Raw genomic sequence first — 57,671 nt, forward strand, 5'->3', positions numbered from 1 at the left:
TTGCCGACGCAGTGGTCGATCGCCTGGAAGAAGCGCCGCTCGGGGGGCTGGACGATCGGGTCCATGGCGACGAAGCCGGGCAGGTAGGGACCGTCGTACCCGGTGCGCTCCACAAGGGTGTGGCGGGTCTCGCCGTAGGTCGCGATGGCGGCCCGTACGACGATGCCGTGCTCGTCCTTGGTCTCGTACGGCTCCTCGATGCCGCGGGCGCCGTGTGCGACGGCGTACGCATAGGCGGCGCGGGCGTCCGGGACCTCGATGGCCAGGTCGATGACGCCGTCGCCGTGTGCGGCGACATGGTCGGCGAGGAAGCGGCCCCAGTCGGTGGTGGGCTGGATGACGGAGGTGAACACGAACCGCGCCGAGCCGGACTCCAGCACATAGCTGGCCGTCTCCCGGCTGCCGTTCTCCGGGCCGGCGTAGGCCACGGCACGCATGCCGAAGGCCGAGGAGTAGAAGTGCGCTGCCTGTTTGGCGTTGCCGACGGCGAAGACGACCGCGTCCATCCCCTTGACCGGGAAGGGGTCTGCCTGCCGTGCGGTCTGCGGGGTTGCCGCGTGTGTGGTCTCAGTCATATTTGCAGGGTCGCCCCGGACCACAAGGTGCGCAATAGTTTGCGTTTTCGCTGGGCAGTTTGTTCAGTGAAACCAGGCATCGGGCGGACGATATGCACAATCTGTGCAGCCTCTGCCCGCCCTACGCCGTCACTCACGGAGAGGCAAGTCATGGGCATTGACCGGCTGGACGGACGGCTGCTCGAACTGCTCGCGGAGGAGCCCCGGATCGGGGTGCTGGAGCTGTCCCGGCGGCTCGGTGTCGCCCGCGGTACGGCACAGGCGCGGCTGGACCGGCTCACCTCCGGCGGCGTCATCCGCGGCTTCGGCCCCCAGGTCGACCCTGCCGCGCTGGGCTACCCCGTCACCGCGTTCGCGACACTGGAGATCAAGCAGGGCCAGGGCCCGGACGTACGGGCCCATCTGGCGACGGTGCCCGAGGTGCTGGAGCTGCACACGACCACCGGCAGCGGCGACATGCTCTGCCGCTTGGTGGCCCGTTCCAACGCCGACCTCCAGCGGGTGATCGACCGGGTCGTCGGCATCGAGGGCATCGTCCGCGCCTCCACCGCCATCGTCATGGAGAACCCGGTGCCGCTGCGCATCGTGCCGCTCGTACGGCAGGCCGCCGAGGACAGCGGGGCCGCCGGGTGAGCGGCGGCCATCAGCCGCTCAGCAGCTGGGAACCTTGCCCTCCGTACGGATCTCCTTCAGCGCGTCCAGCGCGCCCTGCAACGAACCGACCGGCACCAGCCGCAGCCCGGAGGGCGACTCGGCACTCGCCACCCCGCACTGACTCCGGGGAAGAAGAAAATATGTGGCCCCGTCCCGGCGGGCCGCCTGCGTCTTGAGCGGGACACCGCCGACGGCCCCGACCTTGCCGTCCGCGTCGATGGTGCCGGTCCCGGCGACCGTGCGGCCGCCGGTCAGGCCCCGCCCCGTACCGTCGCCGTCCAGCTTGTCGATGATGCCGAGGGCGAAGAACAGCCCGGCGCTCGGGCCGCCGACGTCCCCCAGCCGCAGCCGTACGCGCACGTCGTTCGGCGAGCGGTGCAGCTGACGCAGGGCCGCGGTGACGGCCTTGTGCTGGGAGTCCTTCATCTCCTTGGTGATGCGCTTCTCGGCGTCCTCGGTGTCCCCGCCGCCCGGGTAGACGGCCTCGTGGGGCATCACGGCCCGGTCCTCGCGGAACCAGGAACGCACCACGTCGGGCAGCCGCACCGTGGCTTCGGGCCGGGTCGCGGCGATGGTGACGGACAGCAGCCGACCCTTGTCACTGCCCTGTGTCCTGGCGCCCTCGATGGCGATCACGGGCTTGCCGTCGCTGCGGCCGAGCACGTTCGCGGTCTCGCCGGGCTGGGCGAGCGAGAACGGCAGCGGGGCGAACAGCGCCACGGCGAGCAGCAGGACGACGGGCAGCGCGCAGAGCGCGAGCGTACGGCGGCGGGTACGGCGCGGCGCTTCGGCCTCTGCGGGGCTGGTGCTGGATGCGGACACCCCCGCAATCTATCGACCGCCTCGCGCGGCCGTACGAAGACCCCGGCTCCCGATCCCTCCGTACGGCCGTGCGGCGCAGTTTCAACACAGCAGCACAGTGCGCCGGTGACGTCACCGCAGCGCGTCGGCGACCTCGTTGGCGGCGCGGACCACGCGGTGGCCCACCTGTTCCGGCACCGTCTCGGCGAGCATCACCACGCCCACGCTGCCCTCGATCCCGCTCACGCCCAGCACCGGTGCCGCGGCACCGCTGGCGCCCGCCTCCAGTTCACCGTGGGTGAGCACGAAGCCGGCGCCGCGCTCGCTGTCGGGCCCGCGGCCGGCGAGTATCGCCCGGCCCGCCGCCCCCCGGTCGAGGGGATGCCGGAACCCTGTGCGGTAGGCGACGTGGTAGTCGGTCCAGCTCGGCTCGACCACCGCGACGGCCAGCGCCTCGGTGCCGTCGACCAGGGTGAGATGCGCGGTGGCGCCCACATCCTCGGCCAGCGAGCGCAGCGCGGGCAGCGCGGCCTCCCGTACCAGGGGGTGGACCTGCCGCCCCAGGCGCAGCACCCCGAGCCCGACCCGGGCCCGGCCGCCCAGGTCACGGCGGACGAGGGCGTGCTGCTCCAGGGTGGCCAGCAACCGGTAGACCACGGTCCGGTTGACGCCGAGCTTGTTGGACAACTCTGTGACGGTGAGGCCGTGATCGGTGTCGGCCAGCAATTTGAGGACTCGCAGCCCTCGGTCGAGTGTCTGAGAAGTCTCCGCGGTCACGGCGCCCCCTCCCTCGGGTGAGTGACGGCAGCCGCGGGTGGACGGAGTATTCGGATCGCCACGGGCCGTGTGTCCGGGAAACCTAGCGAGCAGCACCGCTGACCGGAAGAGCCTGTCCAGAATCCGGTCAAAACCTTTTCCGCCGCCCACGGCGCTCAGCCGAAAACGGCGAGGGAGGAGTTTTGACAACTGCCACCAAACCCGTGCAAATTGCCGAATGCGGCTACTTCATGCGGGTGGCCCACTCCCTTACTTTCGCGATGCGGGCCTCGATCTGGCTCACGGTCGCCTCCGCACTGGGCGGCCCCCCGCAGACCCGGCGGAGTTCGTTGTGCACCACTCCGTGCGGCTTGCCGCTCTGGTGCACGTAGGCACCCACCAGGCTGTTCAGCTGCTTGCGCTTCTCCAGCAGTTCCTTGTGGGTGACCACGGGACGCTTTTCCGCCGGGATCTCCAGCAGGTCGGCTTCGCTGTCCGGCTTCTTCCTGCTGTGCGCGATCTGCCGGGCCTGCCGCTTCTGGAGCAGCAGTTGCACCTGGTCGGGCTCCAGCAGTCCGGGAATGCCGAGGTAGTCCTGCTCCTCCTCGCTGCCCGGGTGCGCCTGCATTCCGAACTCGGCGCCGTCGTACATCACCCGGTCGAAGACCGCGTCCGACTCCAGCGCCTCGAAGGGCAGCTGGTCCTGCTCGCCGGTGTCCTCGTCCTTCTCCTGCTCGGCCTCCTTGAGCAGGTCCGCCTCCTCGGCGTACGGGTCGTCCTCGTTGCCCTTCTTCGGCTTGTCGAGGACGTGGTCGCGCTCGACCTCCATCTCGTTGGCGAAGGTCAGCAGCGTGGGGATCGTCGGCAGGAAGACGGAGGCCGTCTCACCGCGCCGCCTTGAGCGCACGAAGCGGCCGACGGCCTGCGCGAAGAACAGCGGCGTGGAGACGGTGGTCGCATACACCCCGACGGCCAGCCGGGGCACGTCCACGCCCTCGGAGACCATCCGCACGGCGACCATCCAGCGCTCGTCGTTGTTGCGGAAGTCCTCGATGCGCTGCGAGGCGCCGGTGTCGTCGGAGAGCACGACGGTCGGTCCGGTGCCGGTGATCTCGCGGAGCAGCTTGGCGTAGGCGCGGGCCGAGTCCTGGTCGGAGGCGATGACCAGGCCGCCCGCGTCGTGCACCGATTTGCGGACCTCCGTCAGCCGGTGGTCGGCGGCGCGCAGTACGGCGGGCATCCACTCGCCGCGCGGATCCAGCGCCGTACGCCAGGCCTGGGAGATGGCGTCCTTGGTCATCGGCTCGCCGAGCCGGGCCTCGATCTCGTCCCCGGCCTTGGTGCGCCAGCGCATGTTGCCGCCGTAGGAGAGGAAGATGACGGGCCGCACCACGCCGTTGGCGAGCGCGTCACCGTATCCGTAGGTGTAGTCGGCGACGGACCGCCTGATGCCCTCGCCGTCCTCGGCGTACTCCACGAACGGGATCGGGTTGGTGTCCGAGCGGAAGGGCGTACCGGTCAGCGCGAGGCGCCGGGTGGCGGGCTCGAACGCCTCCTGGCAGGCCTCGCCCCAGGAGCGGCTGTCGCCCGCGTGGTGGATCTCGTCCAGGATGACGAGGGTCTTGCGCTGCTCCACGCGGTTGCGGTGCAGCATCGGCCGTACGCCCACGCCCGCGTAGGTGACGGCGACCCCCTGGTACTCCTTGCTCAGCGGGCCCGCGCTGTAGTCCGGGTCCAGCTTGATCCCGACCCGGGCCGCCGCCTCGGCCCACTGCTTCTTCAGATGCTCGGTCGGCGCGACGACGGTGACCTGCTGCACGACGTGATGGTGCAGCAGCCACGACGCCAGGGTGAGGGCGAACGTCGTCTTGCCCGCGCCCGGCGTCGCGACTGCGAGGAAGTCGCGCGGCTGCCGCTCCAGGTACGCGTCCATCGCCGCCTGCTGCCAGGCCCGCAGCTTGCTGGCCGTGCCCCAGGGGGCGCGGCCCGGGAAGGCCGGCGACAGATGGTGGTTGCTGCTGGGGGTGGTGGGAGTGGTAGTCACGGTCTCCGGTGCGACGGGGTCAGGTACGGCGACGGCCGACCGCGGTCGGCGGCCGGCCGGGCACAGCCTCGGCAACCCTACCGGTGGCCCCGCGCGTCCGGATCAGCCCGGGGACGGACCCTGGGCGCTGTGACCAACATCCCCCCGGATCACTGGGGTCGGGTGCGTACGAAGCGGTCGGGCTGGCCGCTGTTCCATTGGAGCGTCAGCTTCTGACCGCCTTCGCCGAGTACGGCCCGCCCGTTCTCGGGCTTGCCCCCGCAACTGCTGCTGATCTGCATACTGCTGTTGATCGTCCCGGAGCAGCTCTTGCCGCCGCTGGCCGCCGCGGTGACGGTGAAGGAGGTTCCGTTGACGGTCATGGTGATGGCCTTGCCCCGGATGAGGAACGGGTAGTACCAGCTTCCCTGCACGCTGGCGGGCGCCGCGGCACCGCCGCCCGACGACCCGCCGGTGGACCCCGAGCCGTTGCTGGGGCGGGGAGCGGGCGCCTTGGAGGTCGGCTTGGCCGCGGTGGGCTTCGGCTTGGCCGAGGGCTTCGCCGAGGGGCTCGCGGATTTGCCGGCGGAAGGCTTGGCGCTGGGCGACGCGGAGTCCTTGTGGGGGCTCGCGCTGCTCTTCTGCTTCGGCTTGTCGGCCGCTGCTGGATTCTTGCCGTCTTCCTCGCCGCCACAGCCGGTAAGGGTGAGGGCCAGCGCCGCGACAGCGCCGACGACGAGTGAAGTTTTTCCCCGCACGAGAATTCCTGTCATATCCGGTGGCCGCCCCGGAAAGAGACGGCTTTCGCGAAACGAAAGTGCCCGGGGAGTTTGCCACGGCGAGCATGCGAAATCATCGGCACTCGGAACATTTCCTACGGATTATTTCGACTGAACTCCGGGTGAGGAGAACCCGAGCGACTGCGGGTGAGGAGAAACGGAGTGCGGGGCACCGGCTGCCGGGGCGGCGCTGAACCGCCGGCAGGCCGGCCGCGTACTGACAAGAGACACCGCGGGTTCACCTTGTTCCCGCCGCGAGGACAACCCTTCTCCCACCTCGTGGGTCTCACGGTCGTAAGGCCAACGCACCGGTCCCAGTCCGTCCCCGCAGGCCCAACGTCCGCTCACCGCAAGGCCGCTGAGGACCGGGGCGCCACACACAGGAGGATGAGTGCGTCACCACGCAGAAGCCACCCCCATCACCACTGCGACCGCCACGGCCGCCCGCGTCATCGGGATGACGGCCGTACTGCTGGCAGGATCCGCCGTCGTCGCCGGTCAGGCGCACGCGGAGCCGGGCAGGACCCCCGGCGCCGCCGCGATATCGGGCAGTGCCGCCGCGCCGAAGGCCGACTTCAACGGGGACGGGTACGCCGACACCGTCGCGGGCGCGCCCAAGGCCACCGTCGCGGGCAAGGAGTACGCGGGCTACCTGACCGTGGCCTACGGCTCCGCCAAGGGCGCGAGCACCACGCACCGGCAGCTCTTCAGCGCCAACTCCGCCGGGGTCCCCGGCGATCCGGAGGCCTACGGCAACTTCGGTGGCAGCACGGCCGCCCGCGACTTCGACGGTGACGGCGTCGCCGATCTGGCCGTCAGCGGCAACAAGGGCGTCGTCGTGCTGTGGGGCGAGAAGGGCAAGGGCCTCACCAGCGCCACCCAGCTGACCGAGGGCGGCCATGACGGCGACCTCGTCGCGGGGGACTTCAACGGCGACAAGAAGCCCGACCTCGCCCTGGGCAGCGGCGACTTCGACGACAAGGGCCTGAAGGTGCTGTACGGCGGCTTCACCCGGGACGGCAAGGCCGCCAAGGTCGCCGAGTACGCGACCGGGCACGAGTTCGGGCCGACGTCGCTGGCGGCGGGCGACATCACGGGTGACGGCGTCGACGATGTCTTCACCACGCACGCGTTCGAGGAGATGTCCGAGAGCAGCGAGTTCTTCAAGGGCACCAAGGACGGGCTCACCGACAAGCCGCAGCACGTGACCGACGCGGAGAGCGGCGTCATCGCCGACGTCGACAAGGACGGCTACGGCGACCTGGTGATCCGTACCGTCCCGGGCGGCGTCGTGGAGAACCTGCCGTACGACCACGGCACCGTCAAGGTGCTCTACGGCACCAAGGACGGCCCCAGCACCAGCCGCACCGCCACCCTCACCCAGAACAGCGCGGCCGTGCCCGGCACCAACGAGGAGGGTGACGAGTTCGGCAAGGCCCTCTCGGCCGGTGACGTCAACGGTGACGGCTACGCGGACATCGCCGTCGGCGCGCCGGGCGAGGACATCGGCAGCGGCGCCGCGGGCAAGGACGCCGGCGCCGTCGTCCAGCTCCTCGGCGGCAAGAACGGGCTGACCGGCACCGGTGCGAAGAACTGGGACCAGGGCAGCGCGGGCGTGCCCGGCGCCGTCGAGGCCAAGGACGGCTTCGGTTCGGCCCTGACCATGGGCGACACGGACAAGGACGGCCGGGACGATCTGGCCGTCGGCGCCCCCGGTGAGGACGGCGCCAGTACGGCTGTCGACGCGGGTGCGGTCTGGGTGCTGCGGGGTGCCTCCGGCGGTTTGACGGCTGAGGGCGTTGTCTCGTACGGGCCCAAGACGCTGGGTGCGCCGGAGAAGGGGTCTCAGCTGGGGAGTGCCTTCTTGCGCTGAGTGCGTTTCGTCGGAGCTCTTTTTGGCCGGCGCCGCTGTGGTGGAGCTCTACCACAGCGGCGTCGGCTTTTCGCCGTTGGAGCTTCGCGGATTGCCCGCGTGCGCGTTCGTGGTGGTTCCTCGCGCCCCTTCGGGGGGCGCACCAACTCTGCGGTGCAGACCTACTTCTGACGGTGCGTCAAGTTATAGGTGAGGTCAACTGTGAGGTGAGGGACGGGCGTTGTCATGGCCAAACCACGTCTGTACTGTGACGCCCCAGGCGCCTGAGCTCCATCCCCCCACCACAGGAGCAGTCATGCCTTCACAGACACATGCCCGCAGATCAAGCAAGCGCACCAAGGTAACTGTCGCCGTCACCCTGGGCACGGCGCTCGCCTCCGGCGCACTGTTCGCCGGTGTCCAGTCGGCGACGGCGGGGCCGAGCGAGAAGCCCTCGATGAACGAGTCGTTCGACTCCGCCGCCGAGAAGTACGACGTACCCCGCGATGTGCTGGCCGCCGTCGGCTATGGGGAGACCCACTTCGACGGCCACAATGGCAAGCCCAGCCAGGCGCACGGCTTCGGCGTGATGCACCTGGTCAGCAACCCGTCCCGGCACACGCTCGAACAGGCGGCCAAGATCACCGGCAAGTCCGAATCGGAGCTGCGCAAGGACACCGACGCCAACATCCACGGCGGTGCCGCCGTGCTGCGCGCCTACGCCGACAAGCTCGGACTGAGCGCGGCCGAGCGCGACGACGTGGACAAGTGGTACCCGGCCGTCGCCGACTACAGCGGCGCCAAGGGTGTCACGGCGCGGATGTACGCCGACAGCGTCTACGAGTTCCTGAAGGAGGGTGTCCGCGGCACCTCGCCGGACGGCGAGCGCATCAAGGTCACCGGCCGCAGCGTCCACCCCGACAAGAGCAAGGTGGACGCGTCCGGGGTGGGCGCGAAGGCCCCGGGCTACCCCGGCGCGAAGTGGGTGCCGGCCAACAGCGCCAACTACCGAGAGGGGCGCAGCGCGAAGGTCGACAAGATCGTCGTCCATGTGACGCAGGGCTCGTACGCGGGCACCATCAACTGGTTCCAGAACCCGTCGGCCAAGGTCAGCGCCCACTACGTGGTGCGTTCCAAGGACGGGGAGGTCACCCAGATGGTGAAGAACGTGGACACCGCGTACCACGTCGGAAACGCGAACCCCTCCACGCTGGGCATCGAGCACGAGGGGTACGTCGACGACGCCTCCTGGTTCACCGACTCGATGTACCGCTCCTCGGCGAAGCTGACCCGCCACCTGGCCAAGCTGCACAACGTGCCGCTCGACCGCAAGCACATAGTCGGCCACGTCGAGGTCCCCGGGAACGACCACACCGACCCCGGTAAGCACTGGAACTGGGACAAGTACATGAAGCTGGTCAAGGGCTGACGCCCGGAAGGACGTGAGCACCTCATGACCTAGGACCAACGGCCGAGCCGTCCCAGCAACCACGGTAGGTGTCGCCCAGACGGGTGGCACTTACCGTGGTTGTCATGGCAGCGACCGGGATCCCCCAGCCCGAAGGACCGTCGGCACCCGGCGAGGAGTCCGTACTCAGCAGCGCGTACCGGCCGCTGACGTTCGGCATCGTCTCCGTGGTCCTCCTCATAGCCTTCGAGGCGACCGCGGTCGGTACGGCGATGCCGCTGGCCGCCGACGAACTGAACGGCATCTCCCTCTACGCGTACGCCTTCTCCGCGTTCTTCACCACGTCCGTCGTCGGCATGGTCACCTCGGGCCAGTGGTGCGACCGGAGAGGCCCACTGCCCCCGCTGGCCACCGGCATCGCGCTGTTCGCCGGTGGCCTTGTGCTGTCCGGCACCGCCATGGCCATGTGGGTCTTCGTACTGGGCCGCGCCGTGCAGGGCGTCGGCGGCGGGCTGGTGATCGTCGCGCTGTATGTGACGGTCAGCCGCGCCTTCCCGGAACGGCTGCGGCCCACGGTGATGGCCGCGTTCGCCGCGTCCTGGGTGGTCCCCTCCATCGTCGGCCCGCTGATATCCGGCACCGTCACCGAACACCTCGGCTGGCGCTGGGTCTTCCTCGGGATACCGGTACTCGTGGTGCTGCCGCTGCTGGTGATGCTGCCACCGCTCAAGCGCCGGGCCTCCGGGCCGCCGGAGGGTGCTGCCGAGTCCGCCGAGCCGGCCGACTCCGCCGGCGAGAAGGGGAAGGCGGACCGGGGCGGGCGGCGGATCCGGCTCGCGGTCGCCGTCGCGCTGGGTGCCGGACTGCTCCAGTACGCCAGCCAGGACCTGCGCTGGCTCGCGCTGCTGCCCGCCGCCGCTGGGGTCACCCTGCTGGTGTTCGCGCTGCGGGTGCTGCTTCCTCGCGGGACCATACGGGCAGCGCGCGGGCTGCCCGCCGTGGTGCTGCTGCGCGGCATGGCGGCGGGCTCCTACGTCGTCGCCGAGAGCTTCGTCCCGCTGATGCTGGTGACCCAGCGCGGGCTGTCGGTCACCCTGGCGGGGCTCACCCTCGCCGCCGGGGGCGCGACATGGGCGCTGGGCTCCTTCACCCAGTCGCGGGCCCGCCTGGAGCCGCACCGGGAACGGCTCATCCGGGTCGGCATGGCGCTGGTCGCCCTCGCCATCGGCTACACACCGCTGGTGCTGGTGGAGTCGGTGCCGGTGTGGACGCTCGCCCTCGCCATGGGGATCGGCTGCTTCGGCATGGGGCTGATCATCTCCTCGCTGAGCGTGCTGCTGCTGGGGCTCTCGGCGCCCGAGGAGGCCGGACGCAACTCCGCCGCGCTCCAGTTGAGCGACGGGCTGTCCAATGTGCTGCTGCTCGCCCTGACCGGTGCCCTCTTCGCCGCGCTCGGCGGTGGCTCCGTCACCGTCGTGGGGGAGGCGGGCGGCGCCACTGGTGCGGGCGCCGGGGCGGACGGCGCACAGCCCGCAGCGTTCACGGCCGTGTACGCCGCCTCGGCCGTCGTCGCGCTCGCGGGCGTATGGGTGGCGGGACGGCTGCGCCCGGAGCCGGGAGCCGACGAACCGGCCGCAGCTGCGGAACCCGACACGGCAGCGACTGCTGAGGCAGCAGTGAAAGCAGAGTGATCCAGAAGCAGCACCCCGCCGACTGCCATGTGACCCCAAATTCTGCTTATGGTTCTGCCATGTTCGACTCGCGGCACATCCAGACCTTCCACGAAGTGGTGCGCGCGGGCTCCTACTCCGCCGCGGCCCGCGCACTGGGCTACACCCAACCAGCGATCACCCAGCAGATGAAGGCGCTGGAGCGCTCCGTCGGCACCCCGCTGTTCATCCGCGTCGGCCGCCGGATGCGGCTCACCGAGGCCGGGGAGGCGCTGGCCCGGCACTCCGAGGTGATCCTGGAGAGCATCAGCACGGCCCGGCAGCAGATGGAGTCCCTCACCAGGCTGCGCGCCGGAAAGGTCACCGTCTGCGCCTTCCCCAGCGCGGGCGCCACCCTGGTGCCCGAGGCCCTCGCCGAACTGGCCGCCGCGCACCCCGGCATCCGGGTCGGGCTCCAGGAGGACGAGCCGCCCGAGTCGCTGCGCCGGGTGGTGCGCGGCGAGTGCGACATCACCCTCGCCTTCACCTATCCCGGCCTGCGCGAACAGGTGCCCGAGGAGCTGGTGGAGATCCCGCTGCTGGAGGACCAGCTCACCGTGCTGCTGCCGACGGGGCATCCGATGGCGCGGCGGCGCGCCGTGCAGCTGCGGGAACTGGCGGACGAACGGTGGATCGCGGGCTGTCTGCGCTGCCGGGCCAACTTCCTGCACGAGTGCGCCGAGTTGGGCTTCGCCCCCGAGATCGCCTTCACCACCGACGACAACCTGGTGGTGCAGAGCCTGGTCGCGGAGGGCCTGGGCGTCGCCATGGTGCCGGGCCTCGTCCTCTCCTTCCTCGTCCACAAGAAGGTGACCGGCCGCGCCCTCGACCCCGCCTCCCGCCGCCAGGTCTCGGCGTACGTACTGCGCGAGCACCTGGAGATACCGGCGACGGCCCGCGTCCTGGAGGCGCTGCGCGGAGCCGCGGAGCGCCGAGTGGGCTGCTGAGACCGGCCCCCACCCATAAGCAGAACTGAGAGCGCCCCCAACGAACCGTCGTTGGACGTGATAGGTGACCGCCGCGACGCTGCCCGTATGACAGCGACGACGACCACTCCTTCCGCCGCGAGGACGACGGGGCGTATGCGCGCCCTCATCGAGGACGTGCGCGAGGCCGTCAGCAGGGGGCTGCCGCCGGACGTCACCGCCTACCTGGTCGGCGAGAAGCTGGCACCGCACCTGGGCGCCGACGATCTGCTGACCGGCGCACAGTGCGAGCCCGACCCCGAGCGCTACCGCCAGCACGTGCTGCACGCCGAGAGCGACGGCAGCTTCTCCCTCGTCGCCCTGGTGTGGCTGCCCGGCCAGGGCACCTCCGTGCACGACCACGTCTCCTGGTGCGTCACCGGCGTCCACCAGGGCGAGGAACACGAGCGCCGCTACCGGCTGCTGCCCGCCGAGGCCGGCAGCGGCACCGCGCGGCTCGTCGCCACCGAGGACGTGGTCAACCCGCTGGGCGCGGTATGCGGCTTCGCGCCCCCCGGCGACATCCACCGCGTGTGGAACGGCTGCGACGACGTGGCCGTCTCCCTGCACATCTACGGAGCGGACATCTCCCGCCTCGGCAGCAGCGTCCGCCGCGTGTACGACCTCCCGGCCGACGCCTGATGGCCCTGCTGGGGGACCGCACGCGGACCCCGCGGGGGGCGTCCGCCGCCACCTCTTCGCGGAAGCGCTTTGCGCGGGGGTCTTTTGCGCGGGAGCACTCTGCTCCGGAGCCGCCTGTACGGACGGCTTCCGTACGGGAGCCGTCCGTACGGGAGCCTTCGGTGGGGAAGTCGTCCGTGCGGAGGGCGAGTCGGTTGCCCGGGCTGGCGCTCGCCGCGATTGGGGTGGCTGCGGCGTCATCGGTGCATCTGCTGCTGCCTGCCGTACCGATGCTGACGGCGGCGGTGGTGCTCGGCATCGCTGCCGCGCACCTCCCCGGGCTGCGTGGACTCGTACGCGGGGCCGCGCGTCCCGGGCTGACGCTGGCGGGGAAGCGGCTGATGCGGCTCGGCATCGTGCTGCTCGGCCTGAAGCTCGCGCTGAGCGATGTGCTGGGGCTGGGGTGGGCGACGGTGGCCATGGTCGGCTGCGTCGTCGGCGCCACCTTCTTCGGCACCGTGTGGCTCGGCCGCAGGCTCGGGCTGCCCGGCGATCAGCCGGTACTCGTGGCGACCGGCTACTCGATCTGCGGGGCCTCCGCGATCGGAGCCATGAGCGACGTGCGGGGCAGCGAGGAGGAGGACGTCGCGACCTCGGTCGCGCTCGTGACGCTGTGCGGGACGTTGGCCATCGCCGTACTGCCCCTTCTCCAGGCCCCGTTGGGCCTCGACGCCGGGCAGTTCGGACGGTGGGTCGGCGCGGGGGTCCACGACGTGGGGCAGGTCGTCGCCACCGCCCAGACCGCCGGGCCCGAGGCGCTCGGCCAGGCCGTGCTGGTCAAACTTCTCCGCGTGCTGATGCTGGCGCCGCTCGTCGCGGCGATGGTGGTGACGGTGCGGCGGCGGAAGGGGGCCGCCGCCGTTGAGAAACGGCCGCCCCTGGTGCCGCTCTTTGTTGTGGGCTTTCTTGTCATGGTTGCCCTGCGGACGACTGGTTGGCTGTCGGGTGGGGTGCTTGATGGTGCCGCTCGGGTGCAGGAGGTTCTTTTGGCCGCCGCGTTGTTCGGGCTCGGTTGTGCGGTGCATTTGCCTTCGTTGACCCGCACCGGAGTGAGGGTTGCCGCCCTTGGGCTTTGCTCCTGGGTTGTCATCGCCGGTGCCGCGTATGGGGGTGTCCTCGCCACCACATGAGGGCTGCGCCATGTGAGGGCCCCCTGCTTGTGGGGGCACGCCTCCTTTCGTTTTCGGCTGCCGCCGACAGGTCGTGTCGGGGGGCTCCGCCCCCCAACGGCCCCCCGCTAGGTGGGCTTCGCCCCCCTAGGACCCCCCTTCCGCAACACGCCTAGCCATTGACGTAAGAGCAGCCCGTGCGAAAGAGCTGCCCTTTGTCTGCCCGTGGCGCCCATATCTGGGGTGGATGAGGGCACCCATGCTCCAACCCCAGATATGGGCGCCACCCGCAGCGAATAGTCCTGGAGCAGGGGCGGAGGTCGAATTGTCCAGAGGGAGGCATGGGGCCGGGGGGGCTCCTAGGGGGGCGGAGCCCCCGTAGCGGGGGGCAGTTGGGGGGCGGAGCCGCCCCAACGCCCGTCCGGCGAGGACCGGGGGTTTGGGGGCAGAGCCCCCAACACAGGGAGGGGGCCCCGGGGTGGGGCCCTCAACCCACCACCACCCCCACCCACCCCGGGCCCAAGATGAGGCCCTCAACCATTGGCGACGACCCTCACGTGGTGGTGACCGCCGCCTGGGGGCGGATCGGCATGCGGTTGACGGCCCTCCCAGTGGCGGCCCGCACAGCGCCGGCGACAGCGGAAGGCGTCACAACGACGGGCGCCGAAGAGGCGGCCTTGGCCCCAAACGGCGCCACAACGTCCCGTTCCTCGACCAGCTTGACGATACGGATATCGGGCGCGTCCAACGCCGTCGGCAAGGCGTAAGCCGTGAAATCGGGATGCCGCACAATGCCCTTGGCGACACGCAGATGCTCCGTGAGGGCGGTGCCGATGCCCTGGGTGACGCCCGCCTCCAGGCGGGCCCGCAACTGGCGCGGGTTGAGCACAGCGCCGACGTCCTGCGCCAGGGCGACCTCGACCACCCGCACCGACCCCAACTCGATGTCGACGTCCACAACGGCGCGTACGGCGGCGAACGCGAGGCCGACGAAGGCGTCGCCCTGCCCCCACTCGTCGAGCGGCTCGGTGGGATGGGGGCGGCACTGCGCGGTCGCCCACAGTTCCTTGCCCTCCAGCGCCTCGGCGACAGTCGTGGAGAGCACCCCGTCATAGGAGGTGATCTTGCCGTCGGCGATGGTCAGCAGCTCGGTGGACATCCCGAACTTGGCCGCGAGCGGCTGGAGGAGCTGCGTGCGCACCATCTTCGCGGCGCGCTCCACCGCGCCGCCCGACACCCAGGTGTGCCGCCCGCGCCCGCTGGCACCGGACGGCGGCTGGTCGGTGTCGACGGAGGCGACGTGCACCTCGTCGATGCCGAGGGTCTCCTGGACGATCTGCCGGGCCAGCGTGTCGAAGCCCTGCCCGGACTCGACGGCCGCGCACATCACCGTGGCGACGGGGCCGTTGACCTTGACCGTCGCGGTGGACACCTCGTCGGTGCCCTCGGCGCCGAGCATGTGCACCATGCCGAGCGCGTAGCCGACGCCCCGGCGCACCGCCGCGGGGTCGCCCGCTCCCTCGGGCCCGCCGGGCAGCAGCCAGTCCTCCTCGGGCGCGTCCTTGGGCAGCGGGGGCAGCGGCGCCTCGTGGACGGCGTCCAGCAGTTCGGCCACCGGCGCCGGGCAGGTGACGGTCTGGCCGGTGGGCAGCAGATCGCCGGTCGCCATCACATTGCGCCTGCGCACCTCGACCGGGTCGAGGCCGAGCCGCTCGGCGAGCTTGTCCATCTGGCCCTCGTACGCGGCGCACACCTGCATGGCGCCCTCGCCGCGGACATGTCCGGACGGCGGGTTGTTGGTCCGTACGACCCAGCCGTCGATCACCGCGTGCGGCACGACGTACGGGCCGCAGGCGAACGAGACCGCGGCGGCCAGCGCGTCGGACGAGGTGTCCGCGTACGCGCCGCCGTCCAGCAGGATCTGCGCCTCGACCTTGATCAGCCGGCCCTCGCCGTCCGCGTGGTGGCGGTAGCGCAGCAGGGTGGGATGGCGGTGTGCGTGTCCGAGGAAGGACTCCTCACGGTTCAGCGCGATCTTGACGGGGCAGCCGGTGCGCATGGCCAACAGGCCCAGGGGGACCTGGAGCGCCGCGTCCTCGCGGTCGCCCATGGCGCCGGGCACCCCGGTGACGACGATCTTGACCTGTTCGGTGGGCAGTCCGAAGCAGGCGGCGGCCAGATCTCGGTCGGTGTGCGGGTCGGTGGAGGCGGTGTAGATCTCCACACCGCCGTCCGGACGCGGCACGGCCAGCGCCGCCTCGGCGCCGATGGGTGCCGGGTCCTGCCGTCCGACGCGGTAGAGCCCTTCGACCACGACGTCGCCGGTCACATCCGGGTCGCCGTAGCGCAGCGGGATGTGGCGCAGCAGATTGCCGTCCGGGTGCAGCGGTTCGGCCTCGAACGACTTCTCCGGGTCGGTGACCGGCTCCAGCACCTCGTACTCGACGGCGATGGCTGCCGCGGCCAGCCGGGCGGTGTCCGGGTGGTCGGCTGCGACGGCGGCGATCGGCTCGCCGTAGTAGCGCACCACGTCGCGGGCGAACGCGGGCTGGTCGGCGATCTTGCGCCCGTGCGCGGAGTCCCCGGGTACGTCCTCGTGTGTGATGACCGCCCGGACGCCGGGCATCTTCGCGGCTTCCTCGGTGTCGATGGAGAGGATCCGCGCGTGCGGGTGCGGCGAGCGGTGCACCGCGGCCCACAGCAGCCCCTCGGCCCACAGGTCCGCGGCGTACGGGAAGGTGCCCTGCGCCTTGGCGTAGGAGTCGGTGGGCAGGACGGAGGCGCCCAGGCCGTGCGGCTCCGGCTCGCTGCGCGCGCCTGGCAGCGGGGCCGCCACAGCAGGGCCCGGCCCTCCCATGCCGGGTCCGGCGCCGGTGTGACCGTCAGCCGATTCCGTCATGCCGCCGCCTTTCTGTGCTTGCGTGCGCGGGGCGCGCTGCTGCGGGAGCCGCGCGCATCAGGACTCGCCGCCGTTCTCGGAGTGCCGGGTCTGGTGCGGGATGTGCGCGCCATAGGTGCCGTCGTCGTATGTGCCGTGGTCGTACGTGCCGTTGGTGCTGTAGGCCCCGGGGGCTTCGGGGGGGTGGGGCTGTGCCGCCGGGTCGTAGTCGTAACCGCCGCCCTGCGGACCGCCGTAGCCGTCGGGTGCGTAGCCAGCTTGTTCGTAGGGGACACCGCCGTAGGGCGCGGCCTCCTCGTACCCGCCGGGCGGGTAACCGCCGCCCTGCTCGTAGGCGCCGGGCTGCTGTTCGTACGCCCCGGGCTGCTGCTCGTAGGCGCCCGGCTGCTGCTCGTACCCGCCGTGGCCGTAACCGGTCTGCGGGTCGAAGCCCCCCTGGCCGTAGTCGACGTGGCCTGACGGTTGCTGGTCGGTGGCGGCGCGCGCCTCCGCCTGTGCTTCCGCCTCGGCGGCCTCGCGCTCGGCGTGGGCGGTGCGCTGTTCGACGACCGTACGGACCGCGTCCAGCACCCCGCGGTAGCCGGAGCACCGGCACAGGTTGCCGCTGATCGCCTTGCGGGTCTCCAACTCGGTGGGCGCGTGGTTGCCCTCCAGCAGGTCGTGCACGGTCATCGCGAGCCCCGGTACGCAGAACCCGCACTGCACCGACCCGCTCTCGGCGAGCGCGCACTGCACATCGGAGGGGGTGCCGTCGGCGGACAGCCCCTCGACGGTGCGTACTTCGCTCCCGGCGGCAGTGGCGGCGGGCACCAGGCACGCGGCCACCAGCCGCCCGTCCACCTGCACCGAGCAGGCCCCGCACTCCCCCTGCGAGCAGCCGTCCTTGGCTCCGGCCAGCCCCAGCCGCTCGCGGAGCACGTACAGCAGCGACTCCCCGATCCACGCGCTGGCGACCGGGCGGTCGACGCCGTTGACCCGCAGGACGTACGAGACGTGCGGGTGTTCGTCCTCCGTGTCGACGGCTTCGGGCAGCGGGACTGCGTCGGTGTTCCCTTCGGCGTCGGTCTCGGGGGCGGGCTCGGTGGCCGCGTCGGTCCCGGACTCCGTACCGGCGTCGGTACCGGGTCCGGCGTCGTCGGCGGCCTGCCCCGGCTGCTCGGCCGGTTCCGTCTCGCCGGTCTCGGTGTCGGCGGGGGCACCGGCGTCCGGCCCCTGGTCCGGCTGCGCGGCGGCGGGTGCGGGTTCCGTCGGCTGCGGTGCCGGGGTGGCGTCGGCCAGGGAGGTCACCTCGGAGTCCGCGGTGCTCTCGGGCCCGGCGGGCGGGGCGGGCGGCTCGCTGGCGACGATCCCGGCCTCGGCCGGTGCTGCGGACTGCTGTGGCTCGTCCTGGCCGGGGCCGGGCCGGTCGGCGGTGGGCGCGCCGGGGAAGCCGTAGGCGGGTGCCGGGACGCCTTCGAACGGCCGGTCGGCACCGCCCGGTTCTTGCGCGGGCAACGGTCCTGGTCCGGGGCCTGCCGTGTCAGGGGCGCTGCCGGGAGCCGTACCGTCCCAGTGCGGTGCCGAGGCCGGCGAGGAGGGCGCCCAGGCGCGCGCGGGCTCCCTCTCCTGCACGCCGGGCTCCGGCGCAGCGGGGGCGGACGAAGCGAGTGAACCCGGCGCGGACTGCGCGGGCTTCTCGTCGGTGTGCGCCGCGCGGGCCACGCCGGTGCCGAGCGGGCGGCGGCCGGTACGGGCCTCGTGCGAGCCCGCCAGCGCGGCGGCGGCACCCTGGCCGAGCCCGGCGGATCCGGCGGCCGGGGCGGAACCGTCCGGCCCGCCGGCGGCACCGTGACCGCCCTGACCGCCCAGCGTGTCCTGCACGTTCTGCACGCCCTGGCCGCCCAGCGTGTCCTGCACGCCCTGGCCGTGCTCCGGCGCTCCGCCGCCGTTCCCGTCCCCGGGCTGCTCGTACCCCCAGGAGTGACCGGCGTGTCCTGGCTGTCCGTACGGTCCGGGCTGTCCGCCCTGCTGCGCGGCCCCGGCAACACCCTGCTCGCCGTGCTGCGGTGCGAACGGCATCACCCAGTGCCCGGAGGCTCCACCGGCCGCGGGACCGGCGTCCACCGCGGGCGGCAGCGCGCCCGAGGAGGCGTCGCCGTGCGTGCCGGACGGGGACGAACCGGACGGGGACGAGGGGTCGATGGGCGGCGGGGTGTATCCCCCCTGGCCCGTACCGGGTGCGGCCAGCGGCACGTCCTCGGCGAAGTCGAAACCGCCGCTGGGCAGCTGGACGAATGCGGTGGCGTCCGCGTCGTACTCGCCGCCGCCCCAACTCCGCGGCACATGCTGCCCATGTGGGGCATAGGGATCGTTGCCGTACCGTTCGGCGCCGCCCGCACCGTTCCCGTACTCGTCTGTGTCCGTGTGCGCGTTCACGTGTCCGTGCGGGTCCGCACCCGCGTGCGGGCCCGCGCCCCCGTTCCGGTTTCCGTTCCCGTTGCCGTGTGGTGCCTGTGGTGTGCCGCTCATGCGAGAGCCCTCCCGAGTCCTCGGCGGGCCAGTGTCGCCACGGTACGCCGCAAGTGCAGCGCCGCGGGCGGAAGCTGGGGTACGGCACCGGGAGTGCCGTCGGGGCCCTCCTCGGGAGCCGGGTCCGGGATGCACGCCATCGCGACGTACTCCCCGAAAGCGGACAGCGCCTCGGGCGCCAGTGACCGTGCCCCGTCCCAGTCGATGAGCGAGGCGATCCACTGCTCGGCCTCCAGCGGGCGCAGCGGCATCGGCGCGACGGCGCCCACCGCGCAGCGCACCCCGCGCCGCATCGGGTCGAGTACGACGGCGACGGATGCCAGCGCGCGGCTCGGCCCGGTGCGGCTGGTGGCTTTGAGGAACGTCTGCGGCGCGTGCAGCAGCGGCACCTTCACATAGCCCACGACCTCGCTGGGCTGCAGCATGTCCATCCCCGCGAGCAGATGGCTGACCGGCAGCTCGCGGTGCGACCCCTCCGGGCCCGCGATGGAGAGCGTGGCCTCCAGCGCGGCCAGCACGGGCAGCGCGTCCCCGGTGGGTGAGGCGCTGACGATGTTGCCGCCGAGCGTCCCGGCGTTCCGGATCTGCGGGGGGCCCGCGGCGCGGGCCGCGGCGGCGAGCGCCGGGATGAGCGCGGCGAAGTCGGGGCGGCCCATCCGCGCGTGGGTCAGCCCGGCGCCGAGCACGGCGTACCCGTCCTGGTACGACCAGCCGCGGATCTCGCTGATCCGGCCGAGGCCGACGAGCGCGGCGGGGCGGAGCTGGCCCGAGTTGACGTCGGCCATCAGATCGGTGCCGCCGGCGACCGGCACGGCGGCCGGTACGGCGGAGAGCGCCGAGACGGCCTCGTCCAGGGTGGTCGGCAGCATGACAGCAGGGGGCACAGCCTGCGCGGCTCGTTCGCCGTCTGGTGCATGCCGTACGTGCGTGCTCAACCTGCTGCCCCTTCCCCGACATACCGGGCTCCCGGCTGCACTGCCGTACGGTACGTGCTCACAGCCCGGACGAGGCAACTCTGGCATATCTCGGCCCGCGCCCGACACGAGGGCCAGGGATGGGCCGTTTCGCACCATTTGGCCGGGCGTCGGCGAGCGGGACACCGGGAGCCGAGGCTTCTCCCTCACTCCAGTGGGCGCCCCGGAATCCCGGGCCGCCGCTGCCAGGGGCGCGGCCCCGACGGGGGGCGGTACTCGACGCCGAGGGCTTCGAGGCGGGGCAGATGCGCCCTCTCCAGGCGCTCCGCGAAGTCGTCCCAGTCCCCGCCGGGACCGGTCCAGGCGACCTCCGCGACGGCCGCGAGTCGCGGAAACAGCTGGTAGTCGACGCGCTGCGAACTCTCCGTGCACTCGGTCCACATGTTCGCCTGCACGCCCAGCACCCGCCCTTCGCAACCGGCCTCGATGAGCCGCGCGGGCACCGGCCGCATCTCGTACACGTCCCGCAGCGAGGCGACGTACCCCAGCGGCACCGGCTCGTCCTCCCCGGGTGCCTGCCGCCGGTCGAGGTACAGCTCGTGCTCGGGACACATCACCACATCGTGGCCCGCCTCGGCGGCGGCGACTCCCCCCTCGTACCCCCGCCAGGAGGAGACGACGGCTCCTGGGGTGAGGCCGCCGTCGAGGGTGCCGCCCTGCAGGATCTCGTCCCAGCCGGCCATCCGCCGCCCGCGCCCGGCGAGCCAGCGGTCGAAGTGCCGCACCATCCACGCCTGGAGGGCGTCCTCGTCCCGCAGCCCTTCGCGGGCCATCCGCGCCTGTGCGACAGCGGAGGCCCGCCACTGGTCCTTCGGCGTCTCGTCGCCGCCGATATGGACGAAGGGGGACGGGAAGACGTCCAGCACCTCCTCCAGCACCTGCTCGTAGAAGCGCAGGACCTCGTCCGTGGGGGCGAGCAGATGCGGGCTGACGCCCCAGTCGGTCCACACCTCCAGCGCGGCCATGTCGACAGCGTCCGTGGTGCCCAGTTCCGGGTAGGCGGCGATGGCGGCCTGCGAGTGGCCGGGGAGTTCGATCTCCGGTACGACGGTGATGTGCCGTTCGGCGGCGTACGCCACGATTTCGCGGAGATCGTCCTGGGTGTAGTAGCCGCCGTGCGGGCGTTCGTCCCACAGCGGGGAGGCGCGGTGGCCGACCCGGGTGCGGCGCCGCCACGCGCCGACCTCGGTGAGCCGGGGGAAGCGGTGGATCTCCATCCGCCAGCCCTGGTCGTCGGTCAGATGCAGCTGGAGGACGTTCAGTTTGTGCGCGGCGAGCAGGTCCAGGATGCGCAGCACTCCGTCCTTGGGCATGAAGTGCCGCGCCACATCGAGCAGCAGACCGCGCCAGGCGAACCGCGGGGCGTCCTGGACCCGGCCGGGCGCGATCCGCCACTCGCGCGCGGGCCCCGCGCGCCGGAACGCCGCAGGCGGCAGCGCCTGACGCAGCGTCTGTACGCCCCAGAACACCCCCGCGGCGTCCCCGCCCACGACCAGGGCGCGTTCAGCGGTGACGTCCAGCCGGTAGGACTCGGCGCCGAGTTCACCGTCCAGCCGGAGCTCCAGGGTGTTGTGCGGTTCTCCCTCCCCGTCGTGGAACGGCAGCACGGACCGGCCGCGCAGCCATCGGGCGACCCCCCGCGCTCCGGCTCCGGCGACGAGCGCGGTACCGCTCCCCCATACGAAGGGCGGTCCGTCACCCTCCCGTTCCTCACGGGCACGCGGCACGAGCCCCGCCCAGCCGATGGTTGACATGACCGGTCCTCCTTGTACTTCACGGCTCCGTGTTGCTACACGGCTCCGTTACTTCACGGCTCCGCCGAGTCCGGAGACCAGGCGGCGGTGTACGCAGACGAAAAAGACGAGCACGGGCACCGTCATCACCGTGGAGGCGGCCATCACGCCGCCCCAGTCGGGGGTTTCGGTGTCGAAGAAGACGAGCAGCGCCATCGGCAGTGTGGAGTTCTCCGTCGCGCTGATGATGAACGACTTGGCGAACAGGAAGTCGTTCCAGGTGGAGATGAAGGAGAACACACTCGTGGCGACGAGCCCGGGGAAGACGAGGGGAAACAGGATCTGCCACAGAAAACGCGTCCGGCTCGCCCCGTCGATGAACGCCTGCTCCTCCAGGGCTTCGGGGACCGCCTTCACAAAGCCGCGCAGCATCCAGACGGCGAACGGCAGCGAGAAGGCCAGCTGCGGAAGGACGAGGGAGAAGAGGGTGTTGAGGGCACCGATGTCCCGCATCAGGAAGAACAGCGGAATGGTCAGAGCCTCGACGGGCACCATCTGCGCGATCAGGAAGAGCATCAGCAGCGTGGTCCGCAGCCGGAACCTGAAGCGCGTGACGGCTGTCGCGGCGAGGAACGCGAGCAGCGCCGAGGCGACCACCACGGCACCCGCCACCAGCAGACTGTTGAGAAAGTAGCGCCCGAAATCCTGCTGGCCGAACACCCGCCGGAAAGCGTCGAGTGAGGGTGCGAGCGTCCACGGAACGGGCCGGTCCGAGCGGATCTCCCCGGCCGGTTTGAAGGCAGAGAGCACCATCCAGTAGAGCGGAAAGGCGACGAGGGCGGCAATGAGGAGGGCGGCGCCGTCGGCCGCGTACCGTCCCGGTCTCCGTGCCCGTACCCGGGTTCCCGGCGCCATGCTCAACTCTCCGCCCCGGCTCATATCTCTCCCCCGTTTCTGCGCAGCAGTTTGAGATGGACCAGCGTGACGGCCAGCAGAATCAGCAGCATGACGACGCCGATTGCCGCGCCGAGGCTGTACTGGGAGGAGGCGAACGCCTTTTGGTAGGCGTAGACGTTCAGCACGAGGTTCTGATTGGCGATACCGCCGCCGCCCGTCATCACATAGATCTGGGTGAAAACCTTGAAGTCCCAGATGACGGACTGGATGGTCACCACAATCAGCACCGGGCGCAGCATCGGCGCCAGTACGCTGCGCCAGGTCCGCCAGGCTCCCGCGCCGTCCAGCGCGGCGGCCTCCAGCACCTCACCGGGCACGGCCCGGATTCCCGCGTATGTCACCACCATCACCAGCGGGAACGAGCACCACACGACTTCCAGGAAGACCAGCGTGAACGCGCTGTACCTCCCGTACGTCCAGGAGTGGTCGCCCAGTCCCAGCACCCGGTTGACGGGACCGAAGTCCGGGTCGAAGAGGAACACCCACACGGTCGACCCGGTGATCGCGGGCGTCGCCCAGGCACCGAGCGCCGCCAGCATCAGCAGCAGCCGGGAGGCGGGCCGGATCCGGGTGAGCAGTACGGCCAGCCCGCAGCCGACGGTCACCGTGCCGAGCACACAGGCGGCGGCGAACACCACCGTCGCCAGCAGCACGTTCCAGAACTCCCGGTCGCCCAGCAGCTCGGCGTAGTTCCCCAGGCCCTGGAAGCTGGTCGGCTCCCCGCCGCTGACCTGGGCCTGGGTGTACTCCAGTAGGGAGATCAGCCCGAGCTGGTAGACGGGGGGACGAGCAGCCCGGCCAGCACGACGAGGGTGGGCGCGAGGTACAGCCAGGGCGTCCACCCGCCGTGCCCGACGGGGCGGGGGCGGCTGCGGGGACGCACTCCGGTCCCGGCCCTCACTCCGCGAACGCCTTGTCCATCTTCTTCGCGGCGTCGGCGGCGGCCCCGACCACGTCCTGCTTGCCGCTGACGATCCGCTGGAACATTCCCGGCAGGATCAGCGAGGCGTCGATACGCGCCCATGCCGGGCTGGTGGGCACGAACTCCGTACCGGCCTCCAGCGTCGCGACGAACGGCTTCACGAACGGTTCCCGCGCGGCGGCCCGCTTTCTGGTGTCACGGAAGGTCGGCAGAAAGCCCATGGCGTCGAACAGCCGCTCCTGGGTGCGCTTGCCCGCCAGCTCCTTCATCAGCTCCACGGCGAGACTGCGGTGCCGGCTGCTGCTGAGGACGCCGATGTTGTTGCCGCCCGCGAAGGCGGGAGCGATGCTGCCCCGCTCGACACCGGGCAGCGGGACGACGGCGTACTTGCCCTTGACCGCACCGTCCTCCATGGCCTGCCGGTTGAAGTCGCCGCCGATGGCCATACCGGCCTTTCCGCCCGCGAACGCCTCCACCGTCTGGTTGCCGCCCATCGCCGCGCACTTGGCGGCCGGGCAGTTGTGGTCGCCGAAGAGGGAGGTGTACGCCTTGATGCCCTTCCTGGCGCGGGCGCCTGCGAGGGCGGCCTCGAACTTCCCGTTGCCGCCCTCCTTCGCCGGCTGTCCGCCGTGCGCCCAGATGAAGGGCAGCGCCGCGTAGGTGTAGGCGCCGCCGACGGCGAGGCCGTACATGTCCTCGCGCCCGGCGCGGATCCTCTCGGCCGTGGCGGCCAGTTCACGGAGGGTGCGGGGCGGCTCGAGACCGAGATCCTTGAAGACGTCGGTGCGGTAGTAGAGGGCGCGGACGCCGACGAAGAGCGGAGCGCCGTACTGCTTGCCCCGTACCGTGACGGACCGCTTGGCGGTGGGGTCGAGATCGGCGGTGGCGTCCCATGCGTCGAACTCGGCGCTGACGTCGGCCAGTCCGCCGTCGGCGACATATCCGGCGGTGTCGGTGTTGCCGTACTCGATGACATCCGGCGCGGAGTCCGGGTCGTTGAACGCGCCCTTGATCTTCTCGGCCCGGCTGTCGACGGGGATGTACTGCACGGCGACGCGCACCCCCGGGTGCTGCTTCTCGAACCGGTCGGTCACGCCCTGGACGACCTTCTCCTTGGGCTTGTTGCCGACTTCGCGGAACAGCCAGACCCGTACCGTCCCGGTCTTCTTGTCCTGGCCGCCGCCCTTCCCGCCGGAGGTGCTGGGTGCGCAGCCGGCCATCGCGACCGCCACCATCCCCAGCGCCAGGAGAGGGGCGAGGAGGCGCGGTACCCGCTGCCCGCCCTTGCCGGAGTTGCCGACTTCGATGCCGCCTGCGCGCTTGACCTTGACGACCTTCACAACGAGACCCCCAAGCACGGGTGTTGCAACATACGCAACTGACGTTTCGCGCTGCACAACCTGTGCGTGAGGCTACGAGGCAGGCACCTGCCGGGGCAATAGGTCTGTACCAACGCGCAGGGCCCGGGGGGCTACCCGGCTGACCAGATCGTTCCGCCACGAGCCCCGATCGTGTCTGTCGGCAGCGCCTTGCCGCTGGCCAGACTGACGGGCATGAACAGAGCGCTGCTTGTCATCGATGTCCAGGAATCCTTCCGGGCCCGCCCGGCCTCCTGGGCCACCATCGCCAACCAGGACATCGCCGAACCGGTCAACAGGCTGGTCCGGCTCGCCCGCGCCGCCGGGGACCTCGTCGTCTGGATCCTGCACACCGAGCCCGGCTCGGGCGGCGTCTTCGACCCGGAACAGGGTCACGTACGGCTGCTGCCCGAACTCGACCAACCTCTCCCCGGCGAGCCAGTGCTCCGTAAGACCTCGCACAACGCGTTCACCACCACCAACCTCCAGCAGCTGCTGACGGAGGCGGGCGTCACCGAGCTCGTCGTCAGCGGTATCCGCACCGAGCAGTGCGTCGAGACCACCACCCGGATCGGCAGCGACCTCGGCTACCGCGTCGCCTTCCCCGTCGACGCCACCACCACGAACCCCGTCGGCGGACTGAGCGCCGAGGACATCGTCGAACGGACGGTGGCGGTGCTCCGCGACCGCTTCGCGCGGATCACTTCGGTGGCGGAGCTGGAGGGGGAGCGGTCGGCGGTTGCTCCGGAGGGAGAGCAGTCGGCATCCGAGCTGGAGGGCGAGCCGACGCGCCTGGCACCATCCACGGCGTGACCCACGTCGTTCTCGTCCTCACCCCGGGCGTCCATCTCCTCGACCTCGCCGGTCCCGCCCAGGTCTTCAGCACCGCGGCGGGGCTCGGTCGGCCCTACCGGCTCAGCTATGTCGGCGAGCGCGAGCGGATAGACAGCGCGCAGGGGCTGCCGTTGAGCGCCGGGACCGAGTGGCCGCGGGACCTGGGCCGGGACGACCTGCTCGTGGTACCGGGCTGGCGCTCCCCGCGCCCGTTGCTGCCTCCCCCCTTCACCCCGGAGACCCTCTCCCGCATCGCCGCCCACCACGCCGCGGGCGGCACGGTCGCCAGCGTCTGCTCGGGCGCGCAGGCACTCGGCGAGGCGGGGCTGCTGGACGGCCGCCGCTGCACCACGCACCACGAGCTCCAGGACGAACTCGCCCGCCGCTTCCCACGGGCGAAGGTGATCCGGGATGTGCTCTTCACCACCGACGACCGGGTCATCACCTCCGCGGGCATCGCCAGCGGCATCGACCTGGCCCTGCATCTGCTGGCCGTACGGCACGGCCCGGCGCAGGCCGCGCAAGTGGCGCGCAACATGGTCGTCTACGCCCGCCGCAACGGCGACGAGCCGCAGGCCAGCGCCGTACTGCGGTACCGCTCGCACCTCAACGACACCGTGCACCGGGTCCAGGACATCATCGACGCCCGCTTCGCCGAACCCCTCACCCTGGATCAACTGGCCGCCACCGCGGGCGTCAGCGCCCGCACCCTGACCCGGCTCTTCACCAACGCCACCGGCGGCCTGACGCCCCTCCGCTATCAGCAGACCCTGCGCCTGGAACGCGCCGAGCACCTCATCGCCCACGGCGCCACCACCGAATCCGCCGCCCACGAGGTCGGCTTCACCGACCCCCGCATGCTCCGCCGCCTCCGCTCCCGCGCCCTACCCTGACGCGGTGACCATACGGAGCTACCGCTATGTGGGCCCCGCCGACCTCGCAGCCCACGCCGGCGCCGCGACCATGGGCCACGCCATCCACACCGCCTCCGACTTCGCCTCCTGGGCCGCCCGCCGCACAGCAGCGGAATTCGCCGAACCCTTCACCTTCGTCGTCGACTTGACCGGCCTGCTCCGCCTCGCACCCCGCCGCACCGAACACGTCGCCTGCGCGGGCGGCGCGCGTGTCCTCGCCGCCGGCGAGATCGCCTTCGCCCACGACGCCGCCTCCCCGTCCGGCTGGCGGGTCACCGAGGTGACCAACCACTCCACCGGCTACTGCCCCGAACCCACCTGCTGGCCCGCGGTCTCCCGATCCCTCCACCGGGCAGCCCTCCCCCACCCCGCCTCCTTCACCCACGCCCTAACCTTCCGCCGCTGCGAGCACTGCCACCAGCCCAACATCGTCCGTGAAGACGACTGGTACTGCGCCTTCTGCGACACCGAACTCCCCCGCCACTGGAACGTGGACCCGAGCGCATAGCAGGTCAGGAGGGCTCAATGCGGCTCGCCACGAGGGCTCAATACGGCTTGCGTTCGTACGGTCGCGTACAGGTACGGTGTTCGACTGGCGCGATCGATGGTCAGGGGGGACAGGGCAATGGGCGACAACGGCGGGCCGGTGCTGCCCGGCGAAAAGCTCACGGATGAGCTGGCGTACAAGGGCCAGTTGCAGGTTCCGAAGGAGACCGTCAGACAGCTGACCAAGGGCATCCGGGATGCGCTGGGTGAGCTGCGTGAGGTCGGCACGGACGTGGACGCCGCCCAGGGCAGCGGTTTCGAGGAGATGGCGCTGTCCAAGATGGAGGTCGGTGACCAGACGCTGGCCAAGTCGTTCGAGGGCTTCTGCGAGCAGTGGGAGTGGGGCGTACGCGGTCTGATGGCGGACGCGGACGCCATTGCCGAGGGGCTGGGGCTGGCCGCTGGCATGTCCTGGGAGGAGGACCGCTACCGGTCCGTGGCGATCAAGGGCAGCATCAACGCGCTGAATCCCATGGGCAACCCGCACGCCTCCAAGGACGGGCTCGAAGGGGCAGGGTTCCTGGACATGACCACCGGCCAGGTCGACGGCAAACCGGGCCGCTCCGGTGGGGAGGCCGGCTGATGGGGCTCGGAGATCTGGTCGGCGCGGGGACCGACGCGGCCAAGGACGTCTACCACGACGTCACCCCCGACCCGGTCGAGGACAAGATCGAAGGCGCCGTCGAGAAGGGCGGCGAGGCCGTCGGCAAGGGCTCGGACCTGCTCGCCGACCGGCTGGACGAGATGGGCTGGAAGCCCGGCGCGAAGTTCGTCCGCGACGCGGGCGACGCCGTCACCAACAAGACCGGCGGGGATGTCCAGGAACGGGAGCTGGGCGAGACGGAGGAGGCGGACAAACTCATCCACGGCTCGCCGTCCAAGCTGGAGGCAGCGGCCGATCATCTGCGGGACTTCCACAAGGCGTTCAACCGGGTCGGCCGCGGCCTGAAGGGCCTGGACTCCCACCACCTGAAGGGCGAGGCGGCCGATGCCTTCCGCCGGACGGTGGAAGTGCAGCCAGGGCGGTGGTTCAAAGCGGCCGAGGCCTGCGAGAAGGCCAAGGGCGCGCTGAACGACTTCGCCCGCACCGTGCGCTGGGCCCAGCGTGAGGCGAAGGCGGCCATCAAGCTCTACAACGAGGGCAAGACCGCCTCCGCGCAGCACAAGTCGAAGGTCTCCTTCTACAACGACGCGCTCGAGGCGTACAAGGAGACGCCGAAGGAGGACCGCGTCCCCGGCTCGCTCCCCGACAGACCCTCCGAGAAGGACCCGGGCGAGGCCAAGATGGAGGAGGCCCGCGAGAAGCTGAGGGAGGCCCGCCGCCAGCGGGACGAGGCCGCGCGGGCCGCAAACAAGCTGATGGAGGCCGCCCGCGACGCCGCCCCGCCCAAGCCCTCGATCCTCGCCCAGACCCGCAGCGGTCTCAAGGGCGGACTGCTCGCGATGGAGCACCGGGCCGGCGGCCTGCTGAACGCGGGCTCCGGGGCGCTCAACTTCGCGCACGGAGTGAGCCCGGTCAACGGCCACAACGTCCTCAACCCGGACGACTACGGCACCAACCTCAACAGCACGGCCGTCGGGGCCAAGTCCGTGGCCACGCACCCGGACGCCGCCCTCAAGCAGGCGTACAAAAGCTTCCTCGACGACCCGGATGAGTTCTTCGGCGGCATGGCGCTCGACGGCCTGACCGGGGGCAGCGGCCGGGTCATGGGCACGGCGGTGAAAGCGACGCGCCTCGGTCGCAAGTCCCTCGACGAGGAACCGCACAACTCCAACCGCCAGAACGGCAACCGCACCTGCGGTGAGGACCCCGTCGACTTCGCCACCGGCCGCATGCTGCTGCCGCAGACCGATCTGGCACTGCCCGGTGTGCTGCCGCTGGTCTTCCGCCGCCAGTTCGAGTCCTCCTACCGCGCCGGCCGCTGGTTCGGACCCACTTGGTCGAGCACCGTCGACCAGCGGCTGGAGCTCGACACCGAGGGTATCGTCCTCCACGGGGAGAGCAGCCTGCTGGTGGCCTACCCGCACCCGGAGCCGGACGGCGAACCGGTGCTGCCCGAGAATGGCCCGCAATGGCCGCTGCGGCTGCGCGCTGACGGTGACTACGTACTGACCGACCCCGACACCGGCTGGACCAGCTACTTCGCGCCCCCGACCGACCTCCCAGGCTGCGAAGACGTTGCCCTGCTCGCGGAGATATCCGACCGGAACGGCAACCGCGTCACGTTCGAGTACGCCGAAGACGGCACCCCGCTCGCACTCGTCCACTCCGGCGGCTACCACATACGCGTGACAACCGACGCGGAGCTGGGCCGCGTCACCGCGCTTCACCTCGCCGGAGCCGCGAGGGACGGCGGCGACCAGGAAATCGTCCGCTTCGGCTACGACGAACACGGCAACCTCACCGAGGTCACCGGCTCCACCGGACGCCCGTTGCGCTTCGGCTACGACGACGCGGGCCGCATCACTTCCTGGACCGACACCAACGACTCCCGCTACGAGTACGCCTACGACGAGCACGACCGCTGCGTGTGGCAGTCCGGCACCGAAGGCCACATGCACGCCACCTTCGACTACAGCCCGCCCGACCCGGAAACAGACCACCGCGTCACCAAGGTCACCAACTCCCTCGGCCACACCACCTATTACCTGGTCAACACCCGCAACCAGGTCGTCGCCATCACCGACCCCACCGGCGCCACCACCCGCATCGAGCGCGACGCCCACCACCGCGTGCTCTCCCACACCGACCCACTCGGCCGCACCACCCGACTGGGCCGCGACGACGCGGGCCGCGTCGTCGCCGTCCTGCGCCCCGACGGCAGCAGCCGGACGGTCTCCTACAACGCACTCGGACTACCGGTCGAGATCACCGAACCCGACGGAACGGTGTGGCGCCACGAGTACGACGAGCGCGGCAACCGCACCGTCACGACCGATCCAGCCGGAGCGACGACCCGTTATACGTACGATGCAGCAGGCCGCCTGGCGTCAGTAACGGACCCGCTCGGCCAGGTGACCGAGGTCCGCTGCGACAAGGCGGGCCTGCCCGCGGAGATCACCGACCCGGCCGGTGCCGTGACGACGTACCGCCGCGACGCGTTCGGCCGCCCCACAGCCGTCATCAACCCACTCGGCGACACCACCCACCTGGCCTGGACGGTCGAAGGCCACCTCGCCCGCCGCACCGCACCCGACGGCGCCACCGAGCACTGGGAGTGGGACGGCGAGGGCAACTGCACCCGCCACATCGACGCCGCAGGCGGCGAAACGACCTACGAATACACCCACTTCGATCTGCTCGCCGCCCGCACCGGCCCCGACGGCGTCCGCTACACCTTCACCCACGACACCCGCCTCCGCCTGCGCGAGGTGGAGAACCCCCAGGGGCTGCGGTGGACGTACGACTACGACGGAGCCGACCGCCTCGTCGCCGAGACCGACTTCGATGGCCGCACCCAGCGCTACTCACTCGACGCCGCAGGCCAGTTGACCACCCGTACCACCCCGCTCGGCGACACGATCACCTACGAACGCGACCTGCTCGGCCGGCTGACGGCAAAGGACGCGGCAGGCACGCCGACGACGTACGCGTACGACCCGGCAGACCGCCTGATCGAAGCCCGCAACCCGGACGCGGACCTGCTGCGCCAGTACGACCGGGCGGGCCGCCTCAAGACGGAGGTCGTCAACGGCCGCGCGCTCACCTATACGTACGACGCGCTGGGGCGCCCGGCACGCCGCACCACGCCCACCGGCTCCGTGACGCGCTACGCGTACGACGAGGCAGGCAACCGCACCGCGGTCGTCGCCGACGGCCACACGCTGACGTCGTCGTACGACGCGGCAGGCCGCGAGCGGCAACGGAACATCAATGGGAGGGCGTCTCTCTCCTGGACATGGGACCCGGCGGGCCGCCTCACCGGCCAAGCGCTCACGGGGGCGGTGGCGGAGCCCTCCTGGCACCGCTCCTACACATACCGACCGGACGGTCATCTGATCGCGGTGGACGACTCCCGCGAGGGCACCAGCCGCTTCGCTCTCGACGCGGGCGGCCGCGTCACGCAGGTGAACGCCCGCGACTGGACGGAGACCTACGCCTACGACGAGGCCGGCAACCAGACGACCGCCGACTGGCCCGCCACCCACGCGAGCCCCGAGGCCCGCGGCCCCCGCACCTACACCGGCACCCGCATCCGCACGGCGGGCCGCCTCCGCTACGAACACGACGCGGCGGGCCGCGTCGTGACCCGCCAGAAGAAGAACCTCTCCCGACGCCCGGACACCTGGCACTACGAGTGGGACGCGGAGGACCGCCTGACGCGGGTCACCACCCCGGACGGAGCGGTCTGGCACTACGCCTACGACCCGTTGGGCCGCCGCATAAGCAAGAAATCGGTCTCCGAACGGGTGGACTTCACCTGGGACGGCCCCACCCTCATAGAACAGACCACAACAGGGGAAGCCCCCCACCCGGTAACCCTCACCTGGAACCACCAGGGCCTCCACCCCATATCCCAGACGGAACGCATCACCGACGAGACCACCCAACGGGAAATAGACACCCGCTTCTTCGCCATAGTCACCGACCTCATCGGCACCCCCACTGCCCTCATCACCGACTCCGGCGAAACGGCCTGGCACACCCAACAAACCCTCTGGGGCACCACCACCTGGAACACCGACGCCACCACCTACACCCCCCTCCGCTTCCCCGGCCAATACTTTGACCCCGAAACCACCCTCCACTACAACCACTTCCGCCACTACGACCCAGAGACAGCCCGCTATTTGTCCCCGGACCCGCTCGGGCTGGAGCCGGCACCGAACCCGGTGGCGTATGTGGGTAATCCACATATCTGGTCCGATTCCCTCGGCCTTGCTCCGGACTGTCCACCTGGCGAAAACCCCCCGGGCCTGGCCCGCCGTACGGCCAACACTGGAGAGTTCAGCGAGCTCCAAGTCGCGATGCAGAAGCGCGTCGTCAACCAGGTGGCCCAAGAAGCCGGTGTGGGACTCGAAGGCGTCAAGGTAAAAATCAATCGTGACGTAGAGTTGATCGGCCGCCACCTGTACGGCCACACATCCCCAGACGGGGTTATTACACTCTACCCAGACGCCTTTAGCACGCCCGAGAACCTTGCCCGAACCCTCGGCCATGAACGGATGCACGTCATGCAGATCGCAATCCACGGCCCTGCAACCTCATTGGCACAAGAGGCAGCATGGGAGCGGGCCGCATATGCAGCAGAGGATCAATTCTGGAACTACTACAACGGAAGGCTGGAGTAATGGCCGAACGTGCCGCATGGCTTCGGAAATTGACTCTCGTCATTGAAAGCGGAGGGGTCGAGTGTGCTTCTTGCCCGAACTGCGGCGTCCCTCAGCTTTCCCTGCGATACATCGTCGAAACCAGCAGCCGTACCGGATATGCACTGTTCTGGTGCAACGCGTGCCTGCATGGCATTTCAGTTTCCCGAGTGAAAGCCCCGGAGGGGTTTGAGGTGTGGTCGCTCGATGACCCAGCTGCTACCAATGACGTGCCGGACTTCGATCGCAGTAGCTGAGTCGGACCGCACCCGCACCCGCACCCGCACCCGGTAATCATCGCCCGGAACCACCACGGGCTTCCACCCCCCATCCCAGACGGAACGCATCACCGACGAGACCACCCAACGGGAAATAGACACCCGCTTCTTCGCCATAGTCACCGACCTCATCGGCACCCCAACCGCCCTCATCACCGACTCCGGCGAAACGGCCTGGCACACCCAACAAACCCTCTGGGGCACCACCACCTGGAACACCGACGCCACCACCTACACCCCCCTCCGCTTCCCCGGCCAATACTTCGACCCCGAAACCACCCTCCACTACAACCACTTCCGCCACTACGACCCGGAGACAGCGCGGTACTTGTCCCCGGACCCGCTGGGCCTGGAGCCGGCACCGAACCCGGTGGCGTATGTGGGCAACCCGCATGCGCTCGTGGATCCGCTGGGGCTAGCCCCTGACACCTGTCGGCAAGGGACGGCTAAAAGCTTTGGTGTGTCGCGCCGGGCAGTCATAAATCCGAGCCGCGTATTCCGGGGAGATGCCCGGCACCCTTCGGAAGTAATTGAGACGGGGTTTACTCCCAAGGGAACTAACACGGATATCGGGGAGTATGCATTGAAGGACACCCCGTCAGACTGGGTGGGGACGAGCAAGAAGGCCAAGGAGGCCGCCAACTTCCCCATGTCTTCCCGGGGCCGGGGAACGTGGGTGTACGAGATCCACAACCCTGGATACGGTGTCGATATCAATAAGGCAATGGGTGGCGCAATAAAGGCCTACCTGACAGGTCGGGCTTCCCCCTCGGAAAGAGAGGTAATATTTCGACAGATCGATCCGTCCAACATCCGTCGCGCCGAACGGTGGGAGTATGGCAGACCAACAGGTGAGGTGTTTGAAAATCCAGGATTCAGCCCATGAGTGAGTACTTCGTCCTCCACGCCTTGCGTAGAGGGAACAGCGAGGAGTGGCGCATGCAAGTGACAGGGGACGGCCCCTGGACTTGGCGGCTCCACTCCCCGGAGCGTGTGGAGTGCGAGGCGACAGGCATGAACGCCTTCGAAGCGCTGCGGACCATGCGTGAGGAATTGCACCCTCAGGGCGTACGGCTTTGCTGCAACGGAGCGCGCTACGATGCGCACCCTTCACGCGTGTCCGCTTCTCATGGCGCGTGGATGGTTTATCTGCTCCGACTGTGGCGCCCCCCGACAGTTCGCGATTTGGTACATATCTACGACTATGCATCCCCCGATAAGATCGGAACCGTTCGCGAGCAGGATGCATACTGGCAACGCCACTTGGCTTCCAGGAAGAACTGGTGGAACTTCGTAAACCCGGTCTGGTGGGTCTACTTCATGACCGCCTCCTGGGGGAAACCCAGAGCGTTCAAGACGCGACAACCGAACACCCACCGGCCTACGGGCCAGGAGTGAACCGTCAACTTCAAAGGGCAGTCGGACAAGAACGCCGGGCGGCCAGGAAGTCACAGCAAACTGAGTGAGAGCGGATTCAGCGGCTGGGTGGCCCGTGGGCGGCAGCTGATCCCCGGGAGCTATCCTGCTGCCACGGGCCCAGCACTGACCTCTGCATCACTGAGGGTCAGCCGGGCACAGCAGCAGCCGTCCTTCTCGCCCGATGGGGCACCGGAGGTCACCGATCCATGGCCAAGCGGCCCCCGCGACTCCCGACTCCACCGCCCAATCCGTATGGGGCGCATCCGGGGGCGGGGTGGGCGCCGCCTTCGGGGGTGCGGAAGAAGCGGATGACCACGGGGCAGTTGATCGGGACATGTGTGGGGGGTCTGTTGGTGTTCGTGTACGTGGTGATACCGGTCGTTCAGCTGCTCCGTTGAGCCGCCGTCAGGCAGGACAGGGCGAACGGCACGACGGCTAGTGCGAGGTCAGCGAAATGTGGAAGCGGGGGGCGGCCGAAGGGGCCGCGGGGCAGGGGCCGGCGCCGGCGCCGATGACGGAGCCATGGCAGGCGCCCAGCCAGGTGGAGCAGCGGCTGTACGAGGCGAAGTGCCGTCATGACTGGGCCGCGTACATGGATGTGCTGGCGGGCCAGTATCTGTACCGGCTGGCTTCCAGGCCGTGGCTGGACGCCAATCCGGGCCGGGTGCCGGCGCGCATGCAGCCCGTATGGCGTCCGGAGGTGCAGGGCTGGTGCGCGGCCGTGTACACGGAAGCCATGCTGCCCGCACCGATCGAGGACCCGGTCTTCATCTCGGAGAGCCTCGGCGAATACGCGCGCGGCTGGTCGCCGCAGGACCCACCATGGCTGGCGGTCAATCCGGGCTCGCCCTGCGAGGCGTACTTCCCGGCCAGCCAGTCCCTGTGCGCGCTGTGGCAGCAGCACGCGGACCGCGTCGACCACGTCGGCGGGCACGGCACGCTGCGCACGCTGTGGGCCGGCGGCCCGCGGACCGGTGCCGTCGCCCGTGGGCTCGCCTGTGGCGCACTGATGTGCGTGAAGAACGGTGCGTACTGGAACTCCCTGGGCCACGGGCACGGCTACAACGACGAGCGGCGGCTCCTCGAACGCTGGTGGGGCGTCACGACGCGCCAGAAGTGGCAGCAGTACCAGGAAGAGCTGCTGACCAACGAAATGAGCAGCCCGGTATGGGAGTTCACCCTGGGGCTGCGGCACAGCCTGGCCCAGGACTTCGGCGGGCAAGTGGAGCCCGCGCACTGGCGGCAGGCCGCGGAGCGGGTGCTGCGCAAGCGGGTCGCGACGGCCACCATCGAGCTGACGCCGGACGGGGTGACACGGACCGAGGGCCCCACCGAGGAGGAGGTGGAGTGGCAGATCGACGGGGTGAAGCGGCTGATCGGCCGCATCACCCGGTACGAGGCCCGGTTCCGCGCCGACGGACTGCTGCCGGAGGGCCGGTTCGTCCGCTCGGTCGCCGCCTGGGACTACGGCCGCGGCTCCAACATGGCCCGCTTCGGACTGGCGGCCCGCTTCTGCACGATGGAGGAGGCGGAGGCCGCCGTCCTGCGCGCCGGGCGGGTCAGCGCGGTCGACTACCGCTCATGGGAGGACTTCTCCGCCGCGTACATCCTCGGTCGCTGTCTCCACTTCGACGAGGAGGAGTTCGGGCCGTGGTACGAGGAGATGCTGACCGCGCACCGGATTCTGACGACCGACCCGGAAAGCCCCTGGCTCACCATCCCCTTCCGGGCCTAGACCGCGCCCCGTCAGGGGCGCGGGGAACTGCTCCCCCAGCCTCCGGCCGGGAGGTGCCCCCACAGCCACAACACAACCCGCAGCCCGCGAGCATCGGACAGGGGCACCCCCTCACCGGCGGCTCAGGAAGTACGCCTAGCAATACGGCGCCTGCCCCGTCAACGCATACGCGACCCCCATAAAAACCCCGAAAAGCCGGAAGAGCGACGGCAGATCGCCCCTCACCCGCACCGCCCGGTCATGCGCCGGCCCCGCACCACCCCCGGTACGGGAGACACCGGGAATGCCCTCCAACTGCTGGGCCACCGACGCCGACTGCCAGCGCACGGTGAGGGCGTGCTCACCGGTGTCCGGCGCCGGGCGGGTACGGGACGGCGCCGCCCGCACGCCCTCCCGTACGGCCTCCTCGATGGCGCCGCGCGCCTCGTCGGCGGGACGGAGCCGGGCGGCGAACCGGTCCCGCGCGTACTTGACCGGCGCCGTAAGGACGTCCGTGTCCCACTCGGCGATCTCCGCGCACGCCACATCGCAGCCCGAGAGCGCCACGACGGGCACGCCGAGCGCGGTGGCCGTCGCGTACGCGAAGCCGATCTCACCCATCGCGCGGTCGTCGTCCAGCCACATGTCCTCGATCTCGTGGCCCATAAAGCTGTGGCTGAGCACCCCGAGCGCGCCGGCCCGCGCGTGGTAGCCGACGAATACGGCGGCGTCGAAGGAGGAGTCGAGGTCCTGGAGCATGCCCATCGGTTTGGGCTTCCCGCGGACCAGGGACGCCGCCGGGTGCAGGTCGTCGACCAGCAGATTCCGCATGGTGCTGTGCGTGTCGTTGACGACGATCTCGCGGGCGCCGGCGGCCGCGGCGCCCCGCACCGCCGCGTTGACGTCCTCGGTCATCATCACGCGCCCGCGCTCGTAGTCCCGGCCGCCCATCTGCACGTCGTCGGCCCCGACGAGCCCGGTGACGCCCTCCATGTCGGCGCTGATGTACACCTTCATTCGCGCTCCCCACTGGTCACATCGGCCCCCAGTCTCCCAGCGAGACGCGAGTGCCGGATGCCGTACAGGAAGTAGCAGGCGAGCCCCGCGGCCATCCAGGCGCCGAAGACGGCCCAGGTGGCGGCGGGCAGGCTGACCATCATCCAGACGCAGAAGCCGAAGCCGAGCAGCGGCGTGAGCGGGAAGAGCGCCACCCGGAAGGTCCGGTTCATGGTGGGCCGGGTCCGGCGCAGGATGATGACGGCGACGTTGACCAGGGCGAAGGCGAAGAGGGTGCCGATGCTGGTGGCGTTGGCGAGTTCGCCGAGCGGGACGGTGGCGGCCAGGATTCCGCAGAACGCGGAGACGAGGACGGTGTTGGCGCGCGGCGTTCCGGTCCGCTGGTGCACCTTGGCGAACACCTGCGGTACGAGGCCGTCGCGGGCCATGGCGAACAGGATGCGGGTCTGGCCGTAGAGGACGGCGAAGACGACGCTGGCGATGGCGACCACGGCGCCGGCGGCCAGTACGACGCTCCACAGGCCCATACCGGTGACGTCCTGCATGATCCGGGCGAGTGCCGCGTCGGTGCCCTCGAAGTCCTGCCAGGGCATGGCGCCGACGGCGACCAGCGCGACGACGCAGTAGAGCACGGTCACGATCAGCAGCGACAGCATGATCGCCCGGGGCAGGTCCCGCTTGGCGTCCTTCGCCTCCTCGCCAGCGGTTGAGGCGGCGTCGAAGCCGATGTAGGAGAAGAAGAGCGTCGCGGCGGCGGCGCTGATGCCGGTGGCACCGAGGGGGGCGAGCGGTGCGTAGTTGCCCGCCTGGATGCCGAAGAAGCCGATGCCGCAGAAGAGCAGCAGCGTCACGATCTTGATGATGACCATGGTGGTGTTGATCCGCGCGCTCTCCTTCGCGCCGCCCATCAGGAAGACCATGGCGAGCAGGATGACCGCGAGCGCGGGCAGGTTGACGAAGCCGCCCTCGCCGAGCGGTGCGGAGACCGGGTCGGGGATCGTCACACCGAAGGTGCCGGCGAGCAGTTCGTCGAGGTACTGCCCCCAGCCGACGGCGACGGCCGCCACCGAGATGCCGTACTCCAGCACCAGACACCAGCCGCAGATCCAGGCGACGAGTTCGCCCATGGTCGCGTAGGCGTACGAGTACGAGGAGCCGGAGACCGGGATGGAGCCGGCCAGTTCCGCGTAGGACAGCGCGGAGAAGAGGGCGGTCAGGCCCGCCAGTACGAACGAGATCGCGACGGCGGGTCCGGCGAGCGGGGTGGCTTCGCCGAGTACGACGAAGATGCCGGTGCCCAGCGTGGCACCGATGCTGATCATCGTGAGCTGCCACATCGAGAGGGAGCGGCGAAGTGCTCCGCCCTCGCCCTGCCCGCTCTCGGCGATCAGCCGTTCGACGGGCTTGCGCCGCAGCAGCCGCCCGCCGCCGCGTACGGGGACGGGCGCGGAGGCAGCGCCGGACCTCGGCGGTGCGGAGGGCTCGGCCGGGGGCGGGGCTGCGCTGTGTTCCTGCGGCATCGGCGGCATGTCGGGCTCCTTGTCGCTGCGGTCGGCGGAATCCGGGAAACCCGGCGGCCCGTGGACATGACAAACCACATGACAAACCGCTGTGCGGGAAACTCCCGTGCACCGGTGTGAGGGGCCGCCGGGCTGGCGGTCACCGCCACTCCTGGCACGGGGCATGAGCCTACGAGTCCGCAGCTCACGGCAGGAATGCACGGCTGTTGCGCATCACCGGAAGAACGTTGCGTACTTCTGGCCGCGAACGGGGAAACGTTGCGCGAACGGCGGCTACCCCTTTCCGGGCGCCTGCTCGGTTTCCGGCACCTCTCCCTCGTCGGGGGCCTGCGCCTCCAGCACCGTCAGCAGCTCCGTGAACACCGGAAGTGCCCGCTCCAGCGCTTCGCGGCTCTCGGGCGCGAGCTCGTCCAGTGCACGGCGGAGGGCGCGGGTGCTGACGCGGTCGTAGCGGCTGAGCATGTCCAGCGCCTTGGGGGAGGCGGCCAGCCGCACGGTACGCAGATCGGTCGCCGACGGCGTCCGCTCCACCAGGCCCGACGCGGTCATCGCGCGGACCAGGTTGCTGACCGTGGACGGCGCGATCCGCAGCCGCCCCGCGACCTCGCGCGGCGAGCAGGGCCCGTCCTCGGCGAGCGTGCGCAGCAACTCGATCTGGGCCTCGGGCAGGTCGGGCAGGCCCTCGATACGGCGGGTGCGCAGTACGGCGCGGCGCAGGGGGCCGATGAGCCGGCCGAGGCGGGTCGCGGTGTCCATGGGACCAGTATGGGGCATGCATTTTGCGGCAAAACTATTTTGCTGCAAAATGAAATCGACCGGCGCACTCGGCAGCCGAAGGAGGCATCCCATGACCACGGCCGCGACCACGACGACCACCCCCGTCCCCCCGCAGGACCTCACCGGCATCGTCGGACACCGCTTCATCTACACGTACGCCAACGGCTGGCAGTACGAGATGTATGTGAAGAACGACCACACCATCGACTACCGCATCCACTCCGGCATGGTCGGTGGCCGCTGGGTCAAGGACCAGCACGTCGACCTCGTCCAGCTCGACGAGGACAGCTACAAGATCGCCTGGACCGAGCCCACCGGTACCTCGGTCGCCGTCAACGTGCTGCCGGGCCGGCGGCGTCTGCACGGCACGATCTTCTTCCCGCGCTGGGTGGCGGAACACGGCGAGCGCACCGTCTGCCACCAGAACGAACACCTGGACGAGATGCGCGCCTACCGGGACCAGGGCCCCACCTACCCCCTCCACGTCGTCCCAGAATTCGCCCGGATCACCCTCTTCGAGTACGTCGGCCCGGACGACGAGTCCGTCATCGCGGTGGCACCCGGCGATCTCCCGGCAGGCTGGGCCGACCGCACCGACTGACGCGACGGATGGCACCCTCGACCTGTGCGTACTCGATCTCTACCGGTACTCGTCTACGACGGTGACTGCGGTTTCTGCACCACAGCGGTGCGGTTCGGCGAACGGCGCGTAAGGCCCCGATGCGTGTGCGAGCCATGGCAGTTCGCCGACCTGGCCGCGCTCGGCGTCACACGCGAGCGCGCCGAACACGAGGTGCTGTGGGTGACGCCGACCGGAACGGTGTACGGCGGCGCGCAGGCCGTCGCGAAAGCCCTGCTCAGCGCGGGCGGCGCCTGGCCGGTGGCCGGCGCCGTACTGACCCTGCCGCCCTTCCGCTGGGTCGCCCACGCGGGCTACCGCCTCATCGCCGCCAACCGCCACCGCCTCCCGGGCGGCACCCCGGCGTGCGCCGTGCGCCCACCCGGCAACGGGCCGGCCGACCCGGTCAGTTGATGGACTGGATCTCCTGCACGGTGACGTTCTGCTGGCTGCCAAACTCACCGGTGGGCAGGTCGTCGGCGCCCGCGCCGTCGCTGCCTTCCCATGAGGCCTGCCACGTCAGCGTCGACCGCAAGGTGTAAGCGGCGCCGTCCTGAGTGGCCCGCAGATATGTCACCCCGCACGGCGGCGCCTTCTTCCCGCTGCCCTTCTTGTACGGGGTGCCGATGCTGCCGTCGTTCTTGACCGCGCACTTCCCGGACGCCGGGTGCACCTTCGCGTGCTCCGTCCCCGGGCTCAGCTTGAGGGCATCGGGCGTCACCGTCGTCCTCGCCCAGATCTCCTCTCCCCCGCCGAGATCGACGGACGCCTTCACGGACAGCGGCTTGTACGTGCCCTTGTCCAGCCATGCCCAAGTGGGCAGATTAACCGTCTGCTTGTCCTTCGGATTCAGCTCGACCTTCGTCTCCGGAACGGTGATCTGCGCGTAGGCGAGCTTGGAGAGAATTTCCGGGCTGATCGCGTTCTCGACATCCGGCCGGTCGCCGTTCTTCACCCAGAACGGCAGCTTCGTACACGACTCGCGCTTCGCCGCGTCCTTCTCGTTCGGATTCGGCACCGCGGCCCAGAACTTGCCCTTCCCCTGCTTTTCGAGGTTGTAGTTCTTGTACTCGCCCTTCGAGTACATGCGCCGGATGTCGTAGTCCGTCTCCTGCTTCACGTACTTGTTGTTGGGCGCCCGCCCGGTGAGCGAGTACGGCGACGCGTCCACCTTCTCCTTCAACTGCTTCGGCGTATACGTGGGCGCGTACCAGCACGGAGGCGGCGCCCAATCCCCCGCAGGCACAGCCAGATTCCCGCCTCCACCCTTGCTTCCGCCGGAACCATTGCCGGAGTAGTGGACGACGCCGGCCTCGGCGCTGTAGGTCTTCCCTTGCTTGTCACCACCCTGGTCGACATCGAAGCCCGCGTAGGCGTAGGGCGCTCCCAGGCCGAGCACCGTAGCGGCAGCACCTGCCAGCACTGCTGCCCTGGGTACTACTCTTTGCATTGCTTCACCGCCTTTTCCGTGACGTCAACTGCCCGGGCTTTCCACGGCGCATCGCCCTTGGACGGCTTCTGCATGACTACGCTGAAGCGGAGGAAGTTCTCGTCTGACGAGCCGGTGCTCCGAATGACCTTGCCGGTCTTGATTTCCTTGCTGAAGATCTTTCTCTGGTCGGAGCAAAAGGCGATCTCGACCAGCTTTTCGTCCACCAAGTCACCAACCTGCTCTTTGTAGAAGCGTTCAGAGCCGGTCACGGTGTAGTTCTTCTTGGCATGCTGGTCCATCATGTAGGTCGCGTAGTCCTGCGCATCCTGTAGCGGCACTGTGTGCTTGGCGATCAGCGGATCCTTGGGATCTTCCTTCACCATGCCGTGCCGGACCACCCTCATATAGTCCGCCGCTCCATCCAACGCCGCGGCTTTGTCCGGGTCGGACGGCTGTTTCCAGTCGAAGACGAGCTTCACATCACTGGGGAGCTTGATATCGGAGGTGCGGAAGTCACCCGGCGCATCCTTGGCGCCGCCCTCACCCTTCTTCGGGCTCGGCGACTTGTCCTTGGTGGTGTCCGCGCCCTCGATCTTGTCGCTCTTGGAATCACCGTCACTTCCGCCGCACCCGGCAAGGAGCAGCGCGGCGGCGGCTGTGGCGGCGGCCAGCGAGGCGGCGGGGCGGGTGAGGTGCACGGCGGGCTCCCTGTTGCGTCAGGTGACTGTCGTGCACCTGACGGTAGCAGCGCGGCCAACTCCCCACCCAGTGACTTCAATAGGGGCACGAACGGAACAGCGCCGTCCACAGGAAGGAAGCGGGGAAGCGGAGTTCGGGGTGCGGCGCCGACATCGGTGCCGTGCCGGCGCTGTCAGTGGTCCCCGGCAACATGGCCGCATGAACAGCGCTGCACGCTCTCGCCCGTACTCAAGCCCGGCGCGCACCTGCGACAGGCGCGGGAACACGAGCGCGTCGTAGGCCAGTTGGGCGGGCTGCCGCGACTGCCGGCGGACGTGGCATGGCCCGTATGGGAGGGGTACGGGGGCCGAGCACGGGCTGGACCTCCCGCTGCGGACGGACGGATGGCTCGTCTTCTTCTACTTCGGGGACGGGGAAAAGCGGCGAGGTGGTCGACGTGGACGACCCGAGTCCCGGGCGGGATCCCGCGTACTCCATCTGCCGCCCAGTTACCCGGAGTTGCCCGAACGTCCCGCTCCCGAAGGCCTGGAGCCTTACGACGCCGTACCGCTGACGGCCGAGGTGGGGCTGACGATACCCGGCGGTGACACCCCGGCACTGGCCCGGGCGTTCGGCTTCTCGGACCGGTCCGAGTACACGAAGCACCCGGTGGGCAGCGCGCCCTTCGCCGCGAAGCTGGTGGCCCGTGCGGTGCTGGGCGGCGGCAGGCTGGGCTGGAGCGATCCGCGGGTCCTCGAAGAGGCGGAGCGCTGGACGCTGCTCGCCCAGTTCGACAGCGACACCGACGCGGGCATGGGGTGGGGCGACTGCGGCGTCCTCTACTGGCTGATCCGCCCGGAGGACCTGGCGGAGAACCGCTTCGAGAAGGCGATGTTCACCTGGCAGTGCTGCTGAGCCCTACCAGCACAAAAAGCAGGCCGCGGACAGCACCGCCGCCTCGCCCGTACGGGGTACGGGCGAGGCGGCGGTATGCAGTACGCGTGCGCGGGGGCGCTGAGCTCGAACGCGTGGGGGCTACTTCTTGTCGCCGCCCTTGCCGTCCTTGCCGTTCTTGTCCCCGCCGGGACCCATCGTCTCGTAGATCTCCTTGCACATCGGGCAGACGGGATACTTCTTCGGGTCGCGACCCGGGACCCAGACCTTCCCGCAGAGTGCGACGACGGGCGTCCCGTCCATCGCGCTCGCCATGATCTTGTCCTTCTGGACATAGTGGGCGAACCGCTCGTGATCGCCATCACCGTGCGATGTCTGCGGGGTCGGTTCGACGAGTGTGCCGGTGCCCGCCCCGCGCTCGGGCTCAAGAGTGCTCATGCGGTCCAAGGGTACTCATGCGACCGGAACACGTCAGGCATGGGCAGTGGCCCGCGTCACCCGTCGGGAGTCCCGTGCGGAACCCCGTTCGGTCCGCTCCGGGACCCCGACGGGACGGCACGGCCCTCAGTTCAGCGACGGGTCGTCCGGATACGTCGCGACCAGCGCCAACTCGCTCCGCTGTCTGCGCAGTACGGACCGCCACAGTCGCTCGGGGGCCGGGGAGGAGACATCGCCGGGCTCGGACTCGACGACGTACCACGCGCCCTCCGACAGCTCCTTCTCCAGCTGGCCCGGGCCCCAGCCCGCGTACCCGGCGAAGATCCGCAGCGAGCCCAGCTCGGCCGCGAGCAGTTCGGGCGGCGCCTCCAGGTCGACGAGGCCGATGGCGCCGTGCACCCGGCGCCAGCCGAGCGGGCCGTCGGTGCCCAGCACGGTGTCGGTGTCGGTGTCGGTCCCGGCGTCCAGCGCATCGGCGTCGGTGTCCGCGTCGGTGCCGCTCTCACCCGCGGAGTCGGCACCACCACCGGCGGCGCTCCCCCGCTGGGCCTCGCTCCCCCGCTCTGCGGTGCTTCCCCGCTCAGTGGCACTCCCAGCGGCCCCCTCGGCGTGCGCGGCCCCGGCGCTCCCACGGGCCGCGGCTGCGGATCCGTCCGGCTCCCTGGACTCCGCGTCCGGGTCGGCCGGCAGTTCACCCGGCCGGTCCGCCGGCCGTGCGCCCGGCTCTTCCCCGTACTCCCCCGAGGGCTGCGCCCCGTCCGCCGTCGTGGCTCTCTTCCGGCCGGGCGTACGGCCTGGACCGCTGTCGGTCTCCGGGACGGAGCGGCCCCGGGTCGCCCGGCCCAGGTCGCGGTCGGTGGTGCGGTCCTGGCGACCGTCGGTGCGGTCGCCTCTGCCGGAGGGCACCACGGCGACGCCGAGCGCCGCGTCCAGCGAGACGGGGCCGCCCTGGAAGACGACGCCGGGCTCGCCGGTGAGCGCGGCCCACGGCTCCAGGATGTCGCTGACGTCCACCGGGGTGGGACGGTTCAGGACCACGCCCAGTGAGCCCTCCTCGTCATGGTCGAGGAGGAGCACCACCGCGCGGTCGAAGTTCGGATCGGCCAGCACCGGTGTGGCGACGAGCAGTCGTCCGGTGAGCGAGGACACCTCGGTCATACGGCAATGATCCCGCACCTGCGCCGTTCGTGGGACCCAATGACCGGATCGAAGGGCCTGGAGACCGGGATCGGGTGCGGTACACGGCGACCCGGGGCGTGCGCGGGGTGGTCCCGGCGGGCGGACCGGGCGCCATATCGCAGTACGGCAGGTAACGGGCAAAGCACCCTCCGTGTTATTGCCGAGCTGTGACAGTCCCCGACCCCCCTCGGGCTTGGGTCCGCACCGGACGGGGCCATTACGCTTGCCTGTTGTCCCATCCCGTCTCGCGGAATCGCGGAGATCCATGACCGACAGCCCAGCCGACGTACTCCTCGTCCACGGTGGCGCCCCGCTCGAGGGTGAGATCCGTGTCCGGGGTGCGAAGAACCTCGTCCCCAAGGCCATGGTCGCCGCGCTGCTGGGCAGTGAACCGAGCCGACTGCGCAATGTGCCGGACATCCGGGATGTCCGCGTCGTACGCGGTCTGCTCCAGTTGCACGGCGTCACGGTGCGCACCGGGGACGAGTCCGGTGAGCTGGTGCTCGACCCCTCGCATGTGGAGAGCGCCAACGTCGCGGACATCGACGCGCACGCGGGCTCCTCGCGTATCCCGATCCTCTTCTGCGGGCCGCTGCTGCACCGGCTCGGGCACGCCTTCATCCCGGGGCTGGGCGGCTGTGACATCGGCGGCCGTCCGGTGGACTTCCACTTCGACGTGCTGCGGAAGTTCGGCGCGACGATCGAGAAGCGCGCCGACGGACAGTATCTGGAGGCCCCGCAGCGGCTGCGCGGCACCAAGATCCGGCTGCCGTACCCGTCGGTCGGTTCCACGGAGCAGGTGCTGCTGACGGCAGTGCTGGCGGATGGCGTCACCGAGCTGTCGAACGCGGCGGTCGAGCCGGAGATCGAGGACCTGATCTGCGTACTGCAGAAAATGGGCGCCATCATCTCGATGGACACCGACCGCACGATCCGGATCACGGGCGTCGACAAGCTGGGCGGCTACACCCACCGCGCCCTGCCCGACCGGCTGGAGGCGGCCTCCTGGGCGAGCGCGGCGCTGGCGACCGAGGGCAGCGTTTTCGTACGCGGCGCCGAGCAGAAGTCGATGATCGCGTTCCTCAATACCTTCCGGAAGGTGGGCGGCGCGTTCGAGATCGGTGACGAGGGCATCCGCTTCTGGCACCCGGGCGGCCCGCTGAACGCCATCGCGCTGGAGACGGACGTACACCCCGGTTTCCAGACCGACTGGCAGCAGCCGCTGGTGGTGGCGCTGACGCAGGCGTCGGGGCTGTCGATCGTGCACGAGACGGTGTACGAGTCGCGGCTCGGCTTCACCTCGGCGCTCAACCAGATGGGCGCGCACATCCAGCTCTACCGCGAGTGCCTGGGCGGGATGCCCTGCCGCTTCGGGCAGCGCAACTTCCTGCACTCGGCCGTCGTCTCGGGCCCGACCCGGCTCCAGGGCAGCGACCTGGTCATCCCCGACCTGCGCGGCGGCTTCTCCTACCTGATCGCCGCACTCGCCGCACAGGGCACCTCCCGTGTCCACGGCATCGACCTGATCAACCGCGGCTACGAGAACTTCCAGGAGAAACTCGTCGAACTCGGCGCCAAGGTGGACCGCCCGTAAAGCTCGTAGCACGATCTTGTTCAGTGTTGCTCGTCAGCTGTGACGTGGGCGGGGTTGTGCCCGTTCGAGGTGTGTGGGGAACCGGCCGTGGATCGTGGACGATGAGCTGTGGGTGCTGATCGAGCCGGTGCTCCCTCCCTGGCCCGAGAGGGCACCGGGCCCGCGTCCGTTGGCTGACCGGTGCTGCCTGCAGGGCATCCTGTACATGCTCTATAAAAACATCGCCTGGCAACTGCTACCGCCTGAGCTGGGTTTCGGTTTCGGGCAGACCTGCTGGAGGCGACTGGGCCGGTGACACGAGGCCGGGTCGTCGACGCACTGCACCGCGTCCTGCTCACCGAGTTGCACGCGGCCGACGCACTGGACTGGACCCGGGCCTGCGTGGATGCTTCCCACATCCGCGCGAAAAAGGAAGGCGAAGCCACCGGTCCGTCGCCGGTCGACCGCGGGAAGACGGGCAGTAAGCACCACCTGATCTGCGACGGCAGTGGCACCCCGTTCAAGGTCATCACCACCGCGGCCAACGTCAACGACGTTACCCAGACCTTGCCCCTGGCCGACGGCATACCACCCGTCGTCGGCAAACCCGGGCGCCCGCGCCGCCGTCCCGCCGCCCTGCTCGGGGACAAGGGGTACGACAGCAACCCCAACCGGCGTCGGCTGCGCAAGCGCAGGATCCTGCCAGTGGTCTCCCGCAAGGGCGCCCCGTACATCGAGGGCCTGGGCAAACTCCGCTACGTCGTGGAGCAGACCTTCTCGTTCCTGCACCACTGCAAACGCCTGGCCGTTCGCTGGGTAAGACGCCTCGGCATGCACAACTCCCTCGTCACCCTGGCCTGCAGCCTCATCTGCTTCAGACACCTCAAGAAAGCCTGACCATGATCGTGTTACGAGCTCATAGGGGACGGCGCGGTAGGACCTCGAAGCCGCCGACGTGCTCAACGCTGCGTGCCCCTTCCCAGTCGTACATGTCGCCAGCCACGTGCCAGATCTCCGGCTCGTCCTCGCCGTCATCCCACAACGCAACCGAGACCCCGTTCCAGGCGATATGCCGCTCGGTCCACGCCTCATGGCCGGGGTGGTTCTCGTCCATCCCGGGCTCGGCGGGATTGAGGACGGGGAAGTAGTCGGACATCGCCACCGGCTGGGGCGAGTCGGCGATCATCTGCAGCAGGTCGCGTTCATCGGTACTCAAGACCATGCCCCCACGCTGCGGCAGCCCGCTGACGATTCCGCCCGATGCGTCACCTTCCGGGGGGAGGGGTGATGGGTGCGGGGAGCGGACTGCACTCAACGCAGCGGCGCAGCCGGTTCTGGGCCGATGCCACTGCCTGCAACAGGCGGCTCCGCAGGGGGTCCGGTGCGGTCCCGGCGTCAAGTCCTGCGGCGTGGACCAGGCTGCCATGGAGGTGGGGTAGGGCGATCCGCGGCGCGTTGCTCTTCGAACACGCCGAGCGGCCCCTCCCTGAGGGGCAGATCCACCTCTCGGCTCCTCACGCAGGGGGCCGAGTAAACGGTCCCCCTCCGGGCGTAGGGCCACCGGCCCTACAAAGAAAGGGGTGCGTTGGTGCCCGACCAGAGGCACCGCAGGGTGCACACCCGCGGTCTGCCAGGGTCTGACGTGGCCGCGGCTGTGGTCTCCCGGGCTGCCGGCAAGGACTTCGGTCAGAGCGGGGCGGCGGGCTCGGGTGTGGCGAGGTCGTGGGTGTCGTTGGGGAACGTCATCGCGCCTGTCGTGGGCATGGTGGCTCCTGTCAGGCGCGGGAAAGGTCGGTGCCTTCCGGGGCTTGGTAGCAGGGCGAGACGAGGGTGACGCTGATCTGAGGCTTGAGACCACTTGAGCGTGTCTTCAGTGCCCTAATCGCCACACGGTGTCCGGAGGTGGTGTGTACTGCCATGATCTCCGGATTGCGAGCGATGCTGTTCATAGGCCCGTCCTTGGTGATACGCCACCCCATGCCGGGCAGTCGGGAGCGCAGGTTGTCCATGGCGGTGTCGAAATCGTCCGCGTCCGCCTCCCACAGCGCCCAGGGATGGTCCACGAAGTAGTAGGTGGTGAAATCCGGGTCGACGGCGCTACACGGTCCGGCGGCTGCAGGAATGTGACTTGGGTTACCGGGGATGCCCATGGCATCCACCAGCCGGGACGACATCCGGTTGACCTCGTCCTCCGCCTGTCGCACCGTGCGCACCTCGGGTGTGTATCCGAGGATCCTGCGCACCTTCGACGGCTTGGCGACCCGTTTGAGGTCAGATTTGTCCATGATCGAGCGTCCCCTCAACGGAATCAGGCTCAGGAAGGCTGCAACGGCAGCTTTCCGGTGGCCGGTCATTGTTTGAGCGTGACGTTGGTGTAGTCACCGGCCACTACCTGGGCCATGTTAAATAGGCTGACCGTCGGGTCGCCGTTGCGTTTCTCGTCCCAGTACTTGCCGTGCCCCATGGGTCCTCTCCATGGGCCGTAGTCCATGATGTTGCCTCCGAAGCGTTTGTCGGTGGGTATTACCCGGTCCGGGCCGCCGCCGTGGAAGGTGCGTCCTCCCTGGCGCACCGTGGTGTCATCGGCCGTTTTGTCGGCGGCAACGGCCCATACATGGTCGGCGCCGACGCCGAGGTCTTCCGCACGGCGTACGTGGACGCCGGGAGAGCCCTGGAACATGATGTCGTCGGCCGGGAGCCGGTGGCCCTTGGCGGCTTCGCCGACAACCGAGGAGCCGTAGGAGTGGCCGGAGACGGTGGTGTGCGAAGCCTCCGGTCCGCCCTGGGCGGCCTGGGCGCCCTCGGTGAACCTCCGGAGGGGTTCGGCGCCCTCGTCGGCGAACTTGCCACGGGTCGGGTTGTGGCCGGGGCTGATGTCGGGGGCGTCGTAGTCCAGCCACGTGATCGTCGATACCGAGGCGTCGCGGCCGGCTGCTGCGGACGAGTGCCGCCACAGGCGGTCCATGCGGTTCAGGTCTCCGTCGATGGCGGAGAGTTTCGCTGTGGTTCCGGGCACGTGGATGGCGGTGTGGTCGGCGGTGTCGGGCTTGCCGTTGGCCAGGATGATCCGCCCGTCTCCGCGGCCCTTGGGGTCGAAGCCGAGCAGGTATGCAGGGGGGAGCTCTTTGATGCCGGTTCGGTCGAAGCGGCTCTCAACGGCTTCGATGCCCTTGAGGGTGTCGTTGATGTGGTTCCTGCGGCCCTTCCAGCCGGGCGGTTTTTCCGTCAGCAGCTGGTTGAGTTCGGTCTCGTAGCGGCCTTTGGTCGTGGCCATCTCGGCGCGGTTGGCTTCGTCGCGTATGTCGGCGGGCAGTCCGTCGAGCGCGCCGATCTCTGCGGGGTAGAGGGCGAGGTAGTGGTCCCTCTCCTCGTCGCTGAGGCGGTCCCACCACCGTTTGTTCTCCTGTGGGTTCCCGCCCTCGGGGGGTTGGGGAAGGTGGGGCCCGGTTTTGGCGACGGCTTTCCGGGAGGCTTTGGTGTCGGCAGCGGTGTCGTTCCAGTCTCCGGACGAGACGTGCAGTTCGTCGTCTGCTTTCAGGCGCCGCAGGACACGAGCGAACGTCTTGTCGGCCTCGGTTGCTTGCTCGACGGCGTCGGCGATTTCCTGGGCAATCTCCTGGGCTCTTCTCTTCTCGCTGTCGGCGCCGTGGGCTGTGCCGCCATCGATTTTGTTTCCGTCGTCGTCTTCCGGGCTGGCGGAGGAGTAGGAGACGGAGCCGTCGGACTCGACGGTGAAACCTTCCCGCTCGGCCTCGTGCAGCGCCTGGTTGAGCCTGACCTTGGCTTTGCAGAGAATTTCTTGCAGCAGGTCGATGTTGGTGCGTATCAGTCCGGTCTGGACCTGCATGTAGTGGAAGTTATCTGACAGTTGGCCCACTTGACGCAGGGCAGCGTTGGCGGCGCGGCCTTCGAGCTTGCCTCGCATGCCGGGGGCAACGTTCTTGTTGAGCCCGTCTTTGCCGCGATCTCCCGCGGAGGAGATGCTCTTGTAGACGTCTGCGGCGCGGCCCAGGTCTTCGGTGTCGAGCTTGGCGAGCGTCTGCCATTTCACCGTCTCTCACCGCCCGGGGGTGTCGCGGTAGCGGCGTGAGAGTCGGTCGAATTCGCTGCCGAGTTCCTCGTCGTTCTTGTGCTGCGTGGTGCCTGCGTCGTGCATGCTGCCGGCCAGGCGGGTGCAGCGGTCTGCGACTTTGTCGGCGTACTCAGCCCAAGAGCTGTTCAGGGTGTCGGCGATGATGCCGGCGCACTCGAAGTCCCCATCGTCCCTGTCCATGCCGAAGAGCGTGTTGAGCGCGTTGATGGTCATTTGCAGTCCGACCCCGATGAGGGGGCGCTTGAGCTGGTCGATGTCGTGCGCGGCCTTGCGCCAGGCGGCCCGGTCGGAGATGGTCTGTCCGTCCGAACCGGTCCCATTCGACTGGGGCGGGGAATGGCCTGCCAGCTGCATCCGCGCCGGCCCATGGCTGTCGGGGGATAAGTCGTTGATCGCCGAAGAGCCAGGCTCGGCGGTGGCATGCGCGTCGGGCACTCCGATCACATCGTAGATCGCCGAACGCTCAACCACGTGCTGCCCCCCGTACCTTCTCGCTGGTTGAGTTTGCCCGCCCGGGGCGAGGTGCCCACAGGACGGTGAGAACTATAGTTCGCAATCTATCAAGTCGGTGCCCTATCGGGCCGTTTTGGGCGAATTTGAGTACGTGTACTCAGGCCCTCTGTGTCGGTTGGGGACAGTTGGCCACCCGGCTTGCGCTCGACGCCGACGGCGTACCCCCGCTTGCTGCCGTCCGCGCCGATGTTCGCCGAGTACTTCGCGGGCGAGGGCACCGGCTGCGCGCCCGAGTTTGCCGACGGGGGCGGGAGCGACTTCCAGCGCCGGGTGTGGCGCGCGCTGGAGGACGTCACGTATGGAACGACTATCCGCTATCGCGTGCTCGCCCGCACCCTGGCGCTCCCCCTGCGGAGAGCCGCGCGGTGGGCGCCGCCATCGGCGCCAACCCACTGCTGGCCGTACGCCCCTGCCACCGGGTGCGGTTCACCGACAGGGGAGACCGGCGGAATGCGGACCTGGCACTCAGTCGCCGGTCTCCTCCACCAGCACCGGGTTCTCATGCGGGGTGAGCCTGCAGCGGGTGCCCGGTGTCAGTGCGCCGGCCTCCCAACTTGGCAGGTCGGCCTTGGCTTCGGTGCCGGAGTCGGTGGTCAGCGACAGGCGGGTGAGGCCGCCGAGGAATGTGGCGACACGTACGGTCGCGCCCTCGCCGTCCGCCTCGGCGTCGGTGTGCACCTTCAGCCCCTCGGGGCGCAGCAGGACGTCGACCTCACGGCCGGCCGGAGGGCAGTCGCCGTGCACCGGCAGCCGGCGCCCGAGCACCTCGACGGTGCCGCCGTCGCGGACGACGCCGGGCAGCCGGTTCATCGTGCCGACGAACTCCGCGACGAACGGCGTCGCGGGCCGCTCGTAGAGTTCGTTCGGCGGGGCGCACTGCTCCAGGCGGCCGTCCTTCATCACGGCGACGCGGTCGGCCATCGACAGCGCCTCCTCCTGGTCGTGGGTGACGAAGACGGTGGTGATGCCCAACTCCAGCTGGAGCCTGCGGATCTCCTCCCGCAGTTGGAGCCGCACCTTGGCGTCGAGTGCGGACAGCGGCTCGTCCAGCAGCAGGATCCGGGGGCGGATGGCCAGCGCGCGGGCGAGCGCCACGCGCTGCTGCTGGCCGCCGGAGAGCTGGTGCGGATAGTGCTTCTCCCGCCCCGGCAGCCCCACCAGCTCCAGCAGTTCACGGGCGCGCGCGGCCCGTTCGGCCTTGGGTGCTTTGCGGACGCGCAGCCCGTAGGCGACGTTCTCGGCGGCCGTCATGGTCGGGAAGAGGCTGTAGGACTGGAAGACCATGCCGATGTCGCGCCGGTTGGCGGGTACGGCGGTGATGTCCTCGCCGCCGATCAGCAGTTCGCCGGTGTCGGCCGTCTCGAACCCGGCGATGATGCGCAGCGCCGTGGTCTTGCCGCAGCCGGACGGGCCGAGCAGGGCGACGAGTTCGCCGGGCGCTATGTCCAGGTCGAGCCCGTCGAGCGCGGTGCTGGCACCGAAGGAGCGCCGCAGGTCGCGCAGGCGCAGCCCGACGCCGCCTGACTGGTTCTCGGCGGCCGGGGTGGCCGACCGCTGGTTCGTCGTCGTGGTCGCGGTGGTGGTCATACGGTCGTCTTCCTCCGGTCGCCGGTCTCGGGGGTCCCGTTCCGGCCCGTCTCACAGGTTCGGTCACTGGTCGCGGGGGTCCCGTTCCGGCCGGTGTCACGGGTCGGGTCGCCGGTCCGGGTCCGGCCGGTGTCACAGATCCGGTCACCGGCCCGGTTCCGGTCTGCGTCACGAGTCCGGTTACGGCTCCGCCCGCCGGCGAGGTTGGTGAGCAGGAGCAGCAGCCCCCAGGTGATGAGCAGGCTGAGCATGGCGGCGGCGACGGAGAGCTGGGCCTCGTACTCGCCGACGTGCACCATCCACACGGAGAACGGTTCGAATCCGAGCACGTTCGCCACGGTGAACTCCCCCAGCACCATGGCCAGGCTCAGCACGGCGCCGCTGACGATGGCGGGCCGCAGATTGGGGACGACGACCCGGCACAGCGTGCCCAGCCGCGAGGCACCCAGACTGCGGGAGGCCTCCACCAGGGTCTCCAGGTCGACGGCGCGCAGCCCCCCGTCCAGCGAACGGTAGAGGAACGGCAGCGACATGACGGTGTAGACGAGGACGAGGACCAGCGGGAAGCTCTTGTTGTGCAGCGCCTGGAAGGTGCCCCACAGCGGGGTGTCCGCCAGGTCCTGCTCCCAGGAGAGCACCGTGCTGACCCCGGCCACCAGCGCGACCGGCGGCACGATGAGCGGCACCATGCACAGCACCTCGACCACGCGCCGCAGCCTGGGCAGCCGCAGCGCGACCACCACCATGGTCGGCAACATCAGCGCCAGGCCGAGCGCCACGGTCGCCAGCCCGAGCCGTATCGACAGGCCGAGGCCGGCGGCCATCCCGTCGTCGCGCAGGCCCCTGGCGTACGCGTCGAAGGTGAGGCCCTCGGCGGGGTCGTCGACGGTGAACCAGAGCGAGGCGGCGACGGGGACGAGGAAGTAGAGCGCGGCCAGCAGCAGCACAAGAACGCTGCCGTACGGCCGCCTTCGGGAGAAGCGGCGGCGTATCCGGGGAATCGCGGTCAGCCCAGCCATCGGTTGCTCCGTCGTTGCAGTGGGATCTGTACGGCCATCACGAGCAGCGCGATCACCACCATGTTGAGGCTCATCGCCAGGGCGAGGTTCTCCTGGCCGACGAGCACGTTGCCGGACAGCGCGTTGGCGATCTGGATGGTGATCAGCGGTACCGAACTGCCCGTCATAACGGCGGCGGTGGCGTGCGAGGCGAAGGCGGTGCCGAACATCAGCACGGCGCCGCCCAGCAGCGAGGGCGTCAGCACCGGCAGCCCCACATGCCGCCAGAACTGGGCCCTGGTCGCCCCGCAGGAGGCGGCGGCCTCCCGCCACTGCGCGCGTACGCCGTCCAGTGCGGGGAGGATGGTGACGACCATCAGCGGCACCATGAAGTACAGGTAGGCCAGCACCAGCCCGGTGAAGGTGTACAGGCTGAATCCGGTGCTCTTCAGCTGCAGCAGCCGCGTCACGGTGCCGGTGGTGCCGAGCGTGGCGATGAAGGCGAAGGCGAGCGGCGCGCCGCTGAAGTTGGCGAAGACGCCGGACGCCGAGACGACCGCCTTGCGCAGCGCGCCGCTGCGCGAGCCCAGCAGCGCCTGGGCGACGACGGTTCCGAGGACGGTGGCCAGTACGGCGCTGAGCAGCGAGAGTTTCACGCTGCCTGCCAGCCCGGTGGCGTACGCGCCGGACAGCGAGTTCCGCACGTTGTCCAGGCTGTAGTGACTGGCGCCGGTGCCCGGGTCGATGACGGTGAACGCGTTGTAGGCCAGGGTGCAGGCGGGCAGGCCGAAGCAGACGGCCATGAAGGCGAAGAACGGTACGACGGTGAGCCAGCGCCACCGGCGTGCGCCGCTCCGGGCCGGAGTGGGGGGAGACACAGCCATCAGCTGACCGCCGCGCCCCAGCCCTCGCTGACGGCCTTCTGTGCCTTGGCCTCCTGCGCGGGTGTGGGGAACTTCGGCACTCCGTCGACCTCGGGGATTTCGGCGGCGGCCTTCTTGTCGGCGGTGCCGTCCTTCTTCATCTCCTCCAGCAGCGCGGGCCGTGAGTAGCCCTTGAGCCAGATGTTCTGGCCCTCGGGGCTGTAGAGGAACTCCAGCCACAGCCGTGCCGCGGCCGGGTGCGGGGCGTACTTGTTGACGCCCTGGTTGTAGTACTGCGAGTACTGGCCGTCCCCAGGGACGTTGACCTGCCAGTCGACGCCCTTGGAGCCGAGCTCCTTGCCGTAGCCCAGGTTGAGGTAGTCCCAGTCGATCGAGATGGGCGTCTCGCCCTTCTGGATCGTGGCCTTGGTGGACTCGACGGGCACGTAGTTGCCGCTCTTCTTGAGCTTCTTGAAGAAGTCGAGGCCCGGCCGCACATCGTCGAAGCTGCCGCCGTTGGCGAGGGAGGCGGCGATGACGGCGGAGAAGGCGGAGGAGGACTCGTTGGGGTTGCCGTTGAGGGCGACCTTGTTCTTGTACTGCGGCTCGAGCAGGTCCTTGAAGGTCTTCGGGCACTTCTTGACGGCCTTGGCGTCGCAGCCGATCGAGATGTAGCCGCCGTAGTTGTTCATGAACGAGCCGTCGGGCTGCTTCTGCGCCGCGGGGATCGCGTCCCAGCCCTTGACCTTGTAGGGGGCCAGCAGCTTCTTGGCCTTGGCCTGCTGCATGAAGGCGGTGCCCAGGTCGAGGGCGTCGACGGCGCGGTCCTGGCCCTTGCGCTTGTCCGCGGCGTTCAGCGCGCCCTGGCTGCTGCCGCCGGGGTCCTCGTTGTGGACCTCGATGCCGTACTTCTTCTCGAAGGCCTTGATCATCTGGCCGTAGTTGGCCCAGGTCGGCGCGAGGGCGTAGACGTTCAGCTCGCCCTCCTTCTTCGCCGCCTTCACCAGCTTGTCCATACCGCCCAGGTCAGCGGCCGAGCGGGCCTTGCCGGCCTTGCTGTCGGAGCCCTGTGCCGGTGCGGAGCCGCAGCCGGTGGCCACGGCGGAGAGGGTGACGGCCGCTGCTGCTGCGGCCAACAGGCGGCTCCTACGGCTGTGATGGTCTGCCTTCACGTTTCCACTCCTGGGGTTCGCGCCCGTCACCTGTATGGACAAGCTCGATTCATTGAGCCAGGGCAAGCTAACAGCAGCCGGCCGGTCGCGCAAAGCCCAGAACTCCCCCAAATCCGCAGCTCAAAGCGTTATTTGCGAACAGGTTTAGGGTCGGTGAACAGGGAAACAAGTATCTGTCCCGGCTGGCGTATGTGCGCACTACTGCGCACAGATGGCATGATCAGGCGCACCCCCGCGCAGCCAGCGGAGCGCAGCACTGTGAGGAGCCGCCCCATGCCCGATCCCGCCCGCGACGACCGCCGCCCGACCACCGGCCGGACGGAGCCGCGGCACGAGGTGATCGCCGACGAGCTGCGCCGCGCCATCGCCGACGGGCGCTACCCGGTCGGGGCGACGCTCCCCTCCGAGGCCGAGCTCGCCACCGCGCACGGCGCCTCCCGGGGCACGGTGCGGCAGGCCGTCTCCGCGCTGCTCGCCGAGGGCCTCATCGGCTCCCGGCAGGGCGCACGCCGCGTCGTCCTGTCGACCACGCCCAGCCAGAGCTTCACCGAGCTGCGCAGCTTCGCCCAGTGGGCACGCGCGGGCGGCCGTACGGCGGGCGGACTGGTGCTGGACTCCTCCTGGGACACCGCACGCCCCGAAGAGGCCGGACTGCTGCAAGTACGGCACGGGGCGCGGGTGCTGCGGGTGCTGCGGGTGCGCACGCTGGACGACGAGCCCGTGCTGCTGGAGCGCACCGTCTACGCGGAGTGGATCGGCACCGCCGTCGAGACGCTTCCCGCCGACTGCGAGTCGGTCACCCAGCGGCTCTACGACGACACCGGGCTCGTCTTCGCACACGGCGAGCACCACATCGACGCGGTGGCCGCCGGCACGGCCGACGCCGAACACCTGGGGATCCGCCGGGGCAGCCCACTGCTGCGCGTACGCCGTACGACCACGACGGCCGACGGACGCCCCGTGGAGACCTCGGACGACCGCTACCGACCCGGCTCCGTCGTCTTCACCGTCCGCAACTCCACACAGACCAACCCGCTGGCGCGCACCCGCGCGTGAGCGGCCGACCTCCATCGAAGAAAGTGCGAGCCCGCATTGCCCACTCCCCTGCCCTCACCCTGCCCCTCGTCCAGCACCCGGCCGGGCGCCTCGCTGCCCGCGGCGCTGCTCTGCGACATGGACGGCACCCTCGTGGACACCGAACGTGACTGGCTCGCGGCCCTGGCCGAGCTGCTGGCCGAGCACGGCGCGGCCGCCGACGACGCCGCGCTCGCGCCCTTCGCGGGGCTGCCGCTGGACGGTGCGGCCGAGCTGGTCGCCCGCCGGTCGGGGCTGACCGCCGAGACGGCCAGGGCCCGGCTGGACCAGTCCTTCACCGCGCGGGTACGCGCCGGGGTGACGGTGCAGCCCGGGGCGCTGGAGCTGCTCGACAGCGCGCGGCGGCTGGGGATCCCTGTGGCGCTTGTCACGGCCTCCGAGCGGCCCGTCGCCGAGCTGGTGCTGGCCACGCTGGGGCCGCACCGCTTCAGCTGCTCGGTCGCACACGGCGAGACCCCGCGCGGCAAGCCGCACCCGGACCCCTATCTGGCCGCCGCACGTCTCCTGGGCGTCCCCGCGACCGCGTGCCTGGCCCTGGAGGACACCCCCACCGGCGCGGCCTCGGCACGTGCCGCGGGCTGCCGGGTGGTCGCCGTACCCACCGTGGACGGCATCGAGGAGGCCCCGGGCACGCTTCTGCTGGCCTCCCTGCGGGAGGTCGACCTGGGGGCGCTGCCGTTGTCCTTCGCGGCCGAGGCCGGGGCGTAGGGCGACGCGGAGGGCTGGCGCGTAGGGCGGCGCACTCCGCACATGAAAGGCGGCCCCCCGGACGGGGGGCCGCCTTTTGCTCGAAATTCAGAGCTTCAGGTCTCCTGGGCTTACTTGCCCTTCGCCGCTTCCTTGAGCTTGGAGCCCGCCGAAACCTTGACGCTGTACCCGGCCGGGATCTGGATCGGGTCGCCGGTCTGCGGGTTGCGCGCGGTGCGCGCCGCCCGGTGGGTGCGCTCGAAGGTGAGGAAGCCGGGGATGGTGACCTTCTCGTCGCCCTTGGCGACGACCTCGCCGACGGTCTCGGCGAACGCCGACAGGATCGCGTCGGCGTCCTTACGGGTCACCTCGGCACGCTCGGACAGAGCGGCCACCAGCTCACTGCGGTTCATAATTCGTACTCCCGTGTTCTTCTTGCCGATGAGGCGTGCCACGCGGCAGAGCCGCATATCAGACAGAGCGAAGCCGATGCTGCCAGGGCCCTCCGACAGTCCCCGGACCCGGGTCCGCCTTCGGGCCCGCGCGCCCCGTGGGGGTTTGCCCCTGGACAAGGTCCGTGTCGGGGTATCCCCCCTCGGACGAAGTCCTTGGGGATGCATCCTGCCCCTACCTGCGGCGGTAAAGCCAATCCGGTGCTGCCCGCAACACTAGAGGGCCCGGCCGAGTGAACCCCCACCCGACGCGCCGACGCCCCACTGCGCCGCCCCACGCTTGCCCCGCCACCCCTCGCCGCTCCTGCTGCGCTTGCGCCGCCGCCCCTCGCCGCTGCTGGCTGCTGCGCTTGGGCGCCGCCTCCCCGCTGCTGCGCTTGGGCCGTCCCCTTCCCGCTTGTGGGCA

45 protein-coding genes and 6 pseudogenes (1 of these 51 running past the window's edge) are annotated in these 57,671 nt (G+C 70.1%); 22 read left to right on the top strand and 29 right to left on the bottom strand.

Features of this window, described 5'->3' with window-relative positions; translation table 11 throughout:
- Window positions 1-575, bottom strand: partial view of a 4-hydroxyphenylpyruvate dioxygenase gene (gene hppD / locus ACQEU8_RS31325; RefSeq protein WP_433107057.1) — the 5' portion only. The gene continues 574 nt to the left of window position 1, outside the view; only the first 575 of its 1,149 coding nucleotides appear in the window; the start codon lies at window positions 573-575; the stop codon falls past the left edge of the window.
- Between the two features lie 150 nt (window positions 576-725).
- On the opposite strand from hppD, the gene ACQEU8_RS31330 reads away from it, so the two are divergent.
- Window positions 726-1,208: an Lrp/AsnC family transcriptional regulator gene (locus tag ACQEU8_RS31330; protein ID WP_433107059.1), complete on the top strand. Its 483-nt coding sequence runs from the start codon at window positions 726-728 to the stop codon at window positions 1,206-1,208.
- 18 nt (window positions 1,209-1,226) lie between these two features.
- Here the strand turns inward: ACQEU8_RS31330 and ACQEU8_RS31335 are convergent, their stop codons facing one another.
- The 4 genes from ACQEU8_RS31335 to ACQEU8_RS31350 all read right to left on the bottom strand — a co-directional run bounded on the left by ACQEU8_RS31335 (window position 1,227) and on the right by ACQEU8_RS31350 (window position 5,567).
- Window positions 1,227-2,051 (bottom strand): S16 family serine protease, encoded by an 825-nt coding sequence (locus ACQEU8_RS31335; protein ID WP_433107061.1) that lies wholly within the window; start codon window positions 2,049-2,051, stop codon window positions 1,227-1,229.
- Window positions 2,052-2,162: 111 nt separating this feature from the next.
- Complete coding sequence (locus tag ACQEU8_RS31340) at window positions 2,163-2,807, bottom strand: IclR family transcriptional regulator (protein ID WP_433107063.1); 645 nt, start codon at window positions 2,805-2,807, stop codon at window positions 2,163-2,165.
- Window positions 2,808-3,030: 223 nt separating this feature from the next.
- Window positions 3,031-4,830, bottom strand: a complete 1,800-nt coding sequence (locus ACQEU8_RS31345; protein ID WP_433107065.1) for a DEAD/DEAH box helicase — start codon at window positions 4,828-4,830, stop codon at window positions 3,031-3,033.
- Window positions 4,831-4,979: 149 nt separating this feature from the next.
- On the bottom strand, window positions 4,980-5,567 hold the full coding sequence (locus tag ACQEU8_RS31350; RefSeq protein WP_433107067.1) for a hypothetical protein: 588 nt from the start codon (window positions 5,565-5,567) through the stop codon (window positions 4,980-4,982).
- Window positions 5,568-5,979: 412 nt separating this feature from the next.
- On the opposite strand from ACQEU8_RS31350, the gene ACQEU8_RS31355 reads away from it, so the two are divergent.
- The 6 genes and pseudogenes from ACQEU8_RS31355 to ACQEU8_RS31380 all read left to right on the top strand — a co-directional run bounded on the left by ACQEU8_RS31355 (window position 5,980) and on the right by ACQEU8_RS31380 (window position 13,333).
- Window positions 5,980-7,461 carry an FG-GAP and VCBS repeat-containing protein gene (locus tag ACQEU8_RS31355; RefSeq protein ID WP_433107069.1) on the top strand — a complete coding sequence of 494 codons (1,482 nt, stop codon included), beginning with the start codon at window positions 5,980-5,982 and terminating at the stop codon, window positions 7,459-7,461.
- 295 nt (window positions 7,462-7,756) lie between these two features.
- Window positions 7,757-8,866 (top strand): annotated as a pseudogene (locus tag ACQEU8_RS31360) (N-acetylmuramoyl-L-alanine amidase); the annotation flags it as partial.
- Window positions 8,867-8,973: 107 nt separating this feature from the next.
- Window positions 8,974-10,539 carry an MFS transporter gene (locus tag ACQEU8_RS31365; protein WP_433107071.1) on the top strand — a complete coding sequence of 522 codons (1,566 nt, stop codon included), beginning with the start codon at window positions 8,974-8,976 and terminating at the stop codon, window positions 10,537-10,539.
- Window positions 10,540-10,598: 59 nt separating this feature from the next.
- Window positions 10,599-11,504 carry a LysR family transcriptional regulator gene (locus ACQEU8_RS31370; protein ID WP_433107073.1) on the top strand — a complete coding sequence of 302 codons (906 nt, stop codon included), beginning with the start codon at window positions 10,599-10,601 and terminating at the stop codon, window positions 11,502-11,504.
- An 87-nt stretch (window positions 11,505-11,591) separates the two neighbouring features.
- Window positions 11,592-12,164 (top strand): cysteine dioxygenase, encoded by a 573-nt coding sequence (locus ACQEU8_RS31375; protein ID WP_433107075.1) that lies wholly within the window; start codon window positions 11,592-11,594, stop codon window positions 12,162-12,164.
- Window positions 12,164-13,333, top strand: a complete 1,170-nt coding sequence (locus ACQEU8_RS31380) for a YeiH family protein (protein ID WP_433107077.1) — start codon at window positions 12,164-12,166, stop codon at window positions 13,331-13,333. The genes ACQEU8_RS31375 and ACQEU8_RS31380 overlap by 1 nt, the downstream gene beginning before the upstream one ends.
- 532 nt (window positions 13,334-13,865) lie before the next feature.
- Here ACQEU8_RS31380 and ACQEU8_RS31385 read toward each other — a convergent pair.
- The 7 genes and pseudogenes from ACQEU8_RS31385 to ACQEU8_RS31415 form a co-directional block, all read right to left on the bottom strand.
- Window positions 13,866-16,211: a xanthine dehydrogenase family protein molybdopterin-binding subunit gene (locus ACQEU8_RS31385; RefSeq protein WP_433107079.1), complete on the bottom strand. Its 2,346-nt coding sequence runs from the start codon at window positions 16,209-16,211 to the stop codon at window positions 13,866-13,868.
- A gap of 57 nt (window positions 16,212-16,268) precedes the next feature.
- The gene (locus ACQEU8_RS31390) at window positions 16,269-18,719 is read right to left on the bottom strand and encodes a 2Fe-2S iron-sulfur cluster-binding protein (protein WP_433107081.1); all 2,451 of its coding nucleotides are present in this window, start codon (window positions 18,717-18,719) and stop codon (window positions 16,269-16,271) included.
- Window positions 18,716-19,588, bottom strand: coding sequence for an FAD binding domain-containing protein (locus ACQEU8_RS31395; RefSeq protein WP_433107083.1), 873 nt, complete (start codon window positions 19,586-19,588; stop codon window positions 18,716-18,718). The genes ACQEU8_RS31390 and ACQEU8_RS31395 overlap by 4 nt, the downstream gene beginning before the upstream one ends.
- 251 nt (window positions 19,589-19,839) lie before the next feature.
- Entirely contained in the window at window positions 19,840-21,447 is a 1,608-nt protein-coding gene (locus tag ACQEU8_RS31400; RefSeq protein ID WP_433107085.1) for a beta-N-acetylhexosaminidase, read from the bottom strand.
- A 48-nt stretch (window positions 21,448-21,495) separates the two neighbouring features.
- Window positions 21,496-22,341: a carbohydrate ABC transporter permease gene (locus ACQEU8_RS31405; RefSeq protein WP_433107087.1), complete on the bottom strand. Its 846-nt coding sequence runs from the start codon at window positions 22,339-22,341 to the stop codon at window positions 21,496-21,498.
- A 20-nt stretch (window positions 22,342-22,361) separates the two neighbouring features.
- A pseudogene (locus ACQEU8_RS31410) lies at window positions 22,362-23,284 on the bottom strand (carbohydrate ABC transporter permease).
- The gene (locus ACQEU8_RS31415) at window positions 23,281-24,540 is read right to left on the bottom strand and encodes an extracellular solute-binding protein (protein ID WP_433108860.1); all 1,260 of its coding nucleotides are present in this window, start codon (window positions 24,538-24,540) and stop codon (window positions 23,281-23,283) included. Before ACQEU8_RS31415 ends, ACQEU8_RS31410 begins: the two are co-directional and overlap by 4 nt.
- Window positions 24,541-24,858: 318 nt before the next feature.
- Between ACQEU8_RS31415 and ACQEU8_RS31420 the strand changes: the two genes are divergently transcribed.
- From ACQEU8_RS31420 to ACQEU8_RS31455, 8 genes and pseudogenes are all read left to right on the top strand, one after another.
- Window positions 24,859-25,476, top strand: a complete 618-nt coding sequence (locus tag ACQEU8_RS31420) for a cysteine hydrolase family protein (protein WP_433107089.1) — start codon at window positions 24,859-24,861, stop codon at window positions 25,474-25,476.
- Window positions 25,473-26,390, top strand: coding sequence for a GlxA family transcriptional regulator (locus tag ACQEU8_RS31425; RefSeq protein WP_433107091.1), 918 nt, complete (start codon window positions 25,473-25,475; stop codon window positions 26,388-26,390). The genes ACQEU8_RS31420 and ACQEU8_RS31425 overlap by 4 nt, the downstream gene beginning before the upstream one ends.
- 4 nt (window positions 26,391-26,394) lie before the next feature.
- Window positions 26,395-26,919 carry a hypothetical protein gene (locus ACQEU8_RS31430; RefSeq protein WP_433107093.1) on the top strand — a complete coding sequence of 175 codons (525 nt, stop codon included), beginning with the start codon at window positions 26,395-26,397 and terminating at the stop codon, window positions 26,917-26,919.
- 117 nt (window positions 26,920-27,036) lie between these two features.
- Entirely contained in the window at window positions 27,037-27,540 is a 504-nt protein-coding gene (locus tag ACQEU8_RS31435; protein WP_433107095.1) for a hypothetical protein, read from the top strand.
- Window positions 27,540-32,249: a putative T7SS-secreted protein gene (locus ACQEU8_RS31440; protein WP_433107097.1), complete on the top strand. Its 4,710-nt coding sequence runs from the start codon at window positions 27,540-27,542 to the stop codon at window positions 32,247-32,249. Before ACQEU8_RS31435 ends, ACQEU8_RS31440 begins: the two co-directional genes overlap by 1 nt.
- Window positions 32,250-32,548: 299 nt before the next feature.
- Window positions 32,549-32,972 (top strand): annotated as a pseudogene (locus ACQEU8_RS31445) (RHS repeat-associated core domain-containing protein); the annotation flags it as partial.
- Complete coding sequence (locus ACQEU8_RS31450; protein WP_433108862.1) at window positions 32,946-33,431, top strand: scabin-related ADP-ribosyltransferase; 486 nt, start codon at window positions 32,946-32,948, stop codon at window positions 33,429-33,431. The pseudogene ACQEU8_RS31445 and the gene ACQEU8_RS31450, both read left to right, overlap by 27 nt.
- A gap of 987 nt (window positions 33,432-34,418) precedes the next feature.
- Complete coding sequence (locus ACQEU8_RS31455) at window positions 34,419-35,699, top strand: DUF1266 domain-containing protein (protein ID WP_433107099.1); 1,281 nt, start codon at window positions 34,419-34,421, stop codon at window positions 35,697-35,699.
- 135 nt (window positions 35,700-35,834) lie between these two features.
- Here ACQEU8_RS31455 and ACQEU8_RS31460 read toward each other — a convergent pair whose 3' ends face one another.
- From ACQEU8_RS31460 to ACQEU8_RS31470, 3 genes are all read right to left on the bottom strand, one after another.
- Window positions 35,835-36,695 (bottom strand): M55 family metallopeptidase, encoded by an 861-nt coding sequence (locus ACQEU8_RS31460; RefSeq protein WP_433107101.1) that lies wholly within the window; start codon window positions 36,693-36,695, stop codon window positions 35,835-35,837.
- Complete coding sequence (locus tag ACQEU8_RS31465; RefSeq protein WP_433107103.1) at window positions 36,692-38,224, bottom strand: amino acid permease; 1,533 nt, start codon at window positions 38,222-38,224, stop codon at window positions 36,692-36,694. The genes ACQEU8_RS31460 and ACQEU8_RS31465 overlap by 4 nt, the downstream gene beginning before the upstream one ends.
- 264 nt (window positions 38,225-38,488) lie before the next feature.
- Complete coding sequence (locus tag ACQEU8_RS31470; RefSeq protein WP_433107105.1) at window positions 38,489-38,971, bottom strand: MarR family winged helix-turn-helix transcriptional regulator; 483 nt, start codon at window positions 38,969-38,971, stop codon at window positions 38,489-38,491.
- Window positions 38,972-39,062: 91 nt separating this feature from the next.
- Between ACQEU8_RS31470 and ACQEU8_RS31475 the strand changes: the two genes are divergently transcribed.
- Window positions 39,063-39,593, top strand: coding sequence for a phenolic acid decarboxylase (locus ACQEU8_RS31475; protein ID WP_433107107.1), 531 nt, complete (start codon window positions 39,063-39,065; stop codon window positions 39,591-39,593).
- Between the two features lie 24 nt (window positions 39,594-39,617).
- Entirely contained in the window at window positions 39,618-40,025 is a 408-nt protein-coding gene (locus ACQEU8_RS31480; protein WP_433107109.1) for a thiol-disulfide oxidoreductase DCC family protein, read from the top strand.
- On the opposite strand, the gene ACQEU8_RS31485 is transcribed toward ACQEU8_RS31480, so the two are convergent.
- Both ACQEU8_RS31485 and ACQEU8_RS31490 read right to left on the bottom strand, forming a co-directional pair.
- Window positions 40,018-41,061, bottom strand: coding sequence for a hypothetical protein (locus ACQEU8_RS31485; protein WP_433107111.1), 1,044 nt, complete (start codon window positions 41,059-41,061; stop codon window positions 40,018-40,020). The two genes, ACQEU8_RS31480 and ACQEU8_RS31485, sit on opposite strands and share 8 nt — an antisense overlap.
- Window positions 41,049-41,741 (bottom strand): hypothetical protein, encoded by a 693-nt coding sequence (locus ACQEU8_RS31490; RefSeq protein WP_433107113.1) that lies wholly within the window; start codon window positions 41,739-41,741, stop codon window positions 41,049-41,051. Before ACQEU8_RS31490 ends, ACQEU8_RS31485 begins: the two co-directional genes overlap by 13 nt.
- A 370-nt stretch (window positions 41,742-42,111) precedes the next feature.
- Here ACQEU8_RS31490 and ACQEU8_RS31495 point away from each other — a divergent pair, with 370 nt between their 5' ends.
- Window positions 42,112-42,636 carry a DUF1963 domain-containing protein gene (locus ACQEU8_RS31495; RefSeq protein ID WP_433108864.1) on the top strand — a complete coding sequence of 175 codons (525 nt, stop codon included), beginning with the start codon at window positions 42,112-42,114 and terminating at the stop codon, window positions 42,634-42,636.
- A 120-nt stretch (window positions 42,637-42,756) separates the two neighbouring features.
- Here ACQEU8_RS31495 and ACQEU8_RS31500 read toward each other — a convergent pair whose 3' ends face one another.
- From ACQEU8_RS31500 to ACQEU8_RS31510, 3 genes and pseudogenes are all read right to left on the bottom strand, one after another.
- Window positions 42,757-43,053, bottom strand: coding sequence for a DUF3039 domain-containing protein (locus tag ACQEU8_RS31500; protein WP_099881383.1), 297 nt, complete (start codon window positions 43,051-43,053; stop codon window positions 42,757-42,759).
- 126 nt (window positions 43,054-43,179) lie between these two features.
- A pseudogene (locus tag ACQEU8_RS31505) lies at window positions 43,180-43,476 on the bottom strand (YqgE/AlgH family protein); the annotation flags it as partial.
- A gap of 471 nt (window positions 43,477-43,947) precedes the next feature.
- A pseudogene (locus ACQEU8_RS31510) lies at window positions 43,948-44,211 on the bottom strand (YqgE/AlgH family protein); the annotation flags it as partial.
- Between the two features lie 286 nt (window positions 44,212-44,497).
- Between ACQEU8_RS31510 and murA the strand changes: the two are divergent.
- A complete protein-coding gene (murA, locus tag ACQEU8_RS31515; RefSeq protein ID WP_433107116.1) occupies window positions 44,498-45,826 on the top strand; it encodes a UDP-N-acetylglucosamine 1-carboxyvinyltransferase in 1,329 nt (442 codons plus the stop codon).
- A 73-nt stretch (window positions 45,827-45,899) separates the two neighbouring features.
- Window positions 45,900-46,702, top strand: a protein-coding gene (locus ACQEU8_RS31520) for an IS5 family transposase (protein WP_433107118.1) whose coding sequence is annotated in 2 segments (ribosomal slippage) — window positions 45,900-46,113 and window positions 46,113-46,702 — 804 coding nt in all. Because the reading frame shifts where the segments join, the coding sequence is not laid out codon by codon here.
- A 19-nt stretch (window positions 46,703-46,721) separates the two neighbouring features.
- Here ACQEU8_RS31520 and ACQEU8_RS31525 read toward each other — a convergent pair.
- From ACQEU8_RS31525 to ACQEU8_RS31560, 8 genes and pseudogenes are all read right to left on the bottom strand, one after another.
- Complete coding sequence (locus tag ACQEU8_RS31525; protein ID WP_433107120.1) at window positions 46,722-47,027, bottom strand: hypothetical protein; 306 nt, start codon at window positions 47,025-47,027, stop codon at window positions 46,722-46,724.
- A gap of 553 nt (window positions 47,028-47,580) precedes the next feature.
- Window positions 47,581-48,090 carry a hypothetical protein gene (locus ACQEU8_RS31530; protein WP_433107122.1) on the bottom strand — a complete coding sequence of 170 codons (510 nt, stop codon included), beginning with the start codon at window positions 48,088-48,090 and terminating at the stop codon, window positions 47,581-47,583.
- A 65-nt stretch (window positions 48,091-48,155) separates the two neighbouring features.
- A complete protein-coding gene (locus tag ACQEU8_RS31535) occupies window positions 48,156-49,856 on the bottom strand; it encodes an alpha/beta hydrolase (protein ID WP_433107124.1) in 1,701 nt (566 codons plus the stop codon).
- Window positions 49,857-49,862: 6 nt separating this feature from the next.
- On the bottom strand, window positions 49,863-50,369 hold the full coding sequence (locus ACQEU8_RS31540) for a hypothetical protein (RefSeq protein WP_433107126.1): 507 nt from the start codon (window positions 50,367-50,369) through the stop codon (window positions 49,863-49,865).
- A 507-nt stretch (window positions 50,370-50,876) separates the two neighbouring features.
- Window positions 50,877-51,998: an ABC transporter ATP-binding protein gene (locus tag ACQEU8_RS31545; RefSeq protein WP_433107128.1), complete on the bottom strand. Its 1,122-nt coding sequence runs from the start codon at window positions 51,996-51,998 to the stop codon at window positions 50,877-50,879.
- Window positions 51,999-52,162: 164 nt separating this feature from the next.
- Window positions 52,163-53,017 (bottom strand): annotated as a pseudogene (locus ACQEU8_RS31550) (ABC transporter permease); the annotation flags it as partial.
- Window positions 53,005-53,880, bottom strand: a complete 876-nt coding sequence (locus tag ACQEU8_RS31555; RefSeq protein ID WP_433107130.1) for an ABC transporter permease — start codon at window positions 53,878-53,880, stop codon at window positions 53,005-53,007. The gene ACQEU8_RS31555 and the pseudogene ACQEU8_RS31550, both read right to left, overlap by 13 nt.
- The gene (locus ACQEU8_RS31560) at window positions 53,880-55,031 is read right to left on the bottom strand and encodes an ABC transporter substrate-binding protein (protein WP_433107132.1); all 1,152 of its coding nucleotides are present in this window, start codon (window positions 55,029-55,031) and stop codon (window positions 53,880-53,882) included. The genes ACQEU8_RS31555 and ACQEU8_RS31560 overlap by 1 nt, the downstream gene beginning before the upstream one ends.
- Before the next feature lie 273 nt (window positions 55,032-55,304).
- On the opposite strand from ACQEU8_RS31560, the gene ACQEU8_RS31565 reads away from it, so the two are divergent.
- Both ACQEU8_RS31565 and ACQEU8_RS31570 read left to right on the top strand, forming a co-directional pair.
- On the top strand, window positions 55,305-56,087 hold the full coding sequence (locus ACQEU8_RS31565; RefSeq protein WP_433107134.1) for a GntR family transcriptional regulator: 783 nt from the start codon (window positions 55,305-55,307) through the stop codon (window positions 56,085-56,087).
- A 36-nt stretch (window positions 56,088-56,123) separates the two neighbouring features.
- Window positions 56,124-56,834, top strand: a complete 711-nt coding sequence (locus ACQEU8_RS31570; RefSeq protein ID WP_433107136.1) for an HAD family hydrolase — start codon at window positions 56,124-56,126, stop codon at window positions 56,832-56,834.
- A 110-nt stretch (window positions 56,835-56,944) separates the two neighbouring features.
- Here ACQEU8_RS31570 and ACQEU8_RS31575 read toward each other — a convergent pair whose 3' ends face one another.
- On the bottom strand, window positions 56,945-57,226 hold the full coding sequence (locus tag ACQEU8_RS31575; RefSeq protein ID WP_016469244.1) for an HU family DNA-binding protein: 282 nt from the start codon (window positions 57,224-57,226) through the stop codon (window positions 56,945-56,947).
- Between the last annotated feature and the right edge of the window lie 445 nt (window positions 57,227-57,671).

The sequence above is a fragment of the Streptomyces sp. CA-250714 genome (assembly GCF_050936705.1).
Taxonomy (GTDB): Bacteria; Actinomycetota; Actinomycetes; order Streptomycetales; family Streptomycetaceae; genus Streptomyces.

Excerpts from the sequence above, each read along its gene's own strand:
- ACQEU8_RS31415 (WP_433108860.1), bottom strand. The coding sequence starts at position 24,540 with ATGGTGGCGGTCGCGATGGCCGGCTGCGCACCCAGCACCTCCGGCGGG.
- ACQEU8_RS31370 (WP_433107073.1), top strand. The coding sequence starts at position 10,599 with ATGTTCGACTCGCGGCACATCCAGACCTTCCACGAAGTGGTGCGCGCG.
- ACQEU8_RS31395 (WP_433107083.1), bottom strand. The coding sequence starts at position 19,588 with ATGCTGCCGACCACCCTGGACGAGGCCGTCTCGGCGCTCTCCGCCGTA.
- ACQEU8_RS31500 (WP_099881383.1), bottom strand. The coding sequence starts at position 43,053 with ATGAGCACTCTTGAGCCCGAGCGCGGGGCGGGCACCGGCACACTCGTC.
- ACQEU8_RS31460 (WP_433107101.1), bottom strand. The coding sequence starts at position 36,695 with ATGAAGGTGTACATCAGCGCCGACATGGAGGGCGTCACCGGGCTCGTC.
- ACQEU8_RS31375 (WP_433107075.1), top strand. The coding sequence starts at position 11,592 with ATGACAGCGACGACGACCACTCCTTCCGCCGCGAGGACGACGGGGCGT.
- ACQEU8_RS31420 (WP_433107089.1), top strand. The coding sequence starts at position 24,859 with ATGAACAGAGCGCTGCTTGTCATCGATGTCCAGGAATCCTTCCGGGCC.
- ACQEU8_RS31385 (WP_433107079.1), bottom strand. The coding sequence starts at position 16,211 with ATGACGGAATCGGCTGACGGTCACACCGGCGCCGGACCCGGCATGGGA.
- ACQEU8_RS31485 (WP_433107111.1), bottom strand. The coding sequence starts at position 41,061 with ATGCAAAGAGTAGTACCCAGGGCAGCAGTGCTGGCAGGTGCTGCCGCT.
- ACQEU8_RS31530 (WP_433107122.1), bottom strand. The coding sequence starts at position 48,090 with ATGGACAAATCTGACCTCAAACGGGTCGCCAAGCCGTCGAAGGTGCGC.
- ACQEU8_RS31575 (WP_016469244.1), bottom strand. The coding sequence starts at position 57,226 with ATGAACCGCAGTGAGCTGGTGGCCGCTCTGTCCGAGCGTGCCGAGGTG.
- ACQEU8_RS31555 (WP_433107130.1), bottom strand. The coding sequence starts at position 53,880 with ATGGCTGTGTCTCCCCCCACTCCGGCCCGGAGCGGCGCACGCCGGTGG.
- ACQEU8_RS31380 (WP_433107077.1), top strand. The coding sequence starts at position 12,164 with ATGGCCCTGCTGGGGGACCGCACGCGGACCCCGCGGGGGGCGTCCGCC.
- ACQEU8_RS31440 (WP_433107097.1), top strand. The coding sequence starts at position 27,540 with ATGGGGCTCGGAGATCTGGTCGGCGCGGGGACCGACGCGGCCAAGGAC.
- ACQEU8_RS31435 (WP_433107095.1), top strand. The coding sequence starts at position 27,037 with ATGGGCGACAACGGCGGGCCGGTGCTGCCCGGCGAAAAGCTCACGGAT.
- ACQEU8_RS31545 (WP_433107128.1), bottom strand. The coding sequence starts at position 51,998 with ATGACCACCACCGCGACCACGACGACGAACCAGCGGTCGGCCACCCCG.
- ACQEU8_RS31405 (WP_433107087.1), bottom strand. The coding sequence starts at position 22,341 with ATGGCGCCGGGAACCCGGGTACGGGCACGGAGACCGGGACGGTACGCG.
- ACQEU8_RS31475 (WP_433107107.1), top strand. The coding sequence starts at position 39,063 with ATGACCACGGCCGCGACCACGACGACCACCCCCGTCCCCCCGCAGGAC.
- murA (WP_433107116.1), top strand. The coding sequence starts at position 44,498 with ATGACCGACAGCCCAGCCGACGTACTCCTCGTCCACGGTGGCGCCCCG.
- ACQEU8_RS31390 (WP_433107081.1), bottom strand. The coding sequence starts at position 18,719 with ATGAGCGGCACACCACAGGCACCACACGGCAACGGGAACGGAAACCGG.
- ACQEU8_RS31465 (WP_433107103.1), bottom strand. The coding sequence starts at position 38,224 with ATGCCGCCGATGCCGCAGGAACACAGCGCAGCCCCGCCCCCGGCCGAG.
- ACQEU8_RS31455 (WP_433107099.1), top strand. The coding sequence starts at position 34,419 with ATGTGGAAGCGGGGGGCGGCCGAAGGGGCCGCGGGGCAGGGGCCGGCG.
- ACQEU8_RS31565 (WP_433107134.1), top strand. The coding sequence starts at position 55,305 with ATGCCCGATCCCGCCCGCGACGACCGCCGCCCGACCACCGGCCGGACG.
- ACQEU8_RS31365 (WP_433107071.1), top strand. The coding sequence starts at position 8,974 with ATGGCAGCGACCGGGATCCCCCAGCCCGAAGGACCGTCGGCACCCGGC.
- ACQEU8_RS31330 (WP_433107059.1), top strand. The coding sequence starts at position 726 with ATGGGCATTGACCGGCTGGACGGACGGCTGCTCGAACTGCTCGCGGAG.
- ACQEU8_RS31470 (WP_433107105.1), bottom strand. The coding sequence starts at position 38,971 with ATGGACACCGCGACCCGCCTCGGCCGGCTCATCGGCCCCCTGCGCCGC.
- ACQEU8_RS31525 (WP_433107120.1), bottom strand. The coding sequence starts at position 47,027 with ATGGTCTTGAGTACCGATGAACGCGACCTGCTGCAGATGATCGCCGAC.
- ACQEU8_RS31400 (WP_433107085.1), bottom strand. The coding sequence starts at position 21,447 with ATGTCAACCATCGGCTGGGCGGGGCTCGTGCCGCGTGCCCGTGAGGAA.